This is a genomic window from Xanthomonas campestris pv. asclepiadis (assembly GCF_020784175.1).
GTDB lineage: Bacteria > Pseudomonadota > Gammaproteobacteria > Xanthomonadales > Xanthomonadaceae > Xanthomonas > Xanthomonas campestris_D.
In genome coordinates this window covers 1-57,107 of sequence record NZ_JAJGQM010000018.1, presented here as the reverse complement: position 1 = coordinate 57,107, position 57,107 = coordinate 1, and the positions used below count along the sequence as shown (strand labels likewise).

The window sequence follows — 57,107 nt, the reverse complement described above, 5'->3', positions numbered from 1 at the left end:
ATTTCATTCGGGTGCCTTGCCGACCATGTAGCCCTGGCCATACACCGTGGAGATCAGCTCATCGCCCAGCTTGCGGCGCAGCTGGTGCACGTACACCGCAATCATGTTGCTGCCGCCCTCCGACGGGCCGCCATAGACGCCTTCTTCCAGCTGGTCCTTGGTGACCACGCGCCCGGCGCGTTCCATCAGCGCCAGCAGCAGCCGGTATTCGTGTGCGCTCAGTGCCACCCATTTGCCGTCCTTGGTGACCTTGCGGCTGCTCGGGTCCACGCAGACATCGCCCTGGTTGAGCAACGGCACCACGCGGCCCTGGCTGCGCCGGGTGATCGCGCGCAGCCGCGCCATCAGCTCGTCGAACTGGAACGGCTTGACCAGGTAGTCGTCGGCGCCGGCATCCAGGCCGCGGATGCGGTCGGTGAGCTGGCCGCGCGCGGTCAGTGCGATCACCGGCGTGGCGTCGTAATGACCGCGCATGAAACGGATCACCGTCAGCCCGGACTCGCCCGGCAGGCCGATATCCAGCAGCACCGCGGTGTAGCGGTGGTCCACCAGCACGGTCTTGGCGGCATTGGCGCTGCCGACGTGGTCGATGGTCCAGGACTGCTGGCGCACGCCATCGCAGATCGCGTTGGCCAGCATGGTGTCGTCTTCGACAAGGAGCAGGTGCATAGGTGTTCCGCCGGGCCTAGGGCCAGTCCGAGATCCGCAGCACTGTCGGAGATGGTCGTTAGGCAAATATTAGTGCATGGCCCGACGGGCTGTTGCAGCGCGGCCGACGGACCCGCCCACCGCGCAAGGCCCACCCAGGCCAGCGCAGGCGCTAGCGCTGCAGAATGGCGCGCAACGCCGCTTCCAGGCGCGGATACTGGAAGTGGAAGCCGGCATCCAGGGCGCGTTGTGGCAGCACGCGCTGGCTGACCAGCAGCAGCTCGGCCATCTCGCCAAAGCCCAGTCGCAGCAGGCCGGCCGGCAGGGCCAGCAGCGCCGGGCGATGCAGCACGTGGGCCAGGGTGCGCGCGAATTCGGCATTGGTGACCGGGGTCGGTGCGGTGGCGTTGTAGGCGCCGGCCTGGCCGTGCTCCAGCAACCACAGCAGCAAGGCCACCATGTCGGCCCGGTGGATCCAGCTCATCCAGTGCCTGCCATTGCCGAACGGGCCGCCGCCGCCGAAGCGGAACGCCGGCAGCATGCGGGCCAGGGCGCCGCCATCGCGGTCGATCACGATGCCGGTGCGCACACAGCTCACGCGTGGGCCGAGTGCGGCGATGCTGGCCGCCTCGGCTTCCCAGTCGCGGCACAGCTGCGCGGAGAAATCGTCGCCGGCACGGTCTGCCTCGATGAGGACGCTGTCGCCACGCTCGCCGTAATAGCCGACCGCCGAGCCGGAAATCAGCACCGACGGGCGCTGTTCGGCCGGCTGCTGCGCGATCCAGGCATGCAGCTGGCGGGTGATGCCCAGGCGCGATGCGCGGAAACGCTGCTTGCGCGCCTCGGTCCAGCGGCCGGCAGCCAGCGGTTCGCCGGCCAGGTTGATGACCGCATCGGCATGCACGCCGTCCAGCGTGTCTATCGCGGTAATGCCGGGCAGGCTGCGCCCGGCGCGGCGCAGGTCGCGGGTCAGCACGCTGACCTGGTGCCCGGCCTGCAGGAGTGCCGGACACAAGGCCTGGCCGATGAAGCCGGTGCCGCCGGTGATGAGCAACTGCATGTGACATTCCTGCGCCGAATCGATGCGGCACGATAGGCCAGCGCCGCCCGCTGCAGGGTGAAGTCGCAGCCGCCCATGCACTGCGGTGGCCGCGTGTGGCACCAGGACGGCGGGCGGGTGAAGGACGCGTTCGATCGGCAAGGGCCAAACGAAAACGCGCCGGACAGGCCGGCGCGCTGGATGCTTGCAGACGGTGCGCCAGGCTCAGCGCGAGGAAGACACCGCGTGGGCACGCTCGAAGTGCGCCGACACCACGCGCCGGCTTTCTTCCAGATGCTGCTTGACCGGCGCGCTTTCGGCGGCGGGCAGCAGTTCGGCATCGATGATCTTGATGGTGTCGCCGTGGTCGCTGACCATCGTGCGCAGGAAGGCATTGCGGTAGGCGTCCTTGCCATCGGGCAGGGTCGCTGTCTTTGCCAGTGCATCCACTGCCGCCTTGCCCTTGGCGCGCATTGCATCGGCGCGGGGGCTATCGGTGGCGCCCAGCGCCTTGCTCTTTTCCAGGTTGGCTTCGTGGTCGTGCAGCAGCTGCTTGGCGAATGTGTCGGTCGCACCCCCCAGATCCTGGGCGATGGCCTGCTTGGCCAGCGCGATCTCGTTTTCATCCAGCGCCGCCAGCACGCCAAGCACTGCGGGATCGCCCTTGGCCAGTTCGGCAGCGCCGGTACCGCTGACCGGGGCGGCAGTCGGTTCCGGCGACACTGCCGGCGCAGTCCGCGACGCATCGCCGCCGGGGCGATCGCAGGCAGTGAGGGAAAGCACGGCGACGAGCGATGTCGCGACAAGAAGGGATTTCATGGAGGTCCTGGGAAGAGGCGGCCAACACTGCCGACGGTGAAATGCAAAGGAGCCGCTGCGCGGCTCCGGTGATGCGTGGATCGGCGCTGGCCGATCAGGCCAGCTGTGGCTGGGCCACTGCGCCAAGGCCCAGCGATCTGGCCGGCGTACGCACGGTGTCCTGCGCGGTGCGGCACACGCGCGCCATGCGCGCGGTGCGCTCGCGAATCAGCGCGTGTTCGCTGGCCGGGGCACTGCCCAGCAAGCTGGCGACATGGAAGCCTAGGATGTCCTCCGCGCGGTCGCCCTGGTCGCTGACGATGTGCGGAACCAACCGCTCCAATCGTTCCAGCTCCTGCTGCACTTGATACGGGGTTTTCATGATGCTCTCCAATGAGGAACGGTCTTGCTCAACTATTGCGGGTGCCCAGCCGCTGCCAGCAATCGGTGGCCAATTGCTCGTAATTGGACTGTGTGCTGGATGAAATGAAGTGATGCTCCAGGCGGTCGCGAAACAGGCGCAGACGTTCCTGATCGCTCGAACGCGGGGCTTGCAGATAGATATCGCAGGCCATTTTCACCACCGGGGACAATTCGCTGAACTTGCCTGCACCCAGGTTGCCCTGTGCGTGCCGCGCCTGCCAATGCGCGATTTCGGCCTGTACATCGATGACGGATGGGTCTCTGCTCATGACTTCGCGTGGTCCGGGTTAAACAAACTTGACGTGCAGGGTAGCTGCGGCTATGTCAACGAATGATCATCGAACCCGACTATTCGACCAGACGACGGCAGCGCGTGCTTAATTGGTCAGCTTCGTCTGCGCATCTACACGCTGCGTGTGCAGACCGCGTCGCACGCAATGCGCGCCTGCGATTCAAGCCATATCGCTATGGTGAGCAACAGCCAGCAATCGATTGCATTGCCCGAGCGGTCAGCTGCAAGTGTGTTCCAGTTGCCATTGTGAAGCGGTGAATGTGCTGCGCTGATGCTTTAGAAAAAACACGTACGCAATGCCGCAATTTACGGAAGATTCTGAATCGTTCCACACTTGTGTAACGTCTGATGCTTAGGATGTGGGATCACATTAGGGAGATGAGAGTACTCAGGATGCAGGACAGCGAAAGCAGTCGTAAGCCGCAAGCCGCCAGTGGTACCCAAGAAGCACGCGTGTGGTGGCATGCCCTGGTAGAACTACGTGGGGGACGTGTCGCCATCAGCTTGATCGTCGTCCTTGTGATTGTGTTTGCGTTCTACCTGGCGCTGAAATAAGCCGTTTTTTCCGGTACCCACGGGGTGCCGCACGAACGCCTGCACGTGTCTCAACTGTTTGAACAAGCCACAACGGCACGCGGCTCGACGCTGCGAGGGGAGACGTGATGGCGCACAAGCAGTATTGCCAGGTCGTGGGGCACGTCACCCGACCGGTACCCGAGTACGGTCATGAGCGTGTTACGCATGCCTGGGTCTGCGACGAAATCGCACGGTTGCTGGGCGCGCGCGGCACAAGGCACGCCAGTAATGGCGCTGTCTCAGAGCACGCGGTCCCGGAGACCGTGTTTCATGTGCCCGATGAGACCTTGACGTCGGAACAGGCGCATGGACTCGGTATCGATGATGCTGCGGACTTGCTGGGCGGCATCGTGCCGCATGCCTTCCTGGCGACCAAGGTCATCGGCCACCCGCTGATTGCCGACCATGCAGTCAGCATCGTCGGGTGGAACCAGGCGCTGGCCACCGCGCTGATTCCGGCCACACTGGCCGGCTATACGGTGTTTTCGCGTATCGATGCCCTACGTGCGCTGGAGACCCTGCTCCCGGAAGGCGGCGTGCGACTCAAGTTGCCCACCGGCGTGGGTGGCAACGGCCAATGGCGTATTGCCGATGCAGCGCAACTGACGCAGGTGTTGGACAGCTTGCCGCAGGCCTATCTGGGTACGCATGGCGCGGTGCTGGAGAGCAATATCCTGCAGCCAGTGACGCACAGCGTGGGCGAGCTGTGCGTTGCTGGCGTCCAGATTGCCTATTACGGCACGCAATGCAGCGTGCGCAATGCGCAGGGCGAAGAGGTCTATGGCGGCTCATCGCTGCACGTGTATCGCGGATCGCTCGAGGCATTGGCCATGACCGCGCTACCGTCCCTGTAACAGCGCGTGGTCGAGCAAGCCTGCAGATACGATCGATTCATCGCCGCGGCCTATCCTGGGTTGCATATCTCGCGGCGCAACTACGATGTGGTCAGCGGCGACGATGGGCAGGCTGGTGCGGTCTGCGGTGTGCTGGAGCAATCCTGGCGCGTGGGTGGCGCGACACCGGCCGAGCTCGCCGCGATCGCCAGCTTTCAGGATGACGCCAGCCTGCAGTGGGTACGCGCCTCCACGCATGAGATCTATCAGGGCGAACCGCCCGCAGATGCGCAGATCTACTACCGTGCCGACCGCCCCGGGCCGGGTCCGCGCTTCAAATACAGGAGGGTATCCACCACGTAATGGAAGCCAAACTTTCCAGCATTCAGATCCCGGTCGACCAGGACGAACTCAGCGGCACCTTGCTTACCCCCACTGGCATTCCGGCTGTGTTGTTCGTGCATGGCTGGGGCGGTAGTCAGCATCACAGCCTGGTGCGCGCGCGCGAAGCGGTCGGCCTGGGCTGTATCTGCATGACCTTCGACCTGCGCGGACACGAAGGCTACGCGTCGATGCGCCAGAGCGTGACACGCGCGCAGAACCTGGACGACATCAAGGCCGCTTACGATCAGCTTGCCGGCCTGCCGTATGTCGATCCGCAGTCGATCGCCGTGGTCGGGCTCAGCTACGGTGGCTACCTGTCCGCATTGCTGACGCGAGAACGCCCGGTGGAATGGCTGGCGTTACGCTCGCCCGCGCTGTACAAGGACGAGCACTGGGACCGCCCCAAGGTAAGCCTCAACGCCGATCCGGAGTTGATGGACTACCGGCAACGCGTCCTGACCCCCGACGACAATATCGCCTTGGCGGCCTGCGCCGATTACAAGGGCGATGTGCTGCTGGTGGAGGCGCAGCACGATGTGATCGTGCCGCATCCGGTATTGCGCAATTACGCCGATGCCTTTGTCAATGCGCGCTCGCTGAGCGCGCGCGTGATTGCCGGTGCGGATCACGCATTGAGCGTCAAGGAACACCAGCAGGAATACACGCGCATGCTGATCGACTGGCTGACCGAAATGGTGGTCGGTCGGCGCATCGCCCTGGCCAAGGAGGTGGTGGCCGCACGCAAGCAGATGCTCAAGCAGCAGAGCGATGCGGTGCCATCGCCAGGGCAGGGTGCGCACGAATTCCGTGGCGACATCCGTGCAGTGGAGAAAAATTCGAGTTGAGTGGTGCGTTCGCCGAGGCGCCTCAGGTCTGGCGGTGCTTTCGACAAAAGAGAACGGGCCCATCGGGCCCGTTCTTTTTCAAGCTTCAGCGCGGCTTGTTTTGCGTTTTAGCACGACCTGGGGCCATGCCGCAGTGACTTAAACGCGCGGGTCGGTCGGGTTGCGACGTGCCGCTTCGTCGTGATGTTCCGAATCGAAGGCTTCGCGCACTGCGTGCTTGGCCTTTTCCCAGCTCAGGCGTGAATTGGACTTGAAACGGTCCCAGCCATCGCCCAGGTCGCGTTCCAGATGGTCGTCCCACTGGCGGCCGGCATGCTGTTGACGCGCCTGCATGCCGTAACGATAGGCCGGACGATAATCGTCGTAGGAATACTCGGCGTCGCGATAGCTTGCGCTGTCGAAACGGCCCTCGTAGTGCGTATCGCCCTCGCGATAGACGCTGTGCGTGCGATCGGCACGCTCCCAGGCATCGCGAGCGGCAAGTCGCGCGTCTTCCCATTCCAGCCGCGACTCGCCGCGATTGCGCGGCCATTCGCCGGCCAGGGTGGCTTCGGTTTCTTCCCAGGTGCTGGTCGGACGGGTTTCGCGCGCCTGCAGGCCAAAGCCGTAGACGGTGGCGTAATCGCGGTCGTAATCGGTGCCTTCCTTGTAGTAAGGACGGTTCTGATGCTCCTGACGCCAGTATTCGGTTTCCACTGTCGGGTCCAGGCGCTCTGCCACGCCCTTGCCTGCTGCGGCGCCGGCCACCACGCCCACCGCAGCACCGATCAGGGTGCCCAGCGGACCAAATACCGTGCCGGCCAGCGCGCCGGCGGCAGCGCCGCCTGCGATGCCGCCCACACCCACGCCCACCGGATGCGAACCGGGTGCACCGGAGATCGGATCACGATTCAGATCCTGTGCTTCGGCCTTGCGGTCCTGCTTGTCGAGAGGGGTGTCGTGGTTGCTCATGTCGTCTCCGGTGTGCCTGTAGGTGCGACTGTCGATACAGATCGCGAACGTGGCGCCACCTTGGCCAGACGGGAGTGAAACGCGTGTGCTTGGATGTGAGTGCCGTCGCGACAAGACTGAACTATGCATCCGTCACTATGGATGAGGTTGCTGACACCAAGTTGCAACAGTGCGATGAAGCAAAGGCGCACCGCAGGTCTCTTGATTAACCGAGGGTGGCGTTACGTCACTGGCGTATATGGATTACCAAGTCGTTAGCTGATAACGCCAAGCGTATTTCTACAGCGGTGGTCTGCATAAAGTGCGACCGTATCGCCCTGCAGGTAATTGAAATATTTTTTAGGCAAGCAGGCGCTGCAGATGTGTCAGCGATCGATATTTATGGCTCTCTGCGCGAAACGCAGCACGTGCAAATCGTTCTATGCATCGGTGCTTGAACGACGCGCAACGTGGCAATGCAGGTGGACTGCGCCCCCATGACCGCGGCCATCGACGCACTGACGGTGCGTAAGTGCGATTTAATCCGTACGCAGCCAGCCGGCCCGCATCACTTGGCAGCCAAGCGACACTGATGAAAGTGGGGCCGACAGGTTGCTTCCCGATGTCAAACCACCGTCACCCGCCGTGCGTGCCCAGGGTGCGTGCGCCGGTCAATATCATGCGCAGCATCTGCGAGATCTGTTCGATCAATTCGGGATCTTTTTCCGGCGGCGAGTCCATCGCCACCGCGCCCATCGCAAACACCAGCCGGGTGATCGCCTTGGACACCAGCGCCGGTGCATGCAGCTTGGCGTTGTCGGCGGCGGCCAGGCGGATCAGGTCCACCCGCAACTCGTCTTCGAAATAGCTGAGCTCGCGCTCCACTGCCTGCTTGAACGCATCCGAGCCCACCGCACCTTCGCGCAGCAGCACATGCAGCAACTTGTCGTCGGCACGCAGCTGTTCCATGAAGGCTTCGACCGACACCCGGATGACGCTGCGGTCGGTGGAGGTGGCGCGCTGACGGGCCTGGCCGATGATGGTGCGCAACGAACGCCCGGCCAGATCGATCAAGGCCACCGCCAGCTCGTCCATGTCGCGGAACTGGCGATAGAAGCTGTTCGGCGCGATGCCGGCTTCGCGTGCCACTTCGCGCAGGCTCAGCGTGGACAGGCTGCGGTGCGGTCCGATCAGCGACAGCGCCGCGGCGATCAGGTCCTCACGTGAAATCGCCGGCTTGCGTGACGGCGGCGCGTCGTGGGAAGGCAGGGCGATGGAGGTCATGAGGCGGTAGCCGGGCGTGGGCCTGAATCATAGCTCCTCTGATCGATATACAACTGTATACACGGCTGTGCATGCATGCGTATAGTGCGATCCATGAACCTGGCATCTGACCCCAAGTCCAAGTCCAAGTCCCCGTTGCCGACGCGTCTGGCGCGCCGGCTGGTGTCGCCGCAGTTGTTCGACTTCTGGGCAACTCGGCTCAACCCCCTGTGGACCCTGGAACGGCCGATGGCCCGCCTGGTCGCGCGCACCGCGGCCAGCCGTGATGCGGTGACCCTGGTACTGCGGCCCAATGGCCACTGGCAGGGCCTGCAGGCCGGCCAGCACGTGAGCCTGGGCGTGGAGATCGACGGCCGCCGCCTGCTGCGCAGCTACAGCCCGACCGTGCTGGCCGATGGCCGCCTGGCGATCACCGTCAAGTCGATCGAGGGCGGGCTGGTCAGCCGCTACCTGGCCGGCGCTGCGCCGATCGGGACGGTGGTGTCGCTGGATCCGGCCTTCGGCGACATGCTGCTGCCGACCACCCCGACACCGCTGTTGCTGCTGGCTGCCGGCTCGGGCATCACCCCGATGCGCGCGCTGCTGCAGGCCGCCGCGCAGGCCGGCATGCCGATGGACGTGGACCTGCTGTACTGGGTGCGCCGGCGTGACGAAGCGTGTTTCGTCGAGGAATTCGAGGCGATGGCCGCCGCCCATCCGCGCCTGCGCGTGCGGCTGCTGACCACCCGCGAAGGCGCCACGCCGGCTGCGCGCATTGATACGTATCCGTTGGAGCAGGTCGCCGATCTGGACCAGCGTCATGTGATGGTCTGCGGCCCGGGCGGTTTCGTGCAGGCGGCGCGCGCGCGCCTGCAGGGCCGCGTGGCCGCGTTCCAGGCCGAAGCCTTCAGCGTGCCGGTGCTGGACGACGGCGAAGCCGGTGAGGTGCAGGTCCAGCTGTCACGCAGCGGCCGTACGCTGACCCTGCCGCGCGGCCAGTCGCTGCTGGAAGGGCTGGAAGCGCAAGGCCTGCGGCCGAAACACGGCTGCCGCATGGGCATCTGCAACAGCTGCGCCTGCGCGCGCCAGGCCGGCACCACGCGTCACCTGTTGACCGGTGAGCGCAGCAACGAACCCACCGCACAGGTCCGCCTGTGCATCAGTGCCCCGAGCACTGACCTGATCCTGGATCTGTAAGGAATCTTCATGAGCCGAGTCCATAACCGTGCCCTGTCCGCTGCCGAACTGCAGTCCTTCGGCAACGAGCTCGATGCCATCCGCGCCCGCGTGCAGGCCCAGGTCGGCGCCGCCGATGCGCGTTACATCCGCCGCATCGTGGCGGCGGTGCGCTGGACCGGCGTGGCCGGACGCGCGCTGCTGTTCCTGGGCGCGTTCGTGCACAGCGTGCTGATCCCGGCGTGGATCGCCGGCGTGGTGCTGCTGACACTGTCCAAGATCCTGGAGAACATGGAGCTGGGCCACAACGTCATGCACGGCCAGTACGACTGGATGGGCGACCCGCAGCTCAACGGCAACACCTACGAGTGGGACATCGTCGCCACCGGCGACAACTGGCGCAAGACGCACAACTTCAAGCACCACACCTACACCAATGTGCGTGGCATGGACGATGACATCGGCTACGGCCTGCTGCGCATCTTCCCCGAGCAGCGCTGGCGCCCGTTCTACCTGCTGCAGCCGTTCGTGGCGGTGTTCTTCGCGCTGCTGTTCGAATGGGGCGTGGCGATCCAGGACCTGCGCCTGGGCCGCTGGTTCGCCGGCAAGATGAAGGCGGCCGAGTTGCGCGCCTCGTTCCTGCCGGTCGGCCGCAAGATGGGCCGCCAGATGCTCAAGGACTACATCGTGTTCCCGCTGCTGGCCGGCCCGTTCTTCCTGACCGTGCTGCTGGGCAATCTCGCCGCCAACGTGCTGCGCAGCATCTGGACCTTCGTGATCATCTTCTGCGGCCACTTCACCGCCGATGCGGAAGTGTTCCCGAAGGAGTCGATCCGCAACGAGTCGCGCGGTCACTGGTATCTGCGTCAGCTGCGGGGTTCCTCGAACCTCACCGGCGGCAAGCTGATGAACGTGCTGTCGGGCAACCTGAGCCACCAGATCGAGCATCACTTCTACCCGGACCTGCCGGCCAACCGTTACGCGCAGATCGCGGTCGAAGTGAAGCAGATCTGTGCGCGCTACGGCCAGCACTACAACACCGGCTCGCTGCCGCGTCAGTTTGGCCAGGTAATGTGGCGGATCGTGCGGCATGCGTTCCCGAGCCGGCCCAAGCCGGTACGTCGCCAACGCGAAGGCGCCCTGCAAAGCGCCTGATCGAAAGGGCCGCCATTGGCGGCCCTTTTTTTTGGGGTGCAGTCAGTCCCTGCCGGATCGCCACACGAGATTGCGCCTTGCCGGGTGCTCAGCATCGGTGCTTGCGGCAGGTGAACGCAAAGCGGTAGCGCCAGCTCGGGCAATACGCTGTCGGGCAATTTGAGCTTGCGTGCGGGTGAGATCAGCACCTGCGCTGCGATTCGAGCATGCCGTGCGCGCACAACGTTTTATTGCAGTGCCTGGATCGCCGTGGCTGTTGGTCGACTGCGCGTCCTGACGGTCCAGGTCAGTGCAGGGCGCCGTACTGGCGCCGGTCAGTGCGCGACGCCACGCATCAGCGCGTGGTAGGCGATGAAGCCGGTGGCTGGCAGCGCGCGCGAGAACAGCCAGCCCTGCGCCAGATCCACGCCGTGCGCGCGCAGATAGTCCAGCTGTTCCTGCCGTTCCACGCCTTCGGCAATGGTGCGCAGCTGCAACGTCTTGGCCATGTCGATGATGTGCGAGGTTACCGCGCTGGTGGCCGAGTGGGTGCCGATGGTATCCACGAACGATTTGTCGATCTTCAGTGCGTCCAGCGGCAACCCTTGCAGATACTGCAGGCTCGAATAGCCGGTGCCGAAGTCATCGATCGACACCGTGTGGCCGGCACCGCGCAGATGGGTGATGGTGGTGCGTGCCGCTTCGATGTCCATCAGGCTGCGTTCGGTCGCCTCCACCCACAACTGCCCGCTGTCCACCTTGGTGCCGTGCAGCGCCTGGGCCAGCACGGTCTGCACACGACCGCTCTTGATGTCTTCGGCGGAGACATTGATGGCCACGTGCAGGGAGGGGTCGGTCGCCAGGGTCGGACCGAGGTCGCGGATGACTTCGGCCACCACCAGATCGGTGATCGGCAGGATCAAGCCGCTTTCTTCGGCCAGCGGAATGAAGGCGTCGGGCGGGATCAGCACGCCATCGGGCTGCTGCCAGCGCACCAGCGCCTCGGCACCGACGCAGGCGCCTGTGTCGAGCGCGATGATCGGCTGGTAATGCACGACGAACTCGTTGCGTTGCACGGCGATCTCCAGCCGCGCCAGCGGCGACAACCGCCGCCGCGATACCCAGATCACCACGCTGACCAACAGCAGCGCCAGCGCAATGCCGACCGGGACCACCTGCAGCCGTGCAGCCGCCAGCGGCCCGCGCAGATAGGCCACCGGCTCGGTGACGACCGCGGCCCAGTCGCCGCGGCGGCCGCGGCCGGACAATGCCTGGGCGTGTGCCCCGGTGCCGGATGCATCGCTCGGCAGTGTGGTCAGCAGCTGCTCGGCGGCGGTGCCGGTACTGCTCAGTATCTGGCCGTCCGGCGTGCCGATCGCCAATTGCAGACCGGGCGGCAGATTGATGTCGGCCAGCGTGGTCGGATTGATCAGGGCGTTGTAGTCCTCCAGCTGCAGGGCCATCAGCGTGTGTTGCGGATTGGCCAGCGGACGCAGCCGCGTGGTGACCGCGATGCCGCGCTTGACCACAAAGTCGGCAGTGGTGTGTGCAACGGCCTCCGGCGATGGCCCCCACGAAGTGCAGCGCAACCGGCCTTGCTGGATGTATCCCAGTTCGACGATGTAGTGACTGGCCAGCACCAGTGCACGCATCTGCGCCAGATGTGATGGGGAGCAGGGCTGCAGCTGCGATGCGCCCATGCTCAAGAGCGCGCCATGTGCCTCGTCGAAGGCGGTTTCGGTGCGCCGGATCGACAATGCCGCGAGCTGCGCGAGCTTGCTTTCCTCGCGGTCCAGCGCCAGCCGCCATGCCAGGTAGTAGGACAGGCTGACCGGAAGCGTTGCGCACAGCACTACCAGCAACACGGTCAGACTGATGATGCGTTGACGCTTCACCTCACCACCCACATCTGCGTGGAGGCGTGCTCACGCACAACAGCCCGCGCAGGGCAGCGCTGACACGCATCGCCCCACGAACGGCACAGCATATTCGCGCCGCGCGCGGGCATGCCGTAAGAGCACGGCGGAGACAGTGACGGTGGTCTGATGAGGCTGCACGTCGCGAATGTACGACAGACGCGTGGGTTGCGCGCGTCCGCGGGGCGAAGCAGATGTGATTTTCTGCAAATGACGGTGCCGGGCGCCGTGGCAATCGGACTCGTCAATGGATTCACGCGCCTGCACCGGGCGGCGCGCTAGGGTCGGGTGGTCTGTGCTCCCAAGCGGGAGCCGCGGCGCCATCCGGTCCCGTGCAAGGCACTTTCCCTGGAGGAATCACCATGACAACGCAGAAAGAACGCGTCGGCGGCACCGATGCAGTGCCGATCTTCAAGATGCAGGAAACCACTCGCGATGGCGAGCTGACCAAGTATGTGGTCGGCGACACCGGCGTTGCCTTCGACAGCCTGGAAGGCGCGCAGGCTGCAGCCAAGGATCTGGGCACGCTCAACGGTTGAGTCGGGCTGCAGTTTGGTCTCCCCAGTCGTCGAATGCCCGATAGTCGACGACTGGGATAGGTCGAACCCGCAAGCGGTAAGGGCACGCACCAGACAGTTGCTCGGCTGCTTTCTTGAAATCCCGTCTGCGGGGCGGCTTGCGATGGGAAGCCGGTGGCACGCAGTAATCTGATCAACCCATGTCTCGTCTTGCTTGCCCCATGCGCACCGACCATCTTGACTGGTCATCGCCCGCCTACCGTCGCGGGACCTCATGCGGCATGGATGCCGCATAAGAGCCTCCAGGGACGGATTCACGGCGTGTCCCGCGATGGTCGGCGGGCAAGGGCCCTGCAACCCAGTCGCAGATCAACCGATCTGCAGTTGATCTATCCGAGCAACCCAATCCCCCACAAGACATTCGCTGGCGAGGGCGCGTGTTCTCGCGACCGGCCGACTGCGATGTCAGCTCTGCCGGCAATCAGGGAAGTGGCTGTTCCGTCAGTCGCCCGGTGTGCGGGGTGTGGATCAGCGGGGCCAGATCGAAGCCCTGCTCGCGTGCATGCGCCAGATAGGCCTGGGTGATGTTTTCGTCCAGTTGCGGAAGCCTTGCCAGCAGCCACATGTACTTGCGGTCGGGACCGCCGACCAGCGCGGCGGTGTAGTCCGCATCGATGCGCATCACCCAGTAATCGCCTTTGGTGAAAGGAATCCAGCGCAGGCCTTCGGGCAGGAAGGTGACTTCCAGTCGCGCGTTGCTGTCGTCGATGGCGCGCGCCTCGCCGATTGCCTCTTCCAGCTCGCCTTCGGCGGTCAGGCAGCGGTTCTGCACGCGCACCGTGCCATCGTCCTGCAGCGAGTAGTGCGCCGACACATCGGTGCAATCGGCATCTTCGAAGCGAATCGGCAATCGTGCGATCTCGTACCAGGTGCCCAGATAGCGATTCAGATCCAGGGATGGGACGGTGACTAGGTCGGGATGTCGGCTCATGGCGGCCTCTGCGCAGTGGTGTGGCGGACGTTGTACGTGCATCGCCATGAAATGGATGTTGCGACGCTGGAGAGAGCGTGTGGATGCACGCGGCGAATGCCGTGTTGCTCGATAAAGGCAAGTGCACGCTCACTGCAGCCGAACGAGCAGCAAGCGACGGCGGGATGAAGCGATCGACTGTATTGCCCTCCTGAATTGCTTGGCGTCCTAACGAACCAGCGCGGAATGGTCGTGCGGTGGGCGTGCCGTCGCGTCGACGCGCTCGGGTCGGCGCCGTTACGCCGCGCTCGCCGTGTCCATTGCACGATCCAGCTTGCGGTAGCCGATGGCCTCGGTCAGATGCCCGGTGGCAATGGCCGCACTGTCGTCGAGATCGGCGATGGTGCGGGCCACGCGCAGGATGCGATGCATGGAGCGCGCAGATAGCTGCAGGTGTTCGATGGCGCGTTCCAGCAGCACCTGATCGTCGCCCTGCAGGCGGCAGTGATGATCGGTCTGTGCCTGATCCAGTTGTGCGTTGGGTGCGCCGGCGCGCGCGAGTTGCCGTTCGCGTGCGGCAACCACGCGTGCACGCACGCTGGCGCTGTCTTCGCCAGGATTGCCGCTGCGCAAGGCGTGCGGCGGCAGTCGCGGTACTTCGACATGCAGGTCGATCCGGTCCAGCAACGGGCCGGAGATACGGCTGCGATAGCGGCGGATGCTGTCGCTGCTGCAGCGGCAACGCCCGCTGCCGTCGCCGGCCCATCCGCATGGGCATGGGTTCATGGCAGCAACCAGTTGGAACCGCGCCGGGAAATCCACGCTGCGCGCTGCGCGCGAGATCGTCACCAGGCCCGATTCCAGGGGCTCGCGCAACACCTCCAGCGTCTGCCGCTGCCACTCCGGGAGCTCATCCAGAAACAGCACGCCGTGATGGGCAAGCGAGATCTCGCCGGGGCGCGGATGGGTCCCACCGCCGACCAGCGCGACTGCGCTGGCGGTGTGATGCGGGGCCCGGTAAGGCCGCTGCCGCCAGCGCGCAAGATCCAGCCCGCGGCCGCTGACCGAGGTAATGGCAGCGGTTTCCAGTGCCTCGGCTTCGCTGGATTCCGGCAACAGGCCGGGCAGGCGCGAGGCGAGCAGGGTCTTGCCGCAGCCCGGGCTGCCGACCAGCAGCAGATGGTGACCGCCGGCGGCGGCGATCTCCAGGGCGCGACGCGCGTGCGGCTGGCCGCGCACATAGGCCATGTCGGGCAGGGCACGCGCGCCCAGCGCCGGGATCGCCACCTCGGCGGCAGGCGCCCGTTGGCTGCCGTTGAGCGCGGCGCAGACTTCCAGCAGCGTGCGCGCGGTGAAGGCTTCGACATGCCCGGCGATGGCCGCTTCGGCACCATTGGCCAGCGGCACGATCAGCCGTCGCCCGGCCTGCGCGGCAGCCAGGGCGGCCGGCAGCACGCCATCGACGCCACGCAACTCGCCGGTCAGCGCGAGCTCGCCGAGGAATTCGTAGTCGGCCAGGGCTTGGCGATCGATCTGCCCGCTGGCGGCCAGGATGCCGAGGGCGATCGGCAGGTCGAAGCGGCCATCTTCCTTCGGCAAGTCTGCCGGGGCCAGGTTGATGGTGATGCGCCGGGCGGGAAATTCGAACTGCGCGCATAGCAGCGCCGCACGGACGCGTTCGCGCGATTCGCGCACCGCGGCCTCGGGCAGGCCCACGATCTGGGTGGAGGGAAGCCCGCCGGACAGATGCACTTCCACCCGAACCTCAGGCGCATGCACCCCCACGCGGGCACGGCTGTGCACCAGCGCCAGACTCATGGTGGAAGGCCCTGGTCAGGGAGCGGTGGGTGGCGCTGCGGGCGACGTCGCGGGCGCGCGGGCTTCCAGCGCGGCCACGGCCTGTTCCAGCGCATCGAGTTTCTCGCGCGTGCGCAGCAGCACCGCGCGCTGCACGTCGAACTCTTCGCGGGTGACCAGGTCCAGCTTGCCCAGGCCGGCCTGCAGTGCGCCCTTGAAGGTGCTTTGCAGTTCTTCGCGGGATTGGCGCAGGCCCGGCGGCACCAGGTCGCTGAGGCGGCGGGCGAGGTCGTCGAGCTGGTTGAAATCGATCATGGGTGTTCTCCGCAGGTCCGTAGGAAGCCTAGTGCAGGCCGGGACACGCGGGACATCGGCAAGGCAGTCGGCAGGCGGTAAGGATAGTCCCATTCGGCTGTCGGCCGCGGTGACGGCCGCATGCCACGGGGTGAGTGTTGCGGCTGTCCACGGTATGCTGCGCCCCCCGTCATGCCCTTGGTACTGCACCGATGAAAATGATCATGGCCATCGTCAAACCGTTCAAGCTCGACGATGTGCGCGAAGCGCTCGCCGGCTGCGGGGTGGCGGGCATCACGGTGACCGAGGTCAAGGGGTTCGGGCGCCAGAAGGGGCACACCGAGCTGTATCGCGGTGCCGAATACGTGGTCGATTTCCTGCCCAAGGTGAAGATCGAAGTGGCCGTGACCGACGACCAGGCCGAGCGCGTGGTTGAGGCCATCGTCACCGCGGCCGGGACCGGCAAGATCGGCGACGGCAAGGTGTTCGTCTACGACCTGGGCAGCGTGGTGCGGATCCGCACCGGCGAGCTGGACAGCGACGCGCTGTAAGGCCTCAGCAGGCAGCGACTTCGGCGGACTTTGCGCCGTTGGTGCCTGGGCAACTGACCGACCGCTGAAATACCGCACCAGTCATCGGCGGATTGCCGCAACGCAACGCCATGGCGTCCAGAGTTGCATCGCCGGCCTCTCCCCTCGTATGCGGCATCCGGCGGTCGACGGTTGACGCGTTTGCGAAACGGTGCGCCTGGCTCGCCTTCAATGGAGCAGCTTGTGCGCTACATGGCCCATCGGTTCCATCTTGCAACACGCACGCCGTTTGCTCATACCATTTCAATACCGAAGATCGGGCCGGCCACCCAGGCCCGCATCGGCATCAGCCGCATGCCGTGACCCTCCTTCTGCTCTCGAACTAGCCAAACGTATCCCGAGACCGGCCCCGCTTGTCGCCGCGCGACGACTTGCCTACTCTAGAGCCTAATACCATTTCAATACCGGAGTTCGGGGATGAAGCGACGCGATAGGAAGTCGGGCTTGCGCCCGCTCTCGCTTTGGCTGGCAGCAGGCCTGGCAGCGGCAACAGTCCCCGCGTTGGCACAGCCGGTCACCCAGCCGGCGATCTTCCCCGCCCCGGTCTCGATCACGTTGGAGGGCGGCACCGTCGCGCTGGGGCAGTCAGTGGTGCTGGTGGTGGCGCCGGGCGCAGATCCGGAGTCGGTCGCGTTGGTGCGCCGCATCCTCGGTACGGCCGGCGTCACCAAGATCGCCACCGCGGCGCGTCTGCCGGCCACGCTCGACCGCCCGCATATCGTGCTCGGCACCGGTGAGGCGGCAGTGGTGCGCGATGCGCTGACCCGCAGCAAGGCGGTGCAGGACACCCACACGGAGGGCTATACGCTCGCCAGCGTGGCACTGGGCACCGGCAGCCTGATCACGCTGGCCGGCCACGACAACGATGGCCTGTTCCATGCGGCGCAGACGCTGCGCCAGCTGGTCGAGCGCCCGGCCATTCCGACCCTGGCGATCCAGGATCATCCGGCGATGCCGATCCGCGGCACCATCGAAGGCTTCTACGGCGCGCCATGGTCGATGGCCGACCGCAGCAAGCACATCGAGTTTCTCGCCCGCAGCAAGGCCAATACCTTCATCTACAGCCCCAAGGACGACCCGTACGCGCGTGATCGCTGGCGCGACGCGTATCCGGCCGCGACGCTGAAGGCGCTCGGCAAGCTGGCGGCCACCGCCAAGCGCAACCATGTCGACTTCGTCTATGCGATCTCGCCGGGACCGACGGTGTGCTTCTCCGATCCGGCTGACGCCAAGGCGCTGCTGCGCAAGTTCGATGCCTTCCGTGCGCTGGGCGTGCGCAGCTTCTACGTGGCGCTGGACGATATCGAGTACACCAAGTGGAACTGCGAGCGCGACAAGGCCACCTTCGGTGCGTCCGGCGCGCAGGCGGCCGGTATCGCGCAGTCGCATCTGCTCAACCTGGTGCAGGCCGATCTGGTCGCCCGCCACGATGCAGCGTCGGAACTGATCATGGTGCCGACCGAGTATTACGACGCCAAGGAAAGCCCGTACAAGGAAGCGCTGCGCAAGCATCTGGACCCGAAGATCGTGGTGCAGTGGACCGGCACCGACGTGGTGCCGCCGGCCATTTCCATTCCCGATGCACGCGCGGCCACCAAGGCGTTCGGCCGCAAGACGCTGCTGTGGGACAACTACCCGGTCAACGATTTCGAAACCTCGGCCGGGCGCCTGCTGATGGCGCCGTATGCGCGGCGCGAGGCCGGCCTGTCGGCGGAATTGTCCGGCATCGTCTCCAACCCGATGAATCAGGAAGTACCCAGCCGCGTGGCGGTGATGGGGCTGACCGCCTTCGCCTGGAACGACACCGGCTACGACGCCCAGCGCACCTGGCATGCGGCCGCACGCGACCTGGCCGGTGGCGACGTGCAGGTGACCGCCGCGCTGCTGACCTTCTTCGATACCCAGCATCTGGCGCCGACCTTCGGCAGCCAGCCGTGGCAGGAACAGGCGCCGCGCCTGAAGGCCGTGCTCGATCATGTGCGCGAGACGATTGCCTTAGGCGATGCGGCAGCGCGCAGCCAGGCCATCGCCGAGCTGGCGCGCACTGCGGACGCGTTCGCGGCTGCGCCGCAGATCATCCGTAAGGGCGTGGCCGACAAGGGCTTTGCGGAACAGTCGCGCCCCTGGCTGGAGGCGATGGAAGGCTGGGGCCGCGCGCTGCAGCAGACCGCGGCCGGGCTGGATGCCGCCAATCGCGGTGACGCGCAGGCGTCAGTTGCGTTTGCCGATGCCAAGCGGATCGCCGCCGAAGCCGCGGCGATCCCCTCGATCCCCGGCGCTACGCGCTTCGGTGGCCCGGTCAAGATCGCCGATGGCGTACTGGACCGCTTCGTCGCCGACGCACCGCGCCTGATCGTCTACCGCGCGCCGTCGGCCGCCGAAGCGGCCGGCGCGCAGTGAGGAACCGGGGCGGCGACCGGACGACGGGCTAGCCGCCTGGAGGGCGCCGCCGGTGCGCGGCATCGGCGCGTACCCCTGTCCACTGTGGTTCCCCCGCGCCGTTGTGCACCACCTGGCGATTGCTCGCCAGGAAGATCGGCGCACGGTTGGCATGGCATCGGGATGGCCAGGCTTTCAGCCCGGTACGTGTGGCCCGCGTCGCCGGATTAGCATGCGGGACGCAGATCGATATGCGTTGTTGCGCTGGTGCCGGCGCCGGTGCTGGATGCAGGGCGCGGTTGCACGTCACCGGCCAGGCATCGCGCCCGGCGCGCGCTGCATTGGCGGCGGGTGGCCGCGGCTGGCCGGTCAGAGCGGGTTTCAGTCGGCACTGGTTGGCTGTGCATCGCGCTTCAGGTGCCGATACAGCCGCTTCCAGCCGCCGCGGATGGTGCCGACCCAGCGCGGTTCGGCGCTGCGTGCGGCCTCGTCGGCGGTCGGCGCGATCCCGGCCAGGCGCTGGCGCATTTTCTGGAAATTGGCCAGGTCGCTGCGCTGCAGCTGACGTGCCAGCGTGCCGCGCCGCAACCAGCGCGGGAAGCGCCAGGCCGAGGTGAAATCGATCAGCACCGGCACGCCGGCGCTGATCACCACATTGGTGCCGTGCAGATCGTTATGGGTGATGCCGACGGCGTGCAGGCGGCGCAGCGCCTGCTGCAGCTGCTGGAACACCTCCTGGCCAACCACCGCGCTGGCGCTGAGCGTGTCGCCCGGAATGAACTCCATGCCCAGCGCCAGCCCGCCCAGCGTGCCGAGCAGGGCCGGCGCATGCCGCCAGCCGTGCAGGCGGGCCAGCATCTTGGCCTCGTGGCGCACCATCAGCCGCGCGATCGGCGCCAGCAGCGTACGGCGGTAGCGGCTGTAGTCCTTGACCACCGCCAGTTGCCCATCCAGATGCGTGCGATAGACGTTTGGCTCGAGCAGCCGGGTGCCCTGCTTGAGCAGCACGGGCGTGATGATTTGCAGGCTGGAGGTGTCCAGTGGCTGGTAATGCATGGCAAGTCTCCGGACCTTGGCGGCGCGGAAGAATCACGCGTCTGGCAGGTTCACGATGATCGCGAGGGATCGGTCCAGTGAATTTTAGAACTTGGGAGTATTGAAATTACATTTGTTAAAAAAATGAAATGTTCCGGAAGTGGAACGGCATTAAGAATCAATAGGTTGCCGCATTAGCTGCGGTCAATCTTGTCGATACGTCTAGACAACGCGCTGCCCTGCAGCGAGCGTGCGTAGAGCGCAGCGCACGCCGTACCCAACGGCAGGAGCGCTTCTCGGGCGGCTGGCCGCGCACTGTGCGCACGAAGGTCAGCGATCACAGTCCTTCTTGACAGCTGCTGAGACTCGATTCACTGTGCCGGCTGCGGTCAGGGGGCTGCATCACACGTCAGTACCGGCACGTCCACGCGGACGATGCTGAAGCCGAGTACGCGCACGATCCGGTGATGCTGGGAAAGCCCCCGAATTGGACAGCAACTGCGCCACTTCCGGACGCCGCCAGGTCATGCCTGCGTGCGCATGGATGCGGGGATGATGGAGGACGACTCATTGGGGAATGCGATGAAAAGGACCGCAACATGGCTGTTGGCCTGCACGGCGCTGGGCTGCGTTTCCGACGCGGCCGCGCAGTCGTTGTCGCGCGGCTGGGACAACTATCGGCAACAGCAAAGACAGCAGACTGGCGGCCAGGGCGTGACCGCGCCGGCAGCGCCATCGTCCAGTCCGTCGCAAGGCGGCACTGCCGTCGCGCCGGCAGTCGTGCAAGACAGTGCAGCCGGCGCGATCGGCGAATTCACCACGGTGACGGCGCAGACGCCCGCAGCTGCGGCGGCGCCCACGCCGGTGCCTGCCTATGTCGCGCCTGCGCCGCGCGAAGAAGAGCAGCGCCTCAAGAGCGGCATGTTCTTGGGTGTGCAGGGCGGTGACGCCGAAGTGTTCGAGGGCAACAAGCAGGACATGGTGGGCTTCAACGTCGGTTACCGCTGGCGTGCTGGTCCGGTCACGCTGATCGGCATTGAAGTGGCCACCGGCAAGGTTGACGGTTCCAAGGACGCGGATGGCTTTGTCGTCATTCCGACGGTGGACTTCGGCAGCATCGGTGGAACGGCGCGCTTCAATTTCGGCGACACCCCGGTGTTCGCTCTGGTGCGTATGGGTTATTGGGGAGGCGAGGCAAAAGGCGAGGACTACACCGAGCGTGTCTACGGTGCATATCTGGGTGCGGGCTTCGGCGTGGATATCGGCAGGCATGTCAGTCTGAGCGCGCTTTACACGAACTACCTGTACGCCGACGAGTACTACGACGACTACGAAGACATCACCATCAATCGTGCCGAGGTGCTGAGCTTCGGCGCCGAAGTCCGCTTTTGAGTCGGCGCTAAAAAAACCAACGGTGTGCCCACAGCAAGGCGGATGGCGACATCCGCCTTGTTGCCGTTGGGGCTGTCTGAAGCGCTCAGCGATCTGACGCTGCGCACGCTTGGTCGGGTCTCTGATCGGCACCAGGAAGGCACGGATGTGGTGTCATACAAGACAACGCTGCGGCGCAGGCGATGACGACGAGGAAGGTATGGAGGTCTTTACGCAATTCCTGACCGACGAGCAGGACCCGGTGGCCGTGGGCAAGATCCTGCCCAAGGTGAACGAGTTGCTGACCCGGGACGAGCAGGTCGAGTACATCGCAGTGCAGAAGAAAATGGTGGTGAACCTGTCGCCGGCCGCGGTGGTGCTGACCACTCGCAGGTTCATCGTGGTGCACCCCACGCTGTTCGGGATGACGTTTCGCGATGTTCCCTGGCGCGAGGTGCTCGACGTGCACATGAGCGAGCAGATGCTGGGAGCGACGATCATGTGCCGCACCACGCAGGGCGGCTACCTGTCCATCGACAGCCTGCCCAAGAAACAGGCCCGGCGGGTCTACGCCTATGCGCAGCAGGTGGAAGAATCGGCCTACGAAAAGCGCCAGCAGCTGGAGTTCGACAAGTTGCGCGCATCGGCCGGTGGCGTGGTGGTGCACGCACCCAGCGCGCAGGGCGGCATGCCTTCGCCACCGCCGAACACGGCAGCGGCCCAGGACGATCCGATACAGGTGCTGAGCAAGCTCAGGCAATTGCTGGATGCGGGACTTGTCAGCCAGGAAGAGTTCGACGCCAAGAAAGCCGAGGTGCTGGCGCGGTTGTAGGCGCTCAGCACAGGTGCCTGGCCGTGACCACGGCCAGCACTGACAAAACGACTGCGCTCATCGCCAGGCGGGCGCGGCCGCTGCGCGGAATCGGCAGGAACCACACCTACGTTGGTTCCAGGCGCGCCGCCCCTACCCGCTGGCGGGCGCGCACTACGGTGTGTCAGCCGCGCCTACTCGCCCAGCGCCTTGGCCACGAACGGCGGTGCGACCAGCACGCCGGTATGCAGGTGCGCGGTGTAGTACAGCGTCTCGAAGCCCTTGGCCTGCGCGGCGTCCTGGCGGAAGGCGAAATCGGCGTTGGTCTGCTTGCTGGCCATGGTCACGCTCCACCAGCCGGTGGGGTAGCACGGCTGCGGGAACGGCAGGGTCTTGAACGACTGGAAGCCGGCCTTGCCCATCTCGGTGCGCATTTCCTGGATCAGCGCCAGCAGCGCCAGCGGCGATTCGGACTGCTGCACCAGGATGCCGTCGTCCTTCAGTGCCTTGAAGCAGCTCTCGTAGAAGGCCTTGTTGAACAGGCCTTCGGCCGGGCCGACCGGGTCGGTGGAATCGACGATCACGATGTCCACGCTGCCGGCCGGGCAGTTGGCCATGTAGGCCACGCCGTCGTCGAACAGCAGCTCGGCACGCGCATCGTGGTTGGAATCGCACAGCTCGGGGAAGTACTTCTCCGACATGCGCGTGACCTGCTCATCGATGTCGCACTGGGTGGCGCTTTCCACGCCCGGGTGCTTGAGCACCTCGCGCAGGGTGCCGCAGTCGCCGCCGCCGATGATCACCACGCGCTTGGGCGCGGCGTGGGTGAACAACGCCGGGTGGCTGATCATCTCGTGATAGAAGAAATTGTCGCGGCTGGTCAGCATCACCGCGCCGTCGATCAGCATCAGCTTGCCCCAGTCGGTGGTCTGGTAGATCTCGATCTTCTGGAACGGGGACTGCACCTCGTCCAGCTTGCCGCTGATGCGGAAGCCGATCGCCGAGCCGGTCGGCTGGAAGTGTTCGATGTACCAGTTGTCGTTGGCGCTCATGCAAAAATCCTAAAAGAAGGGGGTTGTTCCTTCTCCCACCGGGAGAAGGTGGCGCGTAGCGCCGGATGAGGGTCGGGCGCAGCCTCGTGCAGCCAAACTGCGCGGCGGCTGAATCTGCGTTCCGCCCCACTCCAACCAGGAGCGGGGCATCAAGTCGGCGCGGATTGTAACGGACCCTGCGCGTGCCAGGCGTTACACTTCACGCCCTTTTTGCCCCAGCCGAGTCAGCGAAATGAGCGATTGGTCCCTCGACCAAGCCCGCAAGACCTATTCGATCCCGCATTGGGCCGACGGGTATTTCGACGTGAACGACGCCGGACATGTGGTGGTCACGCCGACCAGCGACGGTCCGTCGGTGTCGCTGCCCGAGGTGGTGGACGCCGCGCGCGCAGCCGGCGCCAAACTGCCGCTGCTGGTGCGTTTCCCGGACATCCTGGGCCAGCGCCTGGGCAAGCTGCAGGCCGCGTTCGCGCAGGCGCAGTCCGAATGGGATTACGCCGGCGGCTACACGGCCGTGTACCCGATCAAGGTCAACCAGCATCGCGGCGTGGCCGGCACGCTGGCTAGCCACCATGGCGACGGCTTCGGCCTGGAAGCGGGCAGCAAGCCGGAGCTGATGGCGGTGCTGGCGCTGTCGCGTCCGGGCGGGCTGATCGTCTGCAACGGCTACAAGGACCGCGAATACATCCGCCTGGCGCTGATCGGCCGCAAGCTCGGCCTGCAGACCTTCATCGTCATCGAAAAGCCCTCCGAGCTGAAGCTGGTGCTGGAAGAGGCGCGCGCGCTGGACGTCAAGCCGGGTCTGGGCGTGCGCATGCGGCTGGCCTCGCTGGGCGCGGGCAAGTGGCAGAACAGCGGTGGCGACAAGGCCAAGTTCGGGCTGTCGCCGCGTCAGGTGCTGGATCTGTGGAAGACGCTGCGCGACACCGAGTACGCCGACAGCCTGAAGCTGCTGCATTTCCACATGGGCTCGCAGATATCCAACGTGCGCGACATCGCCAACGGCATGCGCGAGGCCACGCGCTATTTCGTGGAGCTGTCGCGGCTGGGCGCGAAGATCAGCCACGTGGACGTCGGCGGCGGCCTGGGTATCGATTACGAAGGCACGCGCTCGCGCAGCTATTGCTCGATCAACTACGGCCTGCATTCCTACGCCAGCAACATCGTGCAGCCGTTGGCCAGCGCTTGCGAAGAGCACGGCCTGGCCCCGCCGCGCATCGTCACCGAATGCGGCCGCGCCATGACCGCTCACCACGCGGTGCTGATCGCCAACGTGTCCGAAGTGGAGCAGGCGCCGGAAGGCCGCGTGCCCGACGCGCACGACGACGAACCTGCGGCGATCCGCCACCTGCGCGAGATCCACGACGAGCTCGATGTGCGCCCGGCGGTGGAACTGTTCCAGGAGGCGCAGCATTTCCACGCCGAAGGCTTGAGTGCGTATGCACTGGGCCAGATCGACCTGACCCACCGCGCGCGTATCGACGACTTGTTCTATGCGATCGCCCACGGTGTGCGTGCACGCCTGAGCTTCGACGAAAAGAGCCATCGCCCGGTGCTGGACGAGCTCAACGAGCGGCTGGTGGACAAGTACTTCGTCAACTTCAGCGTGTTCGAGTCGATTCCGGATGTGTGGGCGATCGATCAGGTGTTTCCGATCGTGCCGATCGAGCGCCTGAACGAAGCACCGCAGCGGCGCGGTATCATCGCCGACATGACCTGCGACTCCGACGGCATGGTCAAGACCTACGTCGAGAACGAAAGCCTGGACAGCTCGATGCCGCTGCATACGTTGAATCCGGGCGAGAGCTATCGCATCGGTTTCTTCCTGGTCGGCGCGTATCAGGAAATCCTGGGCGATATCCATAACCTGTTCGGCGATACCGATGCGGTGGAAGTGGCCGTGGACGGCGACGGCTATCGCATCGCGCAGCAGCGCCGTGGCGATACCACCGACGTGATGCTGGACTACGTGGGGTATCAGCTGGACACGCTGCGTGCGACCTATGCCGAGCGCATCGCCGCCGCGCAGCTATCGCCCGAGCGCGCGCAGGAACTGAGCGATGCACTGGAAGCAGGCTTGACCGGTTACACCTATCTGTCCGACGAACCGCTTGGCTGAGGCAATGCGCGCTGCGGCCGATGCCGTGGCGCGCCGTTCCGTGTCACGTCCGCGCTCAATGCATTGCAGAGATGGCCAGCACAGCCGTGCGGCCGGCGTGTGACGTGCGTCAGGCTCTGAACCCGGCGCCATTGCCGGACGCCATGACTTCTACGCGCCTTGGTCGATGCCTGCGACGTGCTGTACCGTCGACCGCGTGCGAGGAGCCACGCCATCCGGTCAGGCAAGGGAGCTGGACACGCATCACCACGCCTGTGCATGCGTGGCCGACGCGGCGCGGGCAATGACAGTCAAATAACCGTTGCATGACGCTGCGGTTGCAGCCGGCACTCGAAAAAAAGCGCGGTGTTTTGCGCAGTGGTTGTGCCGCCAATGCACTGACGTCAATGCCGTTGCATACAGTGGTCTTAGTGCGCGCGGTCCCGGCTGTGCCGCGAAATAGGCAAAATCCCCGGCAAAAAAGCCTTCGCCGGATTGCTGCGCGATGCATGGCAGTCTGTTCCGTAGCGTGCAACGCGCGAAAAACGCGATCTGTAGACGTATGCATCCAGAACACTAGTTGAAATCACACTTCGGCAAAAAATTTTTGCGGGCGACGCGGATTTCGTGATTTTTGCACGGTTTATCGCGGTGGCTAATTGTTAGTGTTTGTTTAACTTGTCGGGAAACAAGTGTTTTAGGAAAGTCAGTGCACGTCGTTGTAACGATGCTGCACGCCGCTTCGTGATGCGTTCCCATTGTGCGTTTCCATCGTATATCGCCGGCATGCGCTGGCGGTCGTCGGTGTCTCTTACCTCACGTTTCAAGGCCAGGTGCTGATCCGGCGTCCCACTGACCGCATTGCGGACATGGCGCACCGGGCGACTGCGCGCCACACAAGAAGGATGCACGCAATGCACACCGATGCCTCTCCCGTGTTTCCCCTGACCAAAGCGCAACGCGGCCTGTGGGTGGCCAGCAAGTTGCATACCGACAACACCTTGATGTTGTCCGAAGCCCTGGAAATGTTCGGCCCGCTCGATCCGCAGGTGCTGATCCGCGCCAGCATGCAGCTGACGCGCGAATTTGACACGCTGCGGCTATGCATTGTCGAGCACGACGGCGTGCCGCATCAGGTGGTCCTGCCCGAATATACCGCCGCGATTCCGTATTTCAACGTCAGCGAAGACCCTTCCCCGCGCAATGCCGCCGAGCACTGGGTCGACGAAGAAATCCGCAAGCCGGAAGATCTGCAGAACGGGCCGTTATGGCATTGCGCGGTGTTCCGCCTTGGCGAAGACCACCACATGTGGGTGCAATGCGTGAGCCATCTGGTGATGGATGGCTATTGCGCCTCGATCATGATGCAGCGCATGGCGGTGCTGTATAACGCCTACGTGGAAAATCGCGAACCGGAGCCTGCGCAATACGGCAGTGCGCTGTCGTTGATCGAACTCGAGCAGCAGTATCGCGAGTCCGATCGTTTTCAGCGCGACCGCAGTTACTGGATGCAGCAGCTGGCCGATCTGCCGCCGCCGGCCACCCTGGCACGTCCCGGCAATCATCTGTCGACCGGATTGCTGCGTGGCACCGGAAAGTTCTCGCCGCAGCAGGTGGTGCGGCTGCGCGCGCTCGGCAAGGACTACGGCGCCAGTTTGCCGCAGATGCTGATTTCGCTGATTGCTGCGTATTACTACCGCTGCACCGGCGCCGAGGATCTGGTGCTGGCCATGCCGGTGACCGGCCGCATCAACGCGCGCTACCGGCAGACCGCTGGCCTGGTGGCCAACGTGATTTCGTTGCGCCTGAAAATGGATCCGCAGCAGCCGGTGCATGCCTTGTTTGCGCAGGTGTCCTCGGTGGTCAGGCATGCCCTGCGCCATCAGCAATACCGCTTCGAGGACGTGCGCCGCGATCTGGGCATGTTCGGGATCGATCAGAAGTTCGCACGGTTGGCGGTGAACATCGAAGCCTTCGACTATGCACTGCGGTTTGGCGAGGCCTATGCGATGCCGCATAACCTCTCCAACGGCCCGGCCGACGATCTGACCATCTTCTGCTACGAGCGCGGCGACGGTGCCGCATTGCGCTTCGATCTGGACGCCAATCCGGCGTTGTACGACAGCGACGAGCTGGCCGAACACTGCCGCCGCCTGACCCATCTGGCCGATGCGGTATTGGCCGACCCGGAATGCGCGCTGGGCCAGATCGATGTGCTGGGCGATGCGGAACGCCGCCGCCTGTTGCAGACCTGGAACGCCACCGCCGCAGCTTTGCCGGAACCGGCCACGCTGCTGCACGGCATGCTGCAGCGTGCCGAGCTGATGCCGGCAGCGGTGGTGGTGCAATACGACAACCGCACCCTGGATTACGCCACGCTGTGCGAACTGGCCTCGCGCATCGCCGCGCAATGGGTGGCCGATGGCGTCAGCCCCGGCGATGTGGTCGCCATCGCGTTGCCGCGCAGCGAGCAATTGCTGGTGGCCCTGCTGGCCGTGATGTGGAGCGGGGCGGCGTATCTGCCGCTGGACCCGGAAAGCCCGGCCGCACGCAACCGGCAGATGCTCAACGATTCCGGTGCCATCGCGCTGGTCTGCGAGCCGGCGTTGTGCGAGCGCTATCTGCTTGGCGGCATGGTCTGGCTGGATCCGCGCCCGGCCGTGTTGCCGGCGGCGATCGCGCCGCTGGCCACGCCGGACGGCACCGCCTATGTGCTGTACACCTCCGGCTCGACCGGCGCACCCAAGGGCGTGGAAATCAGCCATCGCAATCTGTTCAATTTCCTGCATGCGATGGAGCATGAACTGGCATTGCGCCCGCGCGACCGCGTGCTGGCGGTCACCACCATCACCTTCGATATCGCCGGGCTGGAGTTGTATCTGCCGTTGCTGGTGGGTGCGCGCGTGGTCATCGCACCGGCTGGCATCACCCACGATCCACGCAGCCTGTCGCGGCTGATCGCGCAGGAGCAGATCAGCGTGGTGCAGGCGACCCCGTCGCTGTGGCGCATCCTGCTGGTCAATCAGGATCTGGCGTTGGACCGTATCCACGCCCTGGTCGGTGGTGAAGCCCTGGTGCCGGAACTGGCGACCCAGTTGCTGAGCCGGGTCGGGCGCCTGACCCAGTTGTACGGGCCGACCGAAACCACGATCTGGTCGACCATCATGCCGTTGCAGCTCACCGACGCTGCCGCCCCGCCGATCGGCAGACCGCTGCTCAATACCCGCGTCTATGTGCTCGATGCGCAGCGGCAACCGCTGCCGACCGGCGCGATCGGCGAGTTGTACATCGGCGGCGCGGGCGTGGCCAAGGGCTATCGCGGCAAGCGCCAGCTGACCAGCGAGCGCTTTGTGCGGGACCCGTTCGCCGACGACGGCAGCAACATGTACCGCACCGGCGACCGCGTGCGTCAGCGCCGCGACGGCATGCTGGAATTCATCGGCCGCGCAGATGCGCAATTGAAGATCCGCGGCCATCGTGTGGAGCCGGCCGAAATCGAAAACGCCTTGCTGCTGCACTCGCAGGTGGCGCAGGCGGTGGTGGTCGGTCATCGCGATGGCGACCACGACGCGCTGCAGTTGCTGGCGTATGTGGTGGGCAAGCATGGCGCAACGCCATCGCCCGAGCTGTTGCGCATGCATCTGCAGCAGCGCCTGCCCGCATCGATGATTCCCACCTTGTGGATGCCGTTGCAGGCACTGCCGCTGACAGCCAATGGCAAGCAGGATCGTCGCGCCTTGCCGTCGCCGGGCGCGTTGCCGCAACGCGCGCATGTGGCGCCGCGCGATGCGCTCGAACAGCAGCTGGCGGCAATGCTGCAGGACGTGCTGGGCATTGAGGTGGTGGGTGTGGAAGACAACTTCTTCGAGCTCGGTGGCGACTCGCTGCGCGCGGCGGAAATGGCCGCACGCTTCCCGCAGACGTTCGGCGTCGAGTTGCCGCTGGGCACCCATGTTCCATGCGCCGACCATCGCCGGCCTGGCCGAGGTGATCAAGCGCAACGCGCAGATCCCGAACGACCCGCTCGGCGTGCTGTTGCCGCTGCGTGCGGGCACGCCGGGCACGACGCCGCTGTTCTGCATCCACCCGGTGGTCGGCCTGGGCTGGTCGTACCTCACCTTGCTCGGTCAGCTCGATCCGCAGTGGCCGGTGTATGCCCTGCAGTCGCCGGGCTTGAGCGACCCGCAGCATCGCCCGGAAAGCATCGAGGCGATCGCACGCGACTATCTGGCGCGACTGCGCACGGTGCAGCCGCAGGGGCCGTATCGATTGATCGGCTGGTCGCTGGGTGGCTTGATCGCCCATGCCATCACCGCCGAACTGCATGCGCTGGGCGAAGAAGTCGAACTGCTGGCGATGCTCGACAGCTACCCACACCTGGAGCAGGCCGCGTCGCTGCCGGAATCGGAAAACGTGCGTGCATCGGTGCATGCGCTGGGCCTGCATCTGGCACACGGCCAGCCGATGCCGACCACGGTGGCCGAACTGGCCAGCCTGCTGTGCGATCACTACGGGTTGAACGACCTGCCCGCGGTGCGCCAGCTGCTCGAGCAACGCCCCACGCTGCTGGACGACATGGGCGGCATGACCCAGCACCACCTGCATCTGGCGCGGCGTCACCGTCCCAAGCCGCTGGACCAGGATGTGGTGTTCGTCGAAGCCAGCGTGCGCATGAGCTCCGGCGGCGACGATACGGTGTGGGTGGATTACCGGCCGCAGGCCTGGCGTCCGTACGTGCGCAACCTGCAGCTGCATGTGCTGGACAGCGACCACCATTCGATGCTGTCGTCCACGCATTCGGCCACGCTCAGCGCACTGCTGCACGCGGCCACGGCGAAAGCTGCACAACGCGATGGCAGCATCGCCACCGCCAGCGACGGGGTGGCCGAATATGCCTGAGTCTTCCTTCAACGCGGGACGCCGGCGCCCGGTACTGATCGCCACCCTGGGCACGCATGGGGATGTGCGCCCGATCATCGCGCTGGGGCGTGGCTTGCAGGAGCGCGGTTATCCGGTGCGGGTGCTGACCAGCGCCAACTTTGAATCGCTGATCCGCGCCAATGGGCTGGACTTCTTCCCGCTCAGCGGCGACCACCAGAAACTTTTGCAGGGCCATCCGGATGTCGCCGAAATGCGCGGGGGCTGGCGCGGCATTTGGGGCACCTTGCGCGCGCAGCTGCTGGAGTGGGCGCGCGACTGGGCCGAGCAGGGCCGCGGGGCCTGTGCCGATGCCGGCCTGATTCTCGGCGTCGGCAGCGCGAGCCTGCTGGCGCACAGCCTACGGCCTGCCGGTGGTGTTCACCCAGTTGCAGCCGCTGACTGCCTCGCGGCATGTGCCGTTGATGGTGATGCCCACCGTGCGTCTGCCCGGGCTGGTGAGCGTGGCGCTGCATCACGCGGTGCGCTTTGCCGGCTGGCAACTGATGCGCCCGGCGCTCAACGGCATCGTGCGCCCGGCATTGGGGCTGCCGGCGTATCCGTGGCACGGTCCCGATCGCAGTGCGCAGCGCGTGGTGTACGGCTATAGCGAGCATCTGTGCCCGCGGCCGCCGGACTGGCCGGACCGGGCCCAGGTCAGCGGTTTCTGGCAGTTGCCGCAGCCGCAGTGGCAGCCGCCGGCTGCGCTGGAGGCGTTTCTGCAGGCCGGCCCACCGCCGCTGTACATCGGTTTCGGCAGCATGATCAGCAGCGATGCGGCGCAGCTCACCGCCACCGTCAAGGCGGCGGTGCGTCTGACCGGTCAGCGCGCGCTGCTGGCCAGCGGTTGGGGCGGGCTGGCGGCCGGGGAAGACGCGTCCGACGATGCCGAGCGCTTCTTCCAGCTGGAGCAGGCACCGCACGATTGGCTGTTTCCGCGGGTGTCGGTGGCGGTGCATCACGGCGGTGCCGGCACCACCGGTGCGGCGCTGGCAGCGGGGATTCCGTCGGTGGTGCTGCCGTTCGGCTACGACCAGCCGTTCTGGGCGCACTGCCTGGCCCAACGCGGCGTCGCGCCGCCGGCGCTGGCACGGGTCGGATTGCAGCCGGAGACTTTGGCCGATGCCATCGGCCAGGCCAGCGCGCCAGGCATGCGCGCGGCGGCACGCGCGCTGGGGCAGCGCATCCGGCAGGAAGACGGGATCAGCCGGGCAGTGGACCAGCTGGCAGCGTGGGGATTGCTGGAACCGGCGGTGACGCTGGCGCCGGCCGTGCGGATCGAGCAGCAGGCCGTCGCCTGACACAGGCTGATGCGTGATGGTTGACGCTGTGGGGGGGGGGAGCCACAGCGTCAACATTGGATTGGCTGCGGCAAGGCGGTTGGCCTCACCGAAGCCCTTTGGCTGCTGCACGGGCGTGGCGCTGGCGTGTTGCTGCCGCCGATAGGTGGTCGACCGGACCCGGCCTGCACGACAGAGTGATGTGGAAACAGCGTCTGCGTTGCTGATCCGAGCTGGCGACTGCGGCCAGCGGCATCGTCGCATCGGCGGGATGCGGCACAATCAGGCTCCCTCGGCTTTGCATCGCCCGCATGCGCTATCCCGCTCTCGATCTGCTGCGCGGCATCGCCATCGTCTGGGTGATGCTGTTCCATTCCTTCGTGGTCGGCGGTCTGGGGCCGGACTGGGCGTGGTTGTCGCGCTACGGCTGGATGGGCGTGGACCTGTTCTTCGTGCTGAGCGGGTTCCTGATCGGCACGCAGGTGTTGCGGCCGCTGGCACGCGGGCAACGCCTGGACTTCAAGGGGTTCTATCTGCGCCGCGCGTTCCGCATCCTGCCGGCGTTTCTGGTGGTGCTGGCGATCTACATGGCGTGGCCGGAGTTTCGCGAGGCGCCCGGGCTGGCGCCGTGGTGGATGTTCGTCAGCTTCACCCTGAACCTGTTGGTCGACTACGGCCGTGATGCCGCGTTCTCGCACGCCTGGTCGCTCTGCGTGGAAGAACATTTCTACCTGGTGTTTCCGTTGCTGGCGACGCTGTTGATGCGGCGGCCCTCGGCCGCGCGCTTTGTCGTGCTCTGCGTGCTGGTGGTGGTTGCAGGCATCGCGCTGCGTGCCGGCATCTGGTGGCACAACACCGCCCTGGACAGCGCCGGCGTCGGCCTGCAGCGCAACTGGTTTATCGAAGACCTCTATTACCCGACCTGGAACCGTCTGGACGGTCTGCTGGCCGGTGTCGTGCTGGCGGTGCTCAAGGTATTTCGTCCACAGCTGTGGCAACGGCTGCAGCAACACGGCAACGCCATTCTGTGTGCGGGCGTGGCGATTCTGGCGCTGGCACTGTGGCTGTCTCGCGAGCGCACCGGCCTGATCGGCAATGCGCTGGGTTGGCCGGTGCTGTCGCTGGGGCTGGCCTTGCTGGTGCTCGCCGGCGCAGCCCGCAGCGGTGTGCTTGGCGGCTTGCGCGTGCCGGGCGCGGCGTGGCTGGCGGCCATTTCCTACAGCCTGTATCTATCCCACAAGGCCGTGTTCCATCTCACCCAGAGCTGGTTCGGCCCGGCGCTGGAGGGGCGTGGCGTGCTGGCATTTGCGGTGTATGGCCTGATGGCAGTGCTGGGTGGTGCGCTGTTGCACTACGCGGTCGAGCGCCCGTTCCTGCAGCTGCGCGACAAGATGCTGCGGCCAGGCGCGCGGCCGTTGGCGGCCGCCGATCGCGGCTGACCGGGCAAAGCAAAACGCCGCGCAATGCGCCGCGTTTTCGTCATCGCTGGCGGTGCGCCGGTTGCAGCGCCGCACCGAGCTTGGATGCGGCGCGATCTGCTCACGCGCCAACCAATGCACCATCGGATCGCGACCCGGAAGATGCATTGGCGTTGCAGGCCATCGTTACTGCGCGTCGCGTGCCACCTGGAAACCGGCGAACGACTGCGTGACCGGCATGATTTCCAGCCGATTGATGTTCAGATGCGCCGGCAGGCTGGCGACATAGAAGATCTGCTCGGCAATGTCCTCGGCGGTCATCGGGGTGGCGCCGCGGTACAGCGTGTCCGAGGCGGCCTGGTTGCCGCCGGTGCGCACCAGGGTGAATTCGGTTTCGGCCATGCCCGGTTCGATCGAGGTCACGCGCACGCCGGTGCCGTGCAGGTCCGCGCGCAGGCCCAGCGAAAACTGCTGCACGAACGCCTTGGTGCCGCCGTATACGTTGCCGCCGGTATAGGGGTAGGTCGCCGCGACCGAAGCGATGTTGATGATGGCGCCACGGCGTGCGATCAGCGCCGGCAGCAGGCGGTGGGTGAGGGTGACCAGGGCGGTGACATTGGTGTCGATCATCTGCTGCCACTGCGTCAGGTCGGCCTGCTGCGCGGGCGCGGTGCCCAGCGCCAGCCCGGCGTTGTTGACCAGCACATCGATGTCGGCAAACTCGGCCGGCAATGCGTCGATCGCTGCCGACAAGGCCTGCGCATCACGCATGTCGAAGGCGGCGGTATGCACCTGGCCGGCGGGCAGCTCGGCCGCCAGGGCATCCAGGCGCTCGGCGCGGCGGCCGGTGGCGATGATCTTCCAGCCGTCGGCGGCAAACCGGCGCACGGCAGCGCTGCCGAATCCGGAGGTCGCACCGGTGATCAGAACAGTCTTGGACATGGGGGATAACTCCTGCGAACGAGGGGATCAGGCAAGGGATCAGGGAACAGTGGAAGGGCTCGGCGCGTTGGCCTGGGCGCGACGCGCGCGCAGGCTGGCCTCACTGAGCAGTTCGCGCGCCAGGACACGTCCGTGTTGCACCTGCAGGAGCAGGTACGGCGCCTCTGCGGCGGTGGGTGCGGTGTCGGCGGCGCTCGCAGCGGTTGGCAAAGCAATCACCAGCTCGCCATCGATCCAGTCCGCGGCGACCGGGGCGGTTCGTCCGGGAAACAGCACATCGAGGGGCAATGCAGGCGGTGCGGTGTCACAGGCGCCGATGACGACGCGATCCAGCAGCAGCTGTGCCTTCTCCACGCGCCAATCAGCCCGATAGCCGCGCCAGTTTGCACTGCAACTGCCCAGCGCCTGCCGCGCATGCGTCATGAAACGTTGCCAGGTGGCCCGGTCGTCCAGCACCGGCGCCAACGGCTCGGCCAGCAGCGCCGCGTCCTGTCCGTCGATCCGGATGCGGTCGGGAATCTGCTCGGTGGCGTGCGCCGCGCCGATCAGTCCCCACCACAGCCACAGGCCGGCGGCGCGCTGCAGCACGCGGCTATTGCGCCTTGATCGCAATGGCGGGCAAGCCGCTGCCGGTCAGTTTCTGCTTGGCTTCGGCCAGTTCGCTGGCGCTGCCGTACGGCCCCATGCGCACGCGGTAGACGGTTTTGCCGCTGATATCGGCCGATTCCACGCGTGCGGCCAGGCCCATCATCGCCAGCTTGGCCTTGGTCGATTCGGCGTCGCCGGAGGCGCCGAACGAGCCGGCCTGCAGGATGTAGCGGGTGTTGTCTGTCACTGCAGCGGGGGTTGCTGCGGTGGCAGCTGCCGCGGCTGGCTTCGGCGCAGCCGTCGCTGCTGGCGTGGAGAGCGCGGCAGTGCTGGCTGGCGCCGGCGTGGCGGCCGGATGCGCCGGGGTGGTCTCCGCCAAAGGCTTCGGCGCGCTGGCAGCCGTTTCGTTCAACGGCACCGGCACGCTGGTGGCCGGCGTGGCGGCCGCCACGCTCGCACCCGGTGCAGGCGCGACCGGCTTGCCTTCCAGGGCCGCACGCGCACGTGCGGCCTCCTCGGCGCGCGCACTGGCCGCCAGTTCGGCATCGGACATCTGCACTTCCTTGCCGGGCAGCAAGGTGTAGAAGTCGTACTGGGTTTGCGCATCGCCCGGCTTGGCCTGCGGCTTGGGCGGTTGCGCGCTGGGCTTGGGCAGCTCGGCCGGCGTATCCACGTCGGCATCGGCCACCGGCTCGGGCTGCGCGTCGGGGTTGGCGCGCGGGCCTACGCGCAAGAAGCCGTCGCCGTCCTTCTTGAACAGGTTGGGCGCGGCCAGAAAGATCACTGCCGCAATCGCAGCGCCCGCCACCAACCACACCCAACCGGGGGTGCCATTGCTGGTGTTGCGTCGCGCCTGACTCTTACCGCGTCGTGCTGCCATCTACCACTTCTCCGAATCACGTCGTTGCGGGCCATGCGGCCCGGCTTACATCTTTTCTGGGGCGCTGACGCCAAGCAGTTCCAGGCCGTTGGCGAGCACCTGTTGCGTGGCGACGGCGAGGGTGAGCTTGGCGTCGCGCTCTGCGGCATCGTCCACCAGCAGTTTGGTGTTGTGATACCACGTGTGGAAGGCGTGCGCCAATTCACGCAGGTATTGCGCAATCTGGTACGGCTCCAGCGTCTGCCCGGCGATTTCCACCACCTCCGCATAGCGCGACAGCTCGACCATGACGTTGAGCGAGTGCTCGTCGTCCAGGCGCGCCAGCTCGGCCAGTCCATGCGCCTGCTCGTACTTGTAGCCTTTTTCCTGCGCCTGCCGCAGCACGCTGCAAACGCGGGCATGCGCGTACTGCACGTAGAACACCGGGTTGTCGTTGCTCTGCTGACGGGCCAGGTCGATGTCGAAGGTGAGCTGCGAGTCGGGCTTGCGCGCGATCAGGAACCAGCGCACCGCATCGGCGCTGGTTTCCTCGATCAGGTCGCGCAGGGTGACGTAGCTGCCGGCACGCTTGGACAGTTTCACTTCCTCGCCGCCGCGCATCACCGTGACCATCTGGTGCAGCACGTACTCCGGCCAGCCTTGCGGGATGCCCAGTTCCAGCGCCTGCAGGCCGGCGCGCACGCGCGTCAGCGAGCCGTGGTGGTCCGCCCCCAGCTCGGTGATCGCGCGCTCGTAGCCGCGCTGCCACTTGGTCAGGTGGTAGGCCACGTCCGGCACGAAGTAGGTGTAGGTGCCGTCGGACTTGCGCATCACCCGGTCCTTGTCGTCGCCGAAGTCGGTGGACTTCAACCACAACGCGCCGCCTTCCTCGTAGGTATGGCCGGAGGCGATCAGCTTCTGCACGGCCTCTTCGACCTTGCCGTCCTTGTACAGCGAGCTTTCGAGGAAATAGATATCGAAATCGACGCGGAACGCGGCCAGGTCGTGGTTCTGCTCGTTACGCAGGTAGGCCACGGCGAAGCGGCGGATCGCGTCGAAGTCGGCCGGGTCCTTGCCGCCGGTGACCAGATGGCCTTCCAGGTCGACGGTGTCGCCGGCCAGGTAGGCGGTGGCCACATCGGCGATGTAGTCGCCGCGGTAGCCTTTCTCCGGCCAGCCGTCGCTGTCGGGGGTGAGCCCTTGCGCACGCGCCTGCACCGACAAGGCCAGATTCTCGATCTGCACGCCGGCATCGTTGTAGTAGAACTCGCGCTTCACGTTCCAGCCGTTGGCATCGAGCACGCGCGCCAGGCTGTCGCCGATCGCCGCCGCGCGGCCGTGGCCGACGTGCAGCGGGCCTGTCGGGTTGGCCGAGACGTATTCCACGCCTACCGAGCGGCCGTTGCCGGCCAGCCCGCGACCGTAGTCGTGGCCCTGCTTGAGCACATGCGCCACTTCGCGCTGGTAGGCGGTGGGGGCGAGATGGAAATTGATGAAGCCCGGCCCGGCGATCTCCACTTTGGCCACGTCGTCGCTGGCCGGCAATGCGGCGACCAGTGCCTGGGCCAGTGCGCGTGGATTGCTGCGCGCCGCCTTGGCCAGCAGCATCGCGGCATTGGTGGCGAAGTCGCCGTGCTCGCGCGTCTTGGGTCGCTCGACCACAAAATCCGGCGGCAGGGTGTCGGCAGGCAGGGTGCCGTTGGCGCGCAAGGCTTCAATGCCTTGGCCGATCAGTGCGCGGAGTTGGGCTTTCACGTGGGATCTGCTTGGAACGAAACCAGCGATTTTACCCGACCGCGCGCCCCGGGGTCGGGCCGATGGTTCAGGTCAGCGTCGCGCTGTCATCCCAGCCAGCCGCGCTCGGCCAGCGATACGGGCCGGCCGTCGCCGATCACGAAGTGGTCCAGCAGGCGGATATCCACCAGCTCCAATGCGCCCAGCAGACGCCGGGTGACCGCGCGGTCGGCCTCGGACGGTTCCGGATTGCCGGACGGGTGGTTGTGCCCGACGATCACCGCCGCGGCATTGTGCAGTAGCGCCCGCCGCACCACCTCGCGCGGATGGATGTCGGCCCCGTCGATGGTGCCGGTGAACACTTCCTCGAAGGCGATGGCGTGATGGCGGGTGTCCAGGTACAGCACCGCGAACACCTCATAGGGGCGCGGACGCAGCCGTTGCGAAAAGTAGCGGCCGGCGCTGGGCGGGTCGCTGAGCGCATCGCCGCGTTCCAGCGCGCTCAGCAGGTGGCGATGCGCCAGTTCCAGCGCCGCACTGAGCTTACAGGCCGAGGCCGGACCCAGGCCGGGCAGGCGCGTCAGCGCGGGCGCCGTGAGATCCAGCAGCACGCGCAGTGGGCCGTGGCGAAGCAGCAGGTCGCGCCCGGTCTGGACGGCGTCCTGGCCGCGCAGGCCGGAGCCGACAAAGATCGCCAGCAGCTCGGCATCGGACAGGGCAGGCGCCCCGCGCGCCAGAAGTTTCTCGCGCGGGCGTTCGTGGGTGGGCCAGTCGTGAATGTGCATATGGCGAGATTGCCGGTGCTCATCGCTCACGCCTATCAGGCCGGACGGGGGCATCGGCTAATCTAGTTGTCCTTGTAACCGTAGGACGACTCCGACGTGATCGGCTCCACTCAGGCCCGCCCCCTGGACGGACAGCGCTTGCTGCTGTGCGTCGGCGGAGGCATTGCCGCTTACAAATCGCTCGAACTGGTCCGTCGCCTGCGCGACGCCGGCGCACTTGTACAGGTCGCCATGACCAGCGGCGCGCAACAATTCGTCACCCCGCTCAGCTTCCAGGCGCTGTCCGGGCAGCCCACTCGCACCACGTTGTGGGACAGCGCTGCCGAGCAGGCGATGGGACATATCGAACTGGCGCGCTGGGCCGATCAGGTCATCGTCGCCCCGGCCACCGCCGACCTGCTGGCGCGGCTGGCGCATGGCCTGGCCGATGATCTGGTCACCACGCTGTGCCTGGCCACCACCGCGCCGCTGACCGTGGCCCCGGCGATGAACCACCGCATGTGGCTGCACGCGGCCACGCAGGCGAATGTGGCGACCCTGTCCGCACGCGGCGTGCGCGTGGTCGGTCCCGATGACGGCCCGCTGGCCGAAGGCGAATCCGGACCCGGCCGGCTGGCCGAGCCGGCGGCGATCATTGCCGCCCTGGCCGGCGGTGCCGGCGCCGACAGCGCCGCGCCGGTGGCCTCCAGCAGTGCGGCTGCGCCGGCATTCGTGCCCAGCAGCGCGCAGCTGGAGGGCCTGCGCATCGTGATCAGCGCCGGCCCCACCTTCGAGGACCTGGATCCGGTGCGTTACGTGGGCAACCGCAGCAGCGGCAAGATGGGCTATGCCCTGGCCGCCGCCGCCGCCGGCCAGGGGGCCGAGGTGGTGCTGGTCAGCGGCCCGGTGCACCAGGCCACCCCGGCCGGCGTGCGGCGGATCGACGTGCGCTCGGCTGCGCAGATGCGCGATGCGGTGCTGGGCGCGTTCCCGGCCGACATCTACATCGGCGCCGCCGCGGTGGCCGACTACACCCCCAAGCGGGTGGTCGCGCAGAAGATCAAGAAGACCGGCGAGACGCTGACCCTGGAACTGGTGCGCACCCCGGACATCCTGGCCGAGGTCGCCGCGCAGACCGGCGCGCTGAAGCTGGTGGTGGGTTTTGCCGCCGAGACGCACGACGTGGAGCATTACGCGCGTGGCAAGCTGGCCGCCAAGCGGCTGGACCTGATCATCGCCAACCAGGTGGGGATCGAGGGCGGCGGCTTCGAAAGCGACAACAACGCCGCCACCGCCTACTGGCAGGGCGGCGAGCGCGCCTTCCCCAGCAGCAGCAAGACCGAACTGGCCGACCAGCTGTTGGCCCTGATCGCGGAGAGATTGCAGGCATGAGCACCCCGACCCAGTCCTTGCAGGTGAAGCTGCTCGACCCGCGCTTCGGCGATCTGTGGCCGCTGCCGGCCTATGCCACCGACGCCAGCGCGGGCATGGACCTGCGCGCCGCGCTGGAAGCGCCGATGACGCTGGAGCCCGGCGATGCGGCGCTGATTCCCAGCGGCATCGCGATCCATCTGGCCGACCCGCAGCTGTGTGCGGTGATCCTGCCGCGCTCGGGCCTGGGCCATCGCCACGGCATCGTGCTCGGCAACGGCACCGGGCTGATCGATGCCGATTACCAGGGGCCGTTGCTGATCAGCACCTGGAATCGCGGTCGCGCCGCCTTCACCATCGAGCCAGGTGACCGCATCGCACAGCTGGTGATCCTGCCGATCGTGCGCGTGGGCTTGCAAGTGGTGGATACTTTCGTCGACAGCGCACGGGGAGCGGGTGGATTCGGCCACACCGGCGTGCGCTGACGGGGGACGTCACATGAGCAAGACGAGCGAGCGCAGGCAGTCGATGTCCAGCGTGCGTACGCGTGGTCCGGTGTTGGGGGGAGTGTTGTTGCTGCTGGCTGCCTGGTTCGGCTGGAGCAGCTACACGCAATGGCGCAAGGATGCGGTTGCGCAGGACCTGGAACAGGCGCGCGACCGCGCCGTGCAGGACGTCAGCCAGGCCATGGCGCAGCAGGCCAGCCAGCTCGACGCCCTGCTCAAGCAGCCGCAGGTCATCGCCGCGTTGGCCAACGGTGACGCGCTGGCGGCGGCCTCGACCATCCGCGAGCGCTTCAAGGGCGCCGAGGACGTGCAGGTCCTGCCCGGCGACCTGACCGCCGCTTACGACAATCCCAAGGACTTCGGTTACGCGCGGCTGAGCCTGCTCGAGTCGGCGCTGGTGGCCAAACGTGCCCAGGTGCACGTGGTGCGCGACGCCAAGCAGGTCCGTCTGGGTGTGGCAGCGGCGGTCGCACTGGGCACGCAGCCGGCGGTGGCGTACGCGCGCCTGCCGCTGTTGCGTCTGACCGGCCCGCTGGATGCGATCGCAGTGCCCGGCAGCGCCTATCTGGCCTTGCGCCAGGGCAGCTACAACGTCGCCCAGCAAGGCGATGTGGCCCTGGCCGATGCCGCCGAGACCCTGGCCAGGCCATTGGGTGACAGCGGCCTGCGCGTGGCCGCCGCGGTGCCGCAACGCGATGAGGGCCCGCTGGGTCTGGGCACCGTCGGCTGCGCGATCGTGGCCGTGCTGCTGCTCGCCATCGCCGTGCTGTTGGTGCTGGCCAGCCGTGGCCGCGTCGCCTTGCCGCGTCGCCGGGTGGCCAGCGAGCCGAGCGCCGACGAACCCACCTTCAGCCAGAGCCTGCAGCACGACGCCAGCCTCGCCAGCGAGGCGCGCGCGCTGGACGCAGATGCGCCGCCCGCGCCGCCGGCGCTGGTGCCGGCCGTGCAGGTCGCCACCGAGATGTTCCGCGCCTACGACATCCGCGGTGTGGTCGGCAAGGACCTCAATCCGGGCGTCGCCGCGTTGATCGGCCAGGCCATCGGCAGCGTGATGCAGGCGCAGGGCCTGCGCGAGGTGGTGGTCGGCCGCGATGGGCGGCTGTCGGGTCCGGAGCTCGCCAATGGCCTGATCGACGGCCTGCGTCGCGCCGGCTGCCAGGTGATCGACATCGGTCTGGCGCCCACCCCGGTGGTGTATTTCGGCGCCTACGAGCTACGTGCCGGCAGCTGCGTGGCGGTCACCGGCAGCCACAATCCGCCCGACTACAACGGCTTCAAGATCGTGATCGGTGGCGAAACCCTGTCCGGGGCGGCGATCGCCGAACTGCACCAGCGCATCAACGAAGGCCGCCTGCACACCGCGGCAACGCCTGGCGAGCTGGAACAGCGCGACATCAGCGACGCCTACATCCAGCGCATCGCCGACGACGTGCAGCTGGATCGCCCGATCAAGGTCGTGGTGGATGCCGGCAACGGCGTGGCCGGCGATATCGCGCCGCGCCTGCTGGAAGCCATCGGCGCCGAGGTCATCCCGTTGTACTGCGAGATCGACGGCACCTTCCCCAACCATCACCCCGATCCGAGCGAGCCGCACAACCTCGACGATCTGGTGAAGATGGTGCAGCGCTTCGATGCCGACATCGGCGTGGCCTTCGATGGCGATGCCGATCGTCTGGGCGTGGTCACCAAGCAGGGCGCCATGGTGTTCCCGGACCGTCTGCTGATGCTGTTCGCTGCCGATGTGCTGCAGCGCAATCCCGGCGCGCTGGTGATCTACGACGTCAAGTGCACCGGCAAGTTGTCCGATCACGTGCTGCGCAACGGCGGCAGCCCGTTGATGTGGAAGACCGGGCACTCGCTGATCAAGGCCAAGATGCGCGAGACCGACGCCGAACTGGCTGGCGAGATGAGCGGGCACTTCTTCTTCAAGGAGCGCTGGTACGGTTTCGACGACGGCATCTATGCGGCCGCACGCCTGCTGGAAATCCTGGCCCAGCGCGAGGAAACCCCGTCGGAGGTGCTGGACGCCTTGCCCGAAAGCGTGTCCACCCCGGAAATCAAGGTGCCGGTGGACGGCGATGCGCACGCGCTGGTCGCGCGCATTGTCGAGCGTGCCCAGGCTGGTGAGGAATCGCCGTTCGAATCGGCGCGGCTGTCGACGATCGACGGACTGCGTGCGGACTTCGCCGACGGCTGGGGCCTGGTGCGTGCCTCCAACACCACGCCGATCCTGGTGCTGCGGTTCGAGGCCGACACCGAAGACGCATTGCAGCGGATTCGCGGGTTGTTCCGCAGCCAGTTGCAGGCCTTGCTTCCGGACCATCCGCTGGAATTTTGATCGACCGGTGCGTCCCGGGCGACTGCCATGCCGGCGTACCGGCAGGGCAGGTCGCGGCGCCGTAGCTGCCGACCACACCGTGCTCGGCGCTGGCAGATGCAGGCGATTGCCGTAGCGCGCGCGGCCGCTTTGGCAGACATGGGCCATCGACGACAGACCTTGGTCGAACAGACCTCGCTCGAACAGAAATTCGTCAAAGCCGACAGGCAAAGACGCGCATCTGTACGTCTTGCTCCAGCCGGACGATCGCATGCGATCACGGTCATCCGCCTCCCAGACCTGCCATGCGTACGCGATCCTCTGGCGCTGGAATCGCGGCGCCGTTTCCGGCGTAGTCGTGCAACAACCAGACCGCGTCCCAGTACGGATATTCCCCGATCTGCGCGGCCAGCCCTGCGCGCAACGGCAATGCCACCAGCGCGCGCGCGAACTGTCGATGGTCGTCATGCGGCGCAAGCGCCGACGCGTGCATCTGCGGCTGCCACACCGTCCCGCCACGGCCACGTGCGCGATTGACTGCCCCGGCAGCCACCTGTCGCGCAACGGCGGCCATGTGCAGCAGCGCAGCCTTGCCAGGTGCCTGCAGCAGTGCACACCAACAATCGGGCAGCAGCACCCAGCACAGCAACTGCGCACCGTTCCAATGACCAACCGCCGCAAGGCTGGCCGCGGCCGCCCGCGCGCAACGCCAGTCGGCAAACAACGGCACCTGCTGATGCGTATGCAGCCGCAAATGCCAGTGCGCCGCAATCGGCGCCGACTCGGACAAGGAACGATGGAGGAGCGCATTGGACATGACCACAGCATGCCGACAAGCAAACAGTTGCGGCATCGGCGACGCGCCTCATCCCAGGTCGGTCACCAGCGCATCGCGGTGTACGGAAAAACGCTTCGACCCTCAGCTATCCGGCGCCTGGCGTTATCCACCACAAAGCAGAGCCGATGCAGCGTGCTCCATCAGCTCAGTTACGCCACCGGCATCGCCTCAAAAGCCGGAGACTTGAGCACCAATCACCAATCACCAATCACCAATCACCAATCACCAGCGACCGGCCACCGGCCACCGCACCCGCGAACCGCGATTCCCCTATCCCGATTCCCCGCTCAATGCACCGCCCGATCCCGCCTCCAGCCGCGATGCTTCACATCCAGATACAGGCTGTAAAACGCAGTAAACGCCGGGAACAGGTTCTGCAGCACGCCCACCGAATCCTGTTTGGCCGAGAACACGAAGTAGCTCAGCGTCATCAGGCTGCCGACCACGCTCATGTACCAGAACATGCGCGGGATCACCGGCTTGCCGGCGCGCTTGGAAGCGACAAACTGCACCAGCCAGCGGCCGCCGAACATCAGTGCGCCCACATAGCCGATCAGCTTCCAGCCGGTGACATGCAGCCCAGTCCAGTACAGCCAGGTCAGTGGCTGGTCCAGCCAATGCAGTTCCATCAGCGCTCCTGCACCACGGTGCGCCTGCTGCGGGTGATCAGCCAGGCCACGCCGCGCAGGTCGCGGATGCCGACCAGCGCGCGATTGAGATTGTTGTACTTGGACACGCCGGCGGTGCGATGGCGGTGGTGCACCGGCACGCTCACCGTGCGCCAGCCGGCGCGCTGCATCAACGCCGGCAGATAGCGGTGCATATGATCGAAGTAGGGCAGGTCCAGAAACGCCTCGCGCTCGAACAGCTTGATGCCGCAGCCGGTATCGGGCGTGTTGTCGTGCAGCATGCGCGAGCGGATCGCGTTGGCCCACTTGCTGGCCCAGCGCTTGGACCCCGAATCCTGGCGGTTGACCCGCCAGCCGGCGAACAGCTTCACCTGCGGTTCCGCACTGGCGCGCGCGGTCAGCAGTTTGGGAATGTCGGCCGGGTCGTTCTGCCCGTCGCCATCGAGCGTGGCGATCCAGCTCGCACGTGCGGCCTTGACGCCATTGCGCACCGCCGTGCTCTGGCCGCTCTGGGTCACGTGATGCAGCACGCGCAATTCCGGCGTGGTGGTCTTCAGGCCTTGCAGTACCGCCAGGGTGTCGTCGCGCGAGTGGTCGTCGACATAGACGATCTCGAACGCCACCAACCCGCGCAAGGCGGCGACGATCTCACCGACCAGCGCGGCGACGTTATCGCGCTCGTTGAATACCGGGACGACAACGGAAAGCTGGGGTTGGCTCATGGATTCGTGGTGGCCAGATGAAGGCTGAGCGAAAAAGATCGCGCATTGTGCCCTGACTGTCTGAGTCAGGCATGAAGCGAGCGTGCGTTGTGCGCGGTGGGGTGACTGGAAAGCGGCCTGTAGCGTGTTGGATGCTAAGCGCGATGGCCGAAATAGCGGCGGCACCACTCCACAACCTGTGGCAAGCCGCGCTCGACCGGAGTGGCCGGCTCGAAGCCGAAGGCGGCCTGCGCGCGCTGCGTATCGGCCATGGTGCGGATCATGTCGCCCGGCTGCATCGGCCGGTAGACCTTCTCGGCCGGCCGGCCGGCGGCCTGGGCGATCACGTCAATGAAGTATTCCAGTTCCACCGGGGTGTGGTTGCCCAGGTTGAACACCCGGTGCGGCACCGGCTCGCGGCTGGGCGTCTCCAGCGCGCCGAGCACGCCGGCCACGATGTCGTCGACGAAGGTGAAATCGCGCTGCATCTTGCCGTGGTTGAACACCTCGATCGGCCGTCCCGCCAGCACCGCGCGGCTGAAGATCAGCGGCGCCATGTCCGGCCGGCCCCACGGCCCGTACACAGTGAAAAACCGCAGCCCGGTCGCGCGCAGGCCGTACAGCTGCGCATAGGTATAGCCCATCAGCTCGTTGGCGGCCTTGGTCGCTGCATACAGCGAGCGCGGCTGGTCCACGCGCTGGTCTTCGGAAAACGGCGGGGTGGCCGAATCGCCGTAGACCGAACTGCTCGACGCATACACCAGGTGCTGCACGCCGCGGTGCCGGCACAGCTCGAGCATATTGACGAAGCCGACCAGGTTGCTGTCGACGTAGGCGGACGGATTTTCCAGCGAGTAACGCACCCCGGCCTGCGCGGCCAGATGGACCACGCGCGTGGGCCGGATCTGCTCGAACAACGCGGCCAGGCCGTCGCGGTCGGTCAGGTCCAGCGTGCGGATGTCGATGCCCGGGCACAGCGCCGCCACCCGGTCGCGCTTGAGCTGCGGGTCGTAGTAGCTGTTGTAGTTGTCCAGGCCTACTACCGACTCACCGCGCGCAGCCAGCGCGCGGCAGGTGTAGGCCCCGATGAAACCGGCGGCGCCGGTGACGAGAATGGTCATTGCAATGGTCCTGGAGATGTCGAAAGCAGGCGAGCGGGCAAGCGGGGCTCAGAACAGCCCGAAGCGCTTCTTGGCGACGTTGACGCGATCAAGCGCAATGATGTCCCCAATCCCCTTGGCATCGAAGCGATCCAGCAACGCGTCGCTGCCGTCCTTCAGTTTCAGCGCCATCTCCTCCGGGTACAGCGGCACCACCGTCATGAACACGATGGTCTTGTCGGCATCGATGACCAGGCGCGCAAATCCCTCGGGCGTGCTCACCGGCGGCAGCACGATGGCGCCGTCGAAGCGCACGCCGGGTGCGTAGGGTTCGGCCGGATGGCCATTGGGAATGGTGTGGCCGAAGCCCAGCCAGGTCTCGAACTTGTGCGGCAGCCGGGCCAGGGTCTTGAGCAGGCGGATCGGCCAGTAGTGGCGCGGGTCTTCGAAGTCGCGCTGGTCCATCGGCCAATCGGCGGGCAGGCTCAGCATCAGCTCCATGTACTGCGGCGCTTCCACTCCTTCGGGCAGGGTCATCGGCAGGTCGCTCATGCCAGAGGTCACCAGCCGCAGGTACGGGACGTCCTCGGTGGCGGGCACCACATGCACGTCCAGATGCACGGCGTCGGAGATGATTTCGTGCAGAACGCCCGAGATCGGCCCCAGATGCTGCTCGATATGTGCGCTGATCCGCTCGATGCAGTCACCGCCGTGTGCTGGCGCGAACTGCTTTTCCTGCGCGTGCAGCATCATCGTGCTGCCACCCGGGCTGATCTGGTCGTCTTCAGTACTCATGGGTTGCTCCTGTTGATGGCCGCGCCTGATCTAGTGCGCGCACTCACCCCAGCCTGAGCGGTGCTTCGCTGGCCAGCGTTGCCTTGCGTTCGGCGCTGAACGCCCACCACGGCTGCGGCGCCTCGCCCTGCATGAAGCGTGTGATCGACAGGAACACGTCGATCACGCAGGGGTCGTGCAGCACACCGGTCCGCAGGCACAGCTGCGCATACATGTCGTAGGCATCGCGACCGCGCAATTGCGCGGCAACCCGGATGCCGATCCGCTGCAGATCCTTTTCGCAGGCCGGCCCCACGTTCGGCAGGTCGGTCAGATGCAGCAGGTGCTTGCGATCGACCTTGACGGGATTCATTGCCGGGGATGCTCCTGGTGCGTCCGCAGAGAACTCAGCTGCGCTGCACGCGCAGGCGTTCGAGCACGCCGTCCAGCGTGTCCAGGTCGGTGTAGTGGATCACCAGCTTGCCCTTGCCGCCGCGGCCGTGGTTGAACACCACCTTGGTGCCCAGCGATTCGGACAGTTCGGTTTCCAGCGAGGCGATATCGGCCTGCGGCGCGGCGGCGGCCGGCTTGCCCTTGCGCAGCGCGCCGGGCACCTTGCCGGCGGCGAACTGCTGCGCACGGTGTTCGACCTCGCGCACCGACCAACCCTGGTCGGCCGCTTCCTGTGCCAGCTTGCTGGCCAGCTCCGGCGCCAGGGTGAGCAGCGCACGCGCATGGCCCATTTCCAGACGGCGTGTTTCCAGCAGCACGCGGATGGCCACCGGCAATTCCAGCAGCCGCAGCAGGTTGGACACCGACGCACGCGAGCGGCCCACCGCGCCGGCGGCCTCGGCGTGGGTCAGCGAAAATTCGTCGATCAAGCGCTGCAGCGCCTGCGCCTCTTCCAGCGGGTTGAGGTCTTCGCGCTGGATGTTCTCGATCAGCGCCATCGCGATGACGGTGCGGTCGTCCAGCTCGCGTACCACCACCGGGACCTCGCTCAGCCCGGCCAGCTGCGAGGCGCGCCAGCGACGTTCGCCGGCCACGATCTCGAACTGCCCCGGCGCCAGCTCGCGCGCCACGATCGGCTGGATCACCCCCTGCGCCTTGATCGACTCCGCCAGCTCGGCCAGCTTGACCTCGTCCATCTCCTTGCGCGGCTGGTACTTGCCCGGCTGCAGCTGGCTGACCGGCAACTGGCGTAGGCTGTCGCCCGGTTGCAACGCTTCCTCGCTGGCCGCGCTCGGCGCCGCGGCGGCGGCCGCGCCCTTCGGTCCCAACAGCGCTTCCAGGCCACGGCCCAGACCGCGCTTTTTTGCGGGGATCGGCTTGTTCATCAGACGGTCTCCACGGGCCGGTAGGCCTTGTTGCGGTCGTTCTGGCGGCGCAGGATTTCGCTGGCCAGCCCCAGGTAGGCCACGCCACCGCGCGAGGTGCGGTCGTAACCGACGATGCTCTGGCCATGGCTGGGCGCCTCGGCCAGGCGCACGTTGCGCGGCACGATGGTGCGGAACACCTTGTCGCCGAAATGCTCGGTCAGCTCGGCTGACACCGCGTTGGCCAGGTTGTTGCGGATGTCGAACATCGTGCGCAGCACGCCTTCGATTTCCAGCGCCGGATTGAGGTTGGCGCGCAAGGCCTCGATGGTTTCCAGCAGCGCGGTCAGTCCTTCCAGTGCGTAGTACTCGCACTGCATCGGCACGATGATCGAATCGGCTGCGGTCAAGGCATTGAGCGTCAGCAGCGACAACGCCGGCGGGCAGTCGATCAGGATGAAGTCATACTCGTCGCGGATCGGCGCCAGTGCGCGCTTGAGCCGCTGTTCGCGCTCGCCCTGATCCATCAGCTGGATCTCGGCAGCGGTCAGGTCGATGTTGCCCGGCAGCAGGTCGAAGCCTTCCGGCGCGGTGACCCGGATCTCGGCGGCGGTGTTTTCGCCCAGCAACAGGTCGCACGTCGAGGCGGCCACATCGCGCTTGTCGATGCCGCTGCCCATGGTGGCGTTGCCCTGCGAGTCCAGATCCACCAGCAACACACGCTTGGGCGCGCGCGCCAGGCCGGCCGCCAGATTGACTGCGGTCGTGGTCTTGCCGACGCCGCCTTTCTGGTTGGCAATGGCGATGATCCGGGCCATGCGGGAGAGCCTCGTTGGCAGGGAGTAAGACCGGCCATTATGCGGGCAGGGCGTCGGATCGGGAAATGCCGCCCGCCGCAGTGCGCTGCACGGGCGGCAATGACGGCTGCGCCGGTCAGCCGGTGGGCGCCGCGCCGGCCGGCGGCTCCTTCATCGCCCGGTAGCGCTGCAGGATGTCGGCGATCTCGCCGTCCAGCGCCACCCGTTGCTGCTCGAAGCTGGTCTGCAGACGCAATTGCGCCATCAGCTCGCGATGGCGTTGCTGAATGTCGGCGGCCAGCTTGTCGGCCACCGCCTGGCCGGCCAGTTCGCGGTCACCGGCGCTGCGCAGCATGCTGGCCAGCCCTTCGCGCAGGCTGGTCACGTTGAAGCGCGCGGTGTGGATGTTGTTGTCGACGATGGCGATGCGCTCGTTGAACACCCGGCGCAGGTCGTCCTCGCTCTGGTAGGACATCAGCATCGCCTGGTCGGTGCGCTGGCGCATCTGCTCGGCGGCCAGATCGGCCTGGCGTTGTTGTGCGCTGGCCGCGGCGGCGGCGCGCTCGTCGCCGCTCATGGCGCGCTGCACCTCGGCGCTGCGCAGGCCGCTCCTGGCGTTGAATTCGTCGCGCGCCTGATTGACCGCCTCCGGCGGCAGCGTATCGCTGCACACCCGGGCGCCGTTCTGGTTCCAGCAATACAGCTTCTTCGCGGCCGGTTTGTCCTGCGCGATGGCAGGCACGGCGGCCACGGCTGCCGCAACGGCGGCGAGTAACGCCAAACGGGTGTGTCTCGGCATCATCGCAGCCCCCTGTCGCCTGCCGTCAGCCTGTGGTGTCGGTGCCGTAGCGGCCACGATAGGCCAGCAGCGGTTCCCGGAAGCCCACAAGGTCGGCGTTTCCTGCCGCAAAAGCAAGCAGGTCGCCCAGGTTGGCCACCGCGATCACCGGGGTGCCGGCCTCGGCCGCCACCGCCTGCGCGGCCGAGCGGCGATCCTGTTCGGAGGCGATCTCCTGCCGGTCCAGCGCCACCACGATCCCGGACGGAATGCCGCCGGCGTCACGGATGATGCCCAGCGCCTCGCGGATCGCAGTGCCGGCGGTGATCACGTCGTCGACGATCAGCACCTTGCGCCCCTCAAGCGGCGCACCGATCAGGCTACCGCCCTCGCCATGGTCCTTGGCTTCCTTGCGGTTGAACGCCAGCGGCAGGTCGCGCCCGCGCCCGGCGTAGGCGCAGGCCAGCGCGGTCGCCAGCGGGATGCCCTTGTAGGCCGGCCCGAACAGCAGATCGAACTCCACCCCGGCCGCGTCGATCGCATCGGCATAGCACTGCGCCAGCTGCGCGGTCTTGGCGCCCGAATCGAAGCGCCCGGCATTGAAGAAATACGGACTGAGCCGCCCGGACTTGAGCGTGAACTCGCCAAAGCGCAGGGCATCGGCGCCCAGGGCCAGCTGCAGGAAACGGGTGCGGTGGTCGGTCATTGGACGGGAATGGGGAATAGGGAATCAAGAATGGTAAACGCATCGTGCGCTGGCAGCCTTCCGCATGCGCCTGGGGTAGGCTTGACGATTCTCCATTCCCGATTCCCCATTCCCGCCCATGCGCATCATCAGTTTCAACGCCAACGGCCTGCGCTCGGCCGTCACCAAGGGTTTCTTCGAGTGGTTCGCCGACCAGGACGCCGACGTGCTGTGCGTGCAGGAGACCAAGGCCCAGGAGCATCAGCTGGCCGGTCCCAAGTTCCTGCCCACCGGCTACAAGGCCTGGTTCCGCGACGCCAGCACCAAGAAGGGCTACAGCGGCGTGGCCATCTACAGCAGGCACGAGCCCGATGAAGTGCGCACCGCGCTGGGCTGGCCCGAGTTCGACGAAGAAGGCCGCTATGTCGAAGCGCGCTTCGGCAACCTCAGCGTGGTCTCCTTCTATATCCCGTCCGGCTCTTCGGGCGAGTTGCGCCAGGGTTACAAGTTCCAGGTGATGGAATGGCTGCGGCCGATCCTGGAGCAGTGGCTGGCCAGCGGCCGGCAGTACGTATTGTGTGGCGACTGGAACATCGTGCGCTCGGCGCTGGACATCAAGAACTGGAAGTCCAACCAGAAGAATTCCGGCTGCCTGCCGCCCGAGCGCGACTGGCTCAACGGCCTGTGCGCCGATGCGCTGGAAGACGCCAATGCCGCCGGCGGCCGCGGCTGGGTCGACACCTATCGCATGCTGCATCCCGACGGCCAGGACTACACCTGGTGGAGCAACCGCGGCGCGGCGCGCACCAACAATGTCGGTTGGCGCATCGACTACCAACTGGTCACCCCCGGCCTGCGTGACAAGGTAAAGGCGTGCTCCATCTACCGCGAGCAGCGCTTCTCCGACCACGCGCCGTACATCGTGGACTACGCGGAGTGAGTGAGGGTCTGCTGTTGGCGGTGACGCGCATGGGGACGGTTGGCCAAGCTCCTCAGTGGTGTGCTTCCAGCCACTTCGTGGAAATGAACGTCGAGTGGGTGCGGGCTGTGCCCGCCCGCAGCCAGATGGCCGTGGATCCTTCAGGGAGCCAATCATGCGTTTCCGGCAGGTCAATCCGCGCAGCGGCCAGTGATACTGCCCGCCCGGCATCGATCAGCCCCCATTCCCAGCGGCCATACGCATGACCACGCCTGCACCCAACTACAAAGGCCTGCGCGGCATCCGGCAGGCCTTCGCCACCCCATCGGCGGCGACCATGGCCCTGCTGGGTTTCGGCAGTGGCCTGCCGTTCCTGCTGATCGCCTCGCAGACCCTGTCCACCCGGCTGCGCGATGTCGGGCTGGATCTGGGTAGCATCGGTTTGATCAGCCTGGCCAGCTTCTTCTACCTGCTCAAGTTCCTGTGGGCGCCGCTGCTCGACCGCTATGCGTTTCCGCTCACCGCGTGGTTGGGGCGCCGCCGCTCCTGGCTGCTGGTCTCGCAACTCGGCGTCACCGTCGGCCTGTTCGCACTGGCGTTTTCGCGCCCGGACATGAGTGTCACCGGCTTGGTCGCCTGGGTGCTGTTCGCCTCGTTCTGGGGCGCCACGCAGGATTCGGTGGTGGATGCCTATCGCATCGAAATCGCCCCGGACACGGCGCAGGCGGCCTTGGCGGCGACCTACACCCTGGGCTATCGGATCGGCCTGATCCTCGGTGGCGCCGGGGCGCTGTACCTGGCCGAATACCTCAACTGGACCTCGGCGTACCTGGCCATGTCGGCGCTGATGCTGCTGCCGATCATCACCACCCTGGTATGCCGCGAGCCGGACCGGCCGCAGCTCACGGTGGTGCGCCGCATCGACGTGGCCGGCGCATTCTGGCAGCCCATTTCCAGTTTCTTTTCCGGCAATGGGCTGGCGCTGGGCATCGTCCTGCTGGCTTTTGTCGGCCTGTTCAAGTTCCCGGACCAGGTGATCGGCGTGATGGCCGGGCCGTTCTATCTGGATTCGGGCTACACCAAGGCCGACATCGCCACGGTGTCCAAGCTGTTCGGCGTGTGGATGGGCATCGTCGGCGCGTTTGCCGGCGGTGCGGCGGTGGCTGCGTTCGGCTTCCGGCGCATGCTGCTGGTCGCCGCCCTGGGCGTGGCGCTGTCCAACCTGGCGTTTTTGCTGATGGCGCAGAACCCCGGCAAATTGTGGGCGTTCTATGCGGCACTCAGTGCCGACAATCTGTTCCAGGGGTTCGCCGGTACCGTGCTGGTGGCCTTCATGTCATCGCTGACCAATCGCAACTTCACCGCCACCCAGTACGCCTTGCTGGTGTCGCTGGCCAATTTGCCGGGCAAGTTCGCCGGCGGTGTGTCCGGGTTCCTGGTCGAGGCCACCTCCTACAGCACCTTCTTCATCCTCAGCGCCCTCACCGTGGTTCCCACGCTGGCCCTGCTGGCCTGGCTGTGGCCACGGCTGGATGCCCGCGACGGGCGCCCGGATTGAAACGTCCGCCAAGGTTGCCGATGATGCCGACGCGGCACTGCATCGCACGAGGAAGGGCATGACCGATCTGGTACTGCGTGACATCGATCCATTGCTGGTGGACAGGATCCGTCGCATCTCCGTCGCACGCGGCTGGACCCAGCACCAGACGGTGATGCATCTGCTCGAACAGGGCCTGTTCGCCAGCGAATACGACGTCAGCGGCGGCCTGCAGCATCCGGAAGTCGATGTGCTGGCCGAGGCGATCGCCGCGCTCAAGGCGCTGCCGGCGGGGAATAATCCGTAGCACTGCAAACGGTCAGGCAGTACTGCCTGGCGCGCGAGTTCACTCGGCGCGAGCACGGTGTGCGAATGCGGATGGCTCGGTCGGAAACCCTGCATGTTGCTGAGCAGGGGCCAAGACTTCTGTGCATTCGCCGGCTTCAGCCGAAGACAGCATCGCCACCCGTGATTAATTGAGTGCTGGTCGAGAGTCGCAGGATTGGTGGCAGGGCATCAGCAAGCAAGGCTCGTGGCATCCAGAGCGCGCCGATCCAGGCCACTCACGCCGGATAGATCGCCCCCAGCAACCGCGGCCCGGCCGCTCCGGTCACCGACGGCAGATTGGCCGTGCGGCCCGCGAGCAGCTCCGCGGCCAACCACGCAAACCCCATTGCCTCTAGATAATCAGGATCCAGCCCATGCCGCGCGCTGGATTCCACCACCACGCCCGGCAGTCGCGCCGCCAGGCGCGCCATCAACACCGGATTGCGCACCCCACCACCGCACACCAGCACCCGGCGGGTATCGGGCTGCAGCCGCAGCAACGCGTCGGCGACGCTGGCGGCGGTGAGTTCGAGCAGGGTCGCCTGCATATCGGCCGCGGACGGCGCCGCGTTGCCCGGCGACCGCATCGCCTGCATCGCCCAGTCCAGATGGAACTGCTCGCGTCCGGTGCTCTTGGGCGGTGCCAGTGCGAACCACGGGTCGGCCAACAGCGCCTGCAGCAGCGCCGTATCGACGCGCCCGCTGGCGGCAAACGCACCGTCGGCATCGAACGGCGTGCCGCGGTGCTGCTGGCACCAGCTGTCCAGCAATGCATTGGCCGGGCCGGTATCGAAGCCCAGCACCGCGCCACTGCGCGGGATCAAGGTCAGGTTACCGATGCCGCCCAGGTTCAGCACCGCACGGTCCTCGTCGGCGGCACCCAGCATGGCCAGATGGAAGGCCGGCATCAGCGGTGCGCCCTGGCCGCCGGCAGCCACATCGCGCCGGCGGAAATCGGCCACCGTGGTGATGCCGGTGTGCTCGGCAATCCGGCTGGCATCGCCGATCTGCCAAGTGAAGGCCGGATCGGCCTTGGGGCGATGTCGAATGGTCTGCCCATGCGAGCCGATCGCGCGAATCCGCCCACGCGCGATGCCGCTGTCGCGGATCAGGTGATTGGCCGCGGCCGCAAACGCCAGCCCCACCTGCGCATCCAGGTGTCCAAGCGCATCGATGGCGATGACCTCGGCGCCCTGGCCCAACGTCACCAGCGTCTCGCGCAGCTGCGGCTCCCAGGCCACCGTGGTGCCTGCGACCAGTTCGCAGCGTCGGTGGCCCTCGTCGGTGAAGCGCACCAGCGCGGCATCGATGCCGTCGGCGCTGGTGCCCGACATCAGGCCCAGATAGAGCGGGGATTCAAGATGTTCCGGAGCAGACATGCCAGAGCCAGGTGCACAGTGGTCGTGCAGCTTGTGCAGCCGGGATGGGAGAGTCAACCGGCCTTGCGCGCATCGCGGTGGAAGGAGGGGCGATGCGCTCGCCAGGCAAGCGCTCCACACGCAGTGCCGACTGTCGCGTCGGCACCACGGTGGCCAGTTGTCGCTCGCAGCGCCCCGGCACCGGCTGCGGCGTGGCGTGAGCTAAAGTCCCTTCGCGAACGGGTGTGCAGTCGTCCGATCGGCGATTGCCAGTCGACGGCGGAGAGGCCCGCCGCGCCCACTCAACCGCGCGGCTTGCCCTTGGCGGGCTTGCCGGCGTCGGCGTAGATCAACTTCTCCATGCCTTCGATGCGGGCCAGCGCCGGCGCCGTCTGCGCGCGGAAGGCAGCCAGCTCGGCGCCCTGCAGCGGCTCCGGCGGCGGCATCGTCACCGACATCGGGTTGCGCTGCTGCCCGGCGACGCGGAATTCGTAATGCAGATGCGGGCCGGTCGCCAGGCCGGTCATGCCGACGTAGCCGATCACCGTGCCCTGGTTGATGCGCTGGCCGGCCTTGATCTTGCCAAAGCGCGACATGTGCCCGTAGAGCGTGCTGAAGTTCTTGCCGTGGTCCAGGATCACCACATTGCCGTAGCCGCGCTGGGTCCCGACAAACACCACGCGCGCATCGCCGGCGGCCATGATCGGCGTGCCCGACGCAGCCGCGTAGTCCACGCCCTTGTGCATGCGCATCGTGCCCAGCACCGGATGCTTGCGCGCGCCAAAGGTCGAGCTGATGCGGCTATAGGCCACCGGCATCCGGATGAAGCTCTTCTTCAACGGCCGGCCGGTGATGTCGAAATACTCGGCCGGCTTGCCGGCACGTTCGAAGCGGAAACCGGTGTAGGTCTTGCCGCCGGTGGTAAAGGTCGCGGCCAGGATGTCGCCAGTATTGATCCGCTCGCCTTCGCGCCAGGTCTCGTCCATCACCACGCTGAAACGGTCGCCCGGTTGCAGATCCTTGTCGAAGTCGATGTCGTACTTGAAGATCTCGTCGGTCATGACCGCCACCGCCGCCGGCGACAGCCCCGACTTGCCGGCCGAGGCGTACAGCGAGCTGCTGATTTCCCCGCTTGCCACCACCGTGCGCGTGGTCGTGGCCCGCTCGGTGACGTTCTCGCGCACGCTGTCGCCCAGCAGGCGCAGCTTTACGCGGTGGCTGTCGTCGCGGTCGAAGCGCAATGCGCGCAGCTCGCCCGGCGTTGGCATATCGAAGGCGATCTCGGCGCCCGGACGCAGCTTGGTCAGCGCCTCCTTGGTGCCCGGATGCGCCAGCACCTGGTACATCACCGTGGTCGGGATGCCCAACTCACCGAACAAGGTGCTCAGAGTCTGCCCCGATTTGACCTGCAGAATTTCCCAATCGGTACTCGGCGCCAGCTGCTTGCGGCTCGGCACCAACGGCGGCAACGGCAGGGCCAGCGTGGAATGGCTGGACAGCGGCGTATCGATGGCGTTGGAGAAGCCCGGCACGATGGTGGCCACCAGCGCACCGATGGTCGCGAACAGGCTGGCGTGGATCCAGTGCCGGCGCGTCCATTGGTCGTTGAATGCCGCCGGAAGATGCGCCTTCAGCTTGCGATGCAGGGCAGTGTCGTGGAGGACGTGGAGGCGTTCGTGAAAGCGCCGCTTGCGTGCACGGCCCTGCTCTGAGTTCTGCATCGTTCAAATTCCTCGCTGGCTCGAAGTGCGAGCCCAATCGCCGGTACCATAGACAGCCTGTAACAGCGCGTCAAACCATTGAGCCTGTTCAACATTTTCATTTGGCGCGGAATTAACCTGCGTTTAACATCGTTCACGTTTTTGACGGCAAACGCCGCTGGAGTCTGTGGTTGGCCACTATCGAAGAATCCCTCGCACTCATCGGTCGCGGTACCGAGGAGATCCTCAAGCTCGATCAGCTCGAAGCGCGTCTGAAGTCAGGCGTGCCATTGCGGGTCAAGGCCGGTTTCGACCCCACCGCGCCGGATCTGCACCTGGGCCATACCGTGCTGCTCAACAAGATGCGGCAGTTCCAGCAGCTCGGGCATCAGGTGATCTTCCTGATCGGCGACTTCACCGGCATGATCGGTGACCCGAGCGGCAAGAATGTCACCCGCAAGCCGCTGAGCCGCGACGATGTGCTGGCCAACGCGCGCACTTATGAGGAGCAGGTCTTCAAGATCCTGGACCGCGAACGCACCGAGGTGCGCTTCAACTCCGAGTGGTTCGGCCAGATGAGCGCGGCGGACATGATCAAGCTGTCCGCGCAGCACACGGTGGCGCGCATGCTCGAGCGCGACGATTTCGCCAAGCGCTTCAACGGCCAACAGCCGATCGCCATCCACGAATTCCTGTATCCGCTGGTCCAGGGCTACGACTCGGTCGCCTTGAAGGCGGATGTCGAACTGGGCGGGACTGATCAGAAGTTCAACCTGCTGATGGGGCGCGGCCTGCAGGAGCACTACGGCCAGGCCCCCCAGGTCGTGCTGACCATGCCGCTGCTGGAAGGCCTGGACGGGGTGGCCAAAATGTCCAAGTCTCTGGGCAACTACATCGGCATCAACGAGCCGGCCATCGATATCGTCACCAAGACCATGAAGATCGGCGACGAACTGACCTGGCGCTGGATCGATCTGCTGTCCTTCGATATCGGTATCGCCGAGGCCGCGCGCCTGAAAGAACAAGTCGCCTCGGGCGAACTGCACCCGCGCGAGGTCAAGTTGCGCCTGGCGCGCGAACTCACTGCGCGCTTCCACGATGCCGCTACTGCAGAGCAGGCCATCGCCGGCTGGCATGCCGTGGTGACAGGGCAGGGCGACACCAGTCTGTTGCCGCTGCAGGAGGTGAGCGTGCCGGCCGAAGGTCTGCGGATCGCAAGTCTGCTCACCGCTGCCGGCCTGACGCCCAGCAATTCGGAAGCCACGCGCAAGCTCAAGGAGCGTGCGGTCAAGATCGATGGTGAAGTGGTCGAAGATCCGGCACGCCAGTTCGGGCCGGGCTTCGAAGGTGTCATCCAGGTGGGGAAGCGTAATTTCGCCCGTGTGGTGCTGGTCAGCAGCTGAGCTTGCGAAGGGTTGCTGCATGGCGGCAACTTTGGCGCTGCGATGACATCTATATAAAGGTGCTGGGACGCCTGAGCCGGATCAGCCGCTTGCTGTAACGGGATACAAGGACGTGTTGCTACAGGCGGAAGAAAAATCGTGAAAAATTTTTCACAAACCCCTTCCCAAACTCCCGGGTTGGGCCTATAGTTCGCCTCCCGCGACGCAACGGCCCCGCAAACGCGGGACCAGAGCAAAAAGGGTTCGAAAATACCTTGATTTAAGGTGTTGACGAAACGGAAAAGCCGGCTATGATGGGCGGCTCGTTACACGGAAAGATGCTTCGGCAGATTGAAGTGCGGCGGCGGCAACTTCCTCTTCACGAGGGGTTGACGAAG

Annotated in this window: 48 protein-coding genes and 3 pseudogenes (1 of these 51 running past the window's edge); 20 read left to right on the top strand and 31 right to left on the bottom strand. The window is 66.3% G+C overall.

Going from position 1 to position 57,107, the window contains the following annotated elements; all coding sequences use genetic code 11:
* The 6 genes from LL972_RS10475 to LL972_RS10450 form a co-directional block, all read right to left on the bottom strand.
* Window positions 1-7, bottom strand: partial view of an ATP-binding protein gene (locus LL972_RS10475; protein WP_228327547.1) — the start only. 1,178 nt of this gene lie to the left of the window's left edge; only the first 7 of its 1,185 coding nucleotides appear in the window; its start codon is at window positions 5-7; the stop codon falls past the left edge of the window.
* On the bottom strand, window positions 4-669 hold the full coding sequence (locus tag LL972_RS10470; RefSeq protein WP_228327546.1) for a response regulator transcription factor: 666 nt from the start codon (window positions 667-669) through the stop codon (window positions 4-6). The genes LL972_RS10475 and LL972_RS10470 overlap by 4 nt, the downstream gene beginning before the upstream one ends.
* Window positions 670-820: 151 nt before the next feature.
* Window positions 821-1,708, bottom strand: a complete 888-nt coding sequence (locus LL972_RS10465; protein ID WP_228327545.1) for a TIGR01777 family oxidoreductase — start codon at window positions 1,706-1,708, stop codon at window positions 821-823.
* Between the two features lie 204 nt (window positions 1,709-1,912).
* Window positions 1,913-2,506, bottom strand: a complete 594-nt coding sequence (locus LL972_RS10460; protein ID WP_228327544.1) for a DUF4142 domain-containing protein — start codon at window positions 2,504-2,506, stop codon at window positions 1,913-1,915.
* A gap of 94 nt (window positions 2,507-2,600) precedes the next feature.
* The gene (locus LL972_RS10455) at window positions 2,601-2,867 is read right to left on the bottom strand and encodes a hypothetical protein (protein WP_164739212.1); all 267 of its coding nucleotides are present in this window, start codon (window positions 2,865-2,867) and stop codon (window positions 2,601-2,603) included.
* A gap of 28 nt (window positions 2,868-2,895) precedes the next feature.
* On the bottom strand, window positions 2,896-3,177 hold the full coding sequence (locus LL972_RS10450; protein WP_016902660.1) for a hypothetical protein: 282 nt from the start codon (window positions 3,175-3,177) through the stop codon (window positions 2,896-2,898).
* Between the two features lie 685 nt (window positions 3,178-3,862).
* On the opposite strand from LL972_RS10450, the pseudogene LL972_RS10445 reads away from it, so the two are divergent.
* Window positions 3,863-4,972 (top strand): annotated as a pseudogene (locus LL972_RS10445) (DUF3182 family protein).
* The gene (locus LL972_RS10440) at window positions 4,972-5,838 is read left to right on the top strand and encodes an alpha/beta hydrolase family protein (protein ID WP_228327543.1); all 867 of its coding nucleotides are present in this window, start codon (window positions 4,972-4,974) and stop codon (window positions 5,836-5,838) included. The pseudogene LL972_RS10445 and the gene LL972_RS10440 overlap by 1 nt, the downstream one beginning before the upstream one ends.
* A gap of 138 nt (window positions 5,839-5,976) precedes the next feature.
* Here the strand turns inward: LL972_RS10440 and LL972_RS10435 are convergent, their stop codons facing one another.
* Together LL972_RS10435 and fabR are read right to left on the bottom strand one after the other, a co-directional pair.
* Window positions 5,977-6,789, bottom strand: coding sequence for a hypothetical protein (locus LL972_RS10435; protein WP_228327542.1), 813 nt, complete (start codon window positions 6,787-6,789; stop codon window positions 5,977-5,979).
* Window positions 6,790-7,404: 615 nt separating this feature from the next.
* A complete protein-coding gene (gene fabR, locus LL972_RS10430; protein ID WP_010374793.1) occupies window positions 7,405-8,052 on the bottom strand; it encodes an HTH-type transcriptional repressor FabR in 648 nt (215 codons plus the stop codon).
* A 93-nt stretch (window positions 8,053-8,145) separates the two neighbouring features.
* On the opposite strand from fabR, the gene LL972_RS10425 reads away from it, so the two are divergent.
* Window positions 8,146-9,228 (top strand): ferredoxin reductase, encoded by a 1,083-nt coding sequence (locus tag LL972_RS10425; RefSeq protein WP_228327541.1) that lies wholly within the window; start codon window positions 8,146-8,148, stop codon window positions 9,226-9,228.
* A 9-nt stretch (window positions 9,229-9,237) separates the two neighbouring features.
* Window positions 9,238-10,362, top strand: coding sequence for a fatty acid desaturase family protein (locus LL972_RS10420; protein WP_228327540.1), 1,125 nt, complete (start codon window positions 9,238-9,240; stop codon window positions 10,360-10,362).
* Between the two features lie 314 nt (window positions 10,363-10,676).
* On the opposite strand, the gene LL972_RS10415 is transcribed toward LL972_RS10420, so the two are convergent.
* Window positions 10,677-12,236: an EAL domain-containing protein gene (locus LL972_RS10415; protein WP_228327539.1), complete on the bottom strand. Its 1,560-nt coding sequence runs from the start codon at window positions 12,234-12,236 to the stop codon at window positions 10,677-10,679.
* A gap of 383 nt (window positions 12,237-12,619) precedes the next feature.
* Here LL972_RS10415 and LL972_RS10410 point away from each other — a divergent pair, with 383 nt between their 5' ends.
* Window positions 12,620-12,796 (top strand): hypothetical protein, encoded by a 177-nt coding sequence (locus LL972_RS10410; RefSeq protein ID WP_010374782.1) that lies wholly within the window; start codon window positions 12,620-12,622, stop codon window positions 12,794-12,796.
* A gap of 460 nt (window positions 12,797-13,256) precedes the next feature.
* Here LL972_RS10410 and LL972_RS10405 read toward each other — a convergent pair whose 3' ends face one another.
* The 3 genes from LL972_RS10405 to ubiK form a co-directional block, all read right to left on the bottom strand.
* Entirely contained in the window at window positions 13,257-13,766 is a 510-nt protein-coding gene (locus LL972_RS10405; protein ID WP_228327538.1) for a lipocalin family protein, read from the bottom strand.
* Between the two features lie 276 nt (window positions 13,767-14,042).
* A complete protein-coding gene (locus LL972_RS10400) occupies window positions 14,043-15,563 on the bottom strand; it encodes a YifB family Mg chelatase-like AAA ATPase (protein WP_228327537.1) in 1,521 nt (506 codons plus the stop codon).
* 15 nt (window positions 15,564-15,578) lie between these two features.
* Window positions 15,579-15,857 (bottom strand): ubiquinone biosynthesis accessory factor UbiK, encoded by a 279-nt coding sequence (gene ubiK, locus LL972_RS10395; protein ID WP_228327536.1) that lies wholly within the window; start codon window positions 15,855-15,857, stop codon window positions 15,579-15,581.
* A gap of 191 nt (window positions 15,858-16,048) precedes the next feature.
* On the opposite strand from ubiK, the gene LL972_RS10390 reads away from it, so the two are divergent.
* Together LL972_RS10390 and LL972_RS10385 are read left to right on the top strand one after the other, a co-directional pair.
* Complete coding sequence (locus LL972_RS10390; protein ID WP_016904463.1) at window positions 16,049-16,387, top strand: P-II family nitrogen regulator; 339 nt, start codon at window positions 16,049-16,051, stop codon at window positions 16,385-16,387.
* 456 nt (window positions 16,388-16,843) lie between these two features.
* Complete coding sequence (locus LL972_RS10385; RefSeq protein WP_228327535.1) at window positions 16,844-18,826, top strand: beta-N-acetylhexosaminidase family protein; 1,983 nt, start codon at window positions 16,844-16,846, stop codon at window positions 18,824-18,826.
* Window positions 18,827-19,186: 360 nt separating this feature from the next.
* On the opposite strand, the gene LL972_RS10380 is transcribed toward LL972_RS10385, so the two are convergent.
* Complete coding sequence (locus LL972_RS10380; protein ID WP_228327534.1) at window positions 19,187-19,861, bottom strand: RIO1 family regulatory kinase/ATPase; 675 nt, start codon at window positions 19,859-19,861, stop codon at window positions 19,187-19,189.
* A gap of 561 nt (window positions 19,862-20,422) precedes the next feature.
* On the opposite strand from LL972_RS10380, the gene LL972_RS10375 reads away from it, so the two are divergent.
* Both LL972_RS10375 and LL972_RS10370 read left to right on the top strand, forming a co-directional pair.
* Window positions 20,423-21,232, top strand: coding sequence for an outer membrane beta-barrel protein (locus LL972_RS10375; protein WP_228327533.1), 810 nt, complete (start codon window positions 20,423-20,425; stop codon window positions 21,230-21,232).
* A 199-nt stretch (window positions 21,233-21,431) separates the two neighbouring features.
* Complete coding sequence (locus LL972_RS10370) at window positions 21,432-22,043, top strand: PH domain-containing protein (protein ID WP_228327532.1); 612 nt, start codon at window positions 21,432-21,434, stop codon at window positions 22,041-22,043.
* Between the two features lie 173 nt (window positions 22,044-22,216).
* Here LL972_RS10370 and speE read toward each other — a convergent pair whose 3' ends face one another.
* A complete protein-coding gene (gene speE / locus LL972_RS10365; RefSeq protein ID WP_228327531.1) occupies window positions 22,217-23,074 on the bottom strand; it encodes a polyamine aminopropyltransferase in 858 nt (285 codons plus the stop codon).
* A gap of 232 nt (window positions 23,075-23,306) precedes the next feature.
* On the opposite strand from speE, the gene speA reads away from it, so the two are divergent.
* The 4 genes and pseudogenes from speA to LL972_RS10345 all read left to right on the top strand — a co-directional run bounded on the left by speA (window position 23,307) and on the right by LL972_RS10345 (window position 32,808).
* Window positions 23,307-25,193, top strand: coding sequence for an arginine decarboxylase (gene speA, locus LL972_RS10360; protein ID WP_228327530.1), 1,887 nt, complete (start codon window positions 23,307-23,309; stop codon window positions 25,191-25,193).
* Window positions 25,194-26,143: 950 nt separating this feature from the next.
* Window positions 26,144-30,071 (top strand): annotated as a pseudogene (locus tag LL972_RS10355) (amino acid adenylation domain-containing protein).
* Window positions 30,064-31,390 (top strand): annotated as a pseudogene (locus tag LL972_RS10350) (glycosyltransferase). Before LL972_RS10355 ends, LL972_RS10350 begins: the two co-directional pseudogenes overlap by 8 nt.
* Window positions 31,391-31,680: 290 nt before the next feature.
* Entirely contained in the window at window positions 31,681-32,808 is a 1,128-nt protein-coding gene (locus LL972_RS10345; protein WP_228327529.1) for an acyltransferase family protein, read from the top strand.
* Between the two features lie 165 nt (window positions 32,809-32,973).
* Here LL972_RS10345 and LL972_RS10340 read toward each other — a convergent pair whose 3' ends face one another.
* The 5 genes from LL972_RS10340 to radC form a co-directional block, all read right to left on the bottom strand.
* Window positions 32,974-33,729 (bottom strand): SDR family NAD(P)-dependent oxidoreductase, encoded by a 756-nt coding sequence (locus LL972_RS10340; protein WP_228327528.1) that lies wholly within the window; start codon window positions 33,727-33,729, stop codon window positions 32,974-32,976.
* 39 nt (window positions 33,730-33,768) lie between these two features.
* Entirely contained in the window at window positions 33,769-34,317 is a 549-nt protein-coding gene (locus LL972_RS10335) for a hypothetical protein (protein WP_228327527.1), read from the bottom strand.
* A 4-nt stretch (window positions 34,318-34,321) separates the two neighbouring features.
* A complete protein-coding gene (locus tag LL972_RS10330; RefSeq protein WP_228327526.1) occupies window positions 34,322-35,197 on the bottom strand; it encodes an SPOR domain-containing protein in 876 nt (291 codons plus the stop codon).
* Between the two features lie 45 nt (window positions 35,198-35,242).
* A complete protein-coding gene (argS, locus tag LL972_RS10325; protein WP_228327525.1) occupies window positions 35,243-36,931 on the bottom strand; it encodes an arginine--tRNA ligase in 1,689 nt (562 codons plus the stop codon).
* Window positions 36,932-37,017: 86 nt separating this feature from the next.
* Entirely contained in the window at window positions 37,018-37,695 is a 678-nt protein-coding gene (gene radC, locus LL972_RS10320; protein WP_228327524.1) for a RadC family protein, read from the bottom strand.
* 96 nt (window positions 37,696-37,791) lie between these two features.
* On the opposite strand from radC, the gene coaBC reads away from it, so the two are divergent.
* Genes coaBC through LL972_RS10305 form a run of 3 tightly spaced genes read left to right on the top strand, consistent with a single transcriptional unit; the run spans window position 37,792 to window position 41,889 of the window.
* Window positions 37,792-39,066, top strand: coding sequence for a bifunctional phosphopantothenoylcysteine decarboxylase/phosphopantothenate--cysteine ligase CoaBC (gene coaBC / locus LL972_RS10315; protein ID WP_126971530.1), 1,275 nt, complete (start codon window positions 37,792-37,794; stop codon window positions 39,064-39,066).
* Complete coding sequence (gene dut / locus LL972_RS10310) at window positions 39,063-39,530, top strand: dUTP diphosphatase (protein WP_104535010.1); 468 nt, start codon at window positions 39,063-39,065, stop codon at window positions 39,528-39,530. Before coaBC ends, dut begins: the two co-directional genes overlap by 4 nt.
* A gap of 13 nt (window positions 39,531-39,543) precedes the next feature.
* Window positions 39,544-41,889 carry a phosphomannomutase/phosphoglucomutase gene (locus LL972_RS10305; protein WP_228327523.1) on the top strand — a complete coding sequence of 782 codons (2,346 nt, stop codon included), beginning with the start codon at window positions 39,544-39,546 and terminating at the stop codon, window positions 41,887-41,889.
* Between the two features lie 262 nt (window positions 41,890-42,151).
* On the opposite strand, the gene LL972_RS10300 is transcribed toward LL972_RS10305, so the two are convergent.
* From LL972_RS10300 to pyrE, 10 genes are all read right to left on the bottom strand, one after another.
* Entirely contained in the window at window positions 42,152-42,685 is a 534-nt protein-coding gene (locus LL972_RS10300) for a hypothetical protein (protein ID WP_228327522.1), read from the bottom strand.
* A 308-nt stretch (window positions 42,686-42,993) separates the two neighbouring features.
* Window positions 42,994-43,335, bottom strand: a complete 342-nt coding sequence (locus tag LL972_RS10295; protein WP_016901963.1) for a lipid-A-disaccharide synthase N-terminal domain-containing protein — start codon at window positions 43,333-43,335, stop codon at window positions 42,994-42,996.
* Window positions 43,335-44,057 carry a glycosyltransferase family 2 protein gene (locus tag LL972_RS10290; RefSeq protein WP_228327521.1) on the bottom strand — a complete coding sequence of 241 codons (723 nt, stop codon included), beginning with the start codon at window positions 44,055-44,057 and terminating at the stop codon, window positions 43,335-43,337. Before LL972_RS10290 ends, LL972_RS10295 begins: the two co-directional genes overlap by 1 nt.
* Before the next feature lie 134 nt (window positions 44,058-44,191).
* Window positions 44,192-45,157: an SDR family NAD(P)-dependent oxidoreductase gene (locus LL972_RS10285; RefSeq protein ID WP_228327520.1), complete on the bottom strand. Its 966-nt coding sequence runs from the start codon at window positions 45,155-45,157 to the stop codon at window positions 44,192-44,194.
* Between the two features lie 48 nt (window positions 45,158-45,205).
* Window positions 45,206-45,931, bottom strand: coding sequence for a suppressor of fused domain protein (locus tag LL972_RS10280; RefSeq protein ID WP_228327519.1), 726 nt, complete (start codon window positions 45,929-45,931; stop codon window positions 45,206-45,208).
* Window positions 45,932-45,974: 43 nt separating this feature from the next.
* The gene (locus LL972_RS10275; protein WP_228327518.1) at window positions 45,975-46,283 is read right to left on the bottom strand and encodes a helix-hairpin-helix domain-containing protein; all 309 of its coding nucleotides are present in this window, start codon (window positions 46,281-46,283) and stop codon (window positions 45,975-45,977) included.
* Between the two features lie 34 nt (window positions 46,284-46,317).
* Window positions 46,318-47,247 carry a ParB/RepB/Spo0J family partition protein gene (locus tag LL972_RS10270; RefSeq protein WP_104649987.1) on the bottom strand — a complete coding sequence of 310 codons (930 nt, stop codon included), beginning with the start codon at window positions 47,245-47,247 and terminating at the stop codon, window positions 46,318-46,320.
* Window positions 47,247-48,044 carry a ParA family protein gene (locus LL972_RS10265; RefSeq protein ID WP_104584936.1) on the bottom strand — a complete coding sequence of 266 codons (798 nt, stop codon included), beginning with the start codon at window positions 48,042-48,044 and terminating at the stop codon, window positions 47,247-47,249. The genes LL972_RS10270 and LL972_RS10265 overlap by 1 nt, the downstream gene beginning before the upstream one ends.
* A gap of 115 nt (window positions 48,045-48,159) precedes the next feature.
* Window positions 48,160-48,825 (bottom strand): hypothetical protein, encoded by a 666-nt coding sequence (locus LL972_RS10260; RefSeq protein ID WP_228327517.1) that lies wholly within the window; start codon window positions 48,823-48,825, stop codon window positions 48,160-48,162.
* Window positions 48,826-48,847: 22 nt separating this feature from the next.
* A complete protein-coding gene (gene pyrE, locus LL972_RS10255) occupies window positions 48,848-49,507 on the bottom strand; it encodes an orotate phosphoribosyltransferase (protein ID WP_228327516.1) in 660 nt (219 codons plus the stop codon).
* A 118-nt stretch (window positions 49,508-49,625) separates the two neighbouring features.
* On the opposite strand from pyrE, the gene LL972_RS10250 reads away from it, so the two are divergent.
* The 3 genes from LL972_RS10250 (at window position 49,626) to LL972_RS10240 (ending at window position 52,249) form a co-directional block, all read left to right on the top strand.
* Complete coding sequence (locus LL972_RS10250; protein ID WP_228327515.1) at window positions 49,626-50,426, top strand: exodeoxyribonuclease III; 801 nt, start codon at window positions 49,626-49,628, stop codon at window positions 50,424-50,426.
* Between the two features lie 241 nt (window positions 50,427-50,667).
* On the top strand, window positions 50,668-51,963 hold the full coding sequence (locus LL972_RS10245) for an AmpG family muropeptide MFS transporter (RefSeq protein WP_228327514.1): 1,296 nt from the start codon (window positions 50,668-50,670) through the stop codon (window positions 51,961-51,963).
* Window positions 51,964-52,021: 58 nt separating this feature from the next.
* A complete protein-coding gene (locus LL972_RS10240; RefSeq protein WP_228327513.1) occupies window positions 52,022-52,249 on the top strand; it encodes a hypothetical protein in 228 nt (75 codons plus the stop codon).
* A gap of 256 nt (window positions 52,250-52,505) precedes the next feature.
* Here LL972_RS10240 and LL972_RS10235 read toward each other — a convergent pair whose 3' ends face one another.
* Together LL972_RS10235 and LL972_RS10230 are read right to left on the bottom strand one after the other, a co-directional pair.
* The gene (locus tag LL972_RS10235; RefSeq protein WP_228327512.1) at window positions 52,506-53,648 is read right to left on the bottom strand and encodes an anhydro-N-acetylmuramic acid kinase; all 1,143 of its coding nucleotides are present in this window, start codon (window positions 53,646-53,648) and stop codon (window positions 52,506-52,508) included.
* A gap of 281 nt (window positions 53,649-53,929) precedes the next feature.
* Window positions 53,930-55,348, bottom strand: coding sequence for a M23 family metallopeptidase (locus LL972_RS10230; protein WP_228327511.1), 1,419 nt, complete (start codon window positions 55,346-55,348; stop codon window positions 53,930-53,932).
* Between the two features lie 170 nt (window positions 55,349-55,518).
* Between LL972_RS10230 and tyrS the strand changes: the two genes are divergently transcribed.
* On the top strand, window positions 55,519-56,730 hold the full coding sequence (tyrS, locus tag LL972_RS10225) for a tyrosine--tRNA ligase (protein ID WP_228327510.1): 1,212 nt from the start codon (window positions 55,519-55,521) through the stop codon (window positions 56,728-56,730).
* Window positions 56,731-57,107: the final 377 nt, after the last annotated feature.

What these genes read in the sequence shown, in the direction of transcription:
- LL972_RS10275 (WP_228327518.1), bottom strand. Translation starts at nt 46,283, where the DNA reads ATGAATCCCGTCAAGGTCGATCGCAAGCACCTGCTGCATCTGACCGAC.
- speE (WP_228327531.1), bottom strand. Translation starts at nt 23,074, where the DNA reads ATGAGCGCCAACGACAACTGGTACATCGAACACTTCCAGCCGACCGGC.
- LL972_RS10460 (WP_228327544.1), bottom strand. Translation starts at nt 2,506, where the DNA reads ATGAAATCCCTTCTTGTCGCGACATCGCTCGTCGCCGTGCTTTCCCTC.
- LL972_RS10455 (WP_164739212.1), bottom strand. Translation starts at nt 2,867, where the DNA reads ATGAAAACCCCGTATCAAGTGCAGCAGGAGCTGGAACGATTGGAGCGG.
- LL972_RS10330 (WP_228327526.1), bottom strand. Translation starts at nt 35,197, where the DNA reads ATGGCAGCACGACGCGGTAAGAGTCAGGCGCGACGCAACACCAGCAAT.
- LL972_RS10385 (WP_228327535.1), top strand. Translation starts at nt 16,844, where the DNA reads ATGAAGCGACGCGATAGGAAGTCGGGCTTGCGCCCGCTCTCGCTTTGG.
- LL972_RS10290 (WP_228327521.1), bottom strand. Translation starts at nt 44,057, where the DNA reads ATGAGCCAACCCCAGCTTTCCGTTGTCGTCCCGGTATTCAACGAGCGC.
- LL972_RS10465 (WP_228327545.1), bottom strand. Translation starts at nt 1,708, where the DNA reads ATGCAGTTGCTCATCACCGGCGGCACCGGCTTCATCGGCCAGGCCTTG.
- LL972_RS10245 (WP_228327514.1), top strand. Translation starts at nt 50,668, where the DNA reads ATGACCACGCCTGCACCCAACTACAAAGGCCTGCGCGGCATCCGGCAG.
- LL972_RS10380 (WP_228327534.1), bottom strand. Translation starts at nt 19,861, where the DNA reads ATGCATTACCAGCCACTGGACACCTCCAGCCTGCAAATCATCACGCCC.
- LL972_RS10240 (WP_228327513.1), top strand. Translation starts at nt 52,022, where the DNA reads ATGACCGATCTGGTACTGCGTGACATCGATCCATTGCTGGTGGACAGG.
- speA (WP_228327530.1), top strand. Translation starts at nt 23,307, where the DNA reads ATGAGCGATTGGTCCCTCGACCAAGCCCGCAAGACCTATTCGATCCCG.
- LL972_RS10450 (WP_016902660.1), bottom strand. Translation starts at nt 3,177, where the DNA reads ATGAGCAGAGACCCATCCGTCATCGATGTACAGGCCGAAATCGCGCAT.
- LL972_RS10345 (WP_228327529.1), top strand. Translation starts at nt 31,681, where the DNA reads ATGCGCTATCCCGCTCTCGATCTGCTGCGCGGCATCGCCATCGTCTGG.
- LL972_RS10230 (WP_228327511.1), bottom strand. Translation starts at nt 55,348, where the DNA reads ATGCAGAACTCAGAGCAGGGCCGTGCACGCAAGCGGCGCTTTCACGAA.
- LL972_RS10270 (WP_104649987.1), bottom strand. Translation starts at nt 47,247, where the DNA reads ATGAACAAGCCGATCCCCGCAAAAAAGCGCGGTCTGGGCCGTGGCCTG.
- LL972_RS10305 (WP_228327523.1), top strand. Translation starts at nt 39,544, where the DNA reads ATGAGCAAGACGAGCGAGCGCAGGCAGTCGATGTCCAGCGTGCGTACG.
- LL972_RS10280 (WP_228327519.1), bottom strand. Translation starts at nt 45,931, where the DNA reads ATGAGTACTGAAGACGACCAGATCAGCCCGGGTGGCAGCACGATGATG.
- LL972_RS10235 (WP_228327512.1), bottom strand. Translation starts at nt 53,648, where the DNA reads ATGTCTGCTCCGGAACATCTTGAATCCCCGCTCTATCTGGGCCTGATG.
- LL972_RS10250 (WP_228327515.1), top strand. Translation starts at nt 49,626, where the DNA reads ATGCGCATCATCAGTTTCAACGCCAACGGCCTGCGCTCGGCCGTCACC.
- LL972_RS10405 (WP_228327538.1), bottom strand. Translation starts at nt 13,766, where the DNA reads ATGAGCCGACATCCCGACCTAGTCACCGTCCCATCCCTGGATCTGAAT.
- LL972_RS10285 (WP_228327520.1), bottom strand. Translation starts at nt 45,157, where the DNA reads ATGACCATTCTCGTCACCGGCGCCGCCGGTTTCATCGGGGCCTACACC.
- LL972_RS10470 (WP_228327546.1), bottom strand. Translation starts at nt 669, where the DNA reads ATGCACCTGCTCCTTGTCGAAGACGACACCATGCTGGCCAACGCGATC.
- fabR (WP_010374793.1), bottom strand. Translation starts at nt 8,052, where the DNA reads ATGACCTCCATCGCCCTGCCTTCCCACGACGCGCCGCCGTCACGCAAG.
- LL972_RS10440 (WP_228327543.1), top strand. Translation starts at nt 4,972, where the DNA reads ATGGAAGCCAAACTTTCCAGCATTCAGATCCCGGTCGACCAGGACGAA.
- LL972_RS10390 (WP_016904463.1), top strand. Translation starts at nt 16,049, where the DNA reads ATGAAAATGATCATGGCCATCGTCAAACCGTTCAAGCTCGACGATGTG.
- LL972_RS10300 (WP_228327522.1), bottom strand. Translation starts at nt 42,685, where the DNA reads ATGTCCAATGCGCTCCTCCATCGTTCCTTGTCCGAGTCGGCGCCGATT.
- LL972_RS10400 (WP_228327537.1), bottom strand. Translation starts at nt 15,563, where the DNA reads ATGAGTCTGGCGCTGGTGCACAGCCGTGCCCGCGTGGGGGTGCATGCG.
- LL972_RS10370 (WP_228327532.1), top strand. Translation starts at nt 21,432, where the DNA reads ATGGAGGTCTTTACGCAATTCCTGACCGACGAGCAGGACCCGGTGGCC.
- radC (WP_228327524.1), bottom strand. Translation starts at nt 37,695, where the DNA reads ATGCACATTCACGACTGGCCCACCCACGAACGCCCGCGCGAGAAACTT.
- LL972_RS10425 (WP_228327541.1), top strand. Translation starts at nt 8,146, where the DNA reads ATGAACCTGGCATCTGACCCCAAGTCCAAGTCCAAGTCCCCGTTGCCG.
- LL972_RS10260 (WP_228327517.1), bottom strand. Translation starts at nt 48,825, where the DNA reads ATGATGCCGAGACACACCCGTTTGGCGTTACTCGCCGCCGTTGCGGCA.
- LL972_RS10295 (WP_016901963.1), bottom strand. Translation starts at nt 43,335, where the DNA reads ATGGAACTGCATTGGCTGGACCAGCCACTGACCTGGCTGTACTGGACT.
- ubiK (WP_228327536.1), bottom strand. Translation starts at nt 15,857, where the DNA reads ATGATCGATTTCAACCAGCTCGACGACCTCGCCCGCCGCCTCAGCGAC.
- LL972_RS10420 (WP_228327540.1), top strand. Translation starts at nt 9,238, where the DNA reads ATGAGCCGAGTCCATAACCGTGCCCTGTCCGCTGCCGAACTGCAGTCC.
- LL972_RS10435 (WP_228327542.1), bottom strand. Translation starts at nt 6,789, where the DNA reads ATGAGCAACCACGACACCCCTCTCGACAAGCAGGACCGCAAGGCCGAA.
- LL972_RS10375 (WP_228327533.1), top strand. Translation starts at nt 20,423, where the DNA reads ATGAAAAGGACCGCAACATGGCTGTTGGCCTGCACGGCGCTGGGCTGC.
- LL972_RS10410 (WP_010374782.1), top strand. Translation starts at nt 12,620, where the DNA reads ATGACAACGCAGAAAGAACGCGTCGGCGGCACCGATGCAGTGCCGATC.
- pyrE (WP_228327516.1), bottom strand. Translation starts at nt 49,507, where the DNA reads ATGACCGACCACCGCACCCGTTTCCTGCAGCTGGCCCTGGGCGCCGAT.
- LL972_RS10265 (WP_104584936.1), bottom strand. Translation starts at nt 48,044, where the DNA reads ATGGCCCGGATCATCGCCATTGCCAACCAGAAAGGCGGCGTCGGCAAG.
- LL972_RS10340 (WP_228327528.1), bottom strand. Translation starts at nt 33,729, where the DNA reads ATGTCCAAGACTGTTCTGATCACCGGTGCGACCTCCGGATTCGGCAGC.
- dut (WP_104535010.1), top strand. Translation starts at nt 39,063, where the DNA reads ATGAGCACCCCGACCCAGTCCTTGCAGGTGAAGCTGCTCGACCCGCGC.